Origin of the sequence: Nocardia sp. 2TAF39, from assembly GCF_052114905.1 — a bacterium.
Taxonomy (GTDB): Bacteria; Actinomycetota; Actinomycetes; order Mycobacteriales; family Mycobacteriaceae; genus Nocardia.
Map to the genome: position 1 here is coordinate 1 of NZ_JBFRFQ010000020.1, position 57,267 is coordinate 57,267.

At 66.9% G+C, this 57,267-nt stretch carries 45 protein-coding genes and 4 pseudogenes (1 of these 49 only partly in view); 28 read left to right on the top strand and 21 right to left on the bottom strand.

What is annotated here, in order from left to right; genetic code table 11:
- Positions 1-381: 381 nt before the first annotated feature.
- Both AB4Z47_RS14945 and AB4Z47_RS14950 read left to right on the top strand, forming a co-directional pair.
- Positions 382-798 (top strand): hypothetical protein, encoded by a 417-nt coding sequence (locus AB4Z47_RS14945; RefSeq protein WP_441951249.1) that lies wholly within the window; start codon positions 382-384, stop codon positions 796-798.
- 44 nt (positions 799-842) lie between these two features.
- A pseudogene (locus tag AB4Z47_RS14950) lies at positions 843-5,084 on the top strand (HAD-IC family P-type ATPase); the annotation flags it as partial.
- A 23-nt stretch (positions 5,085-5,107) separates the two neighbouring features.
- Here AB4Z47_RS14950 and AB4Z47_RS14955 read toward each other — a convergent pair.
- The gene (locus AB4Z47_RS14955) at positions 5,108-5,245 is read right to left on the bottom strand and encodes an Rv1535 domain-containing protein (protein WP_441951399.1); all 138 of its coding nucleotides are present in this window, start codon (positions 5,243-5,245) and stop codon (positions 5,108-5,110) included.
- A gap of 54 nt (positions 5,246-5,299) precedes the next feature.
- Here AB4Z47_RS14955 and AB4Z47_RS14960 point away from each other — a divergent pair, with 54 nt between their 5' ends.
- A complete protein-coding gene (locus AB4Z47_RS14960) occupies positions 5,300-5,566 on the top strand; it encodes a hypothetical protein (protein ID WP_441951251.1) in 267 nt (88 codons plus the stop codon).
- A gap of 64 nt (positions 5,567-5,630) precedes the next feature.
- Here the strand turns inward: AB4Z47_RS14960 and AB4Z47_RS14965 are convergent.
- Positions 5,631-5,808: pseudogene (locus tag AB4Z47_RS14965) on the bottom strand (IS982 family transposase); the annotation flags it as partial.
- A 138-nt stretch (positions 5,809-5,946) separates the two neighbouring features.
- Positions 5,947-6,633, bottom strand: coding sequence for an alpha/beta fold hydrolase (locus tag AB4Z47_RS14970; protein WP_441951253.1), 687 nt, complete (start codon positions 6,631-6,633; stop codon positions 5,947-5,949).
- Between the two features lie 323 nt (positions 6,634-6,956).
- On the opposite strand from AB4Z47_RS14970, the gene AB4Z47_RS14975 reads away from it, so the two are divergent.
- The gene (locus AB4Z47_RS14975; protein WP_441951255.1) at positions 6,957-8,033 is read left to right on the top strand and encodes a hypothetical protein; all 1,077 of its coding nucleotides are present in this window, start codon (positions 6,957-6,959) and stop codon (positions 8,031-8,033) included.
- A gap of 321 nt (positions 8,034-8,354) precedes the next feature.
- Here the strand turns inward: AB4Z47_RS14975 and AB4Z47_RS14980 are convergent, their stop codons facing one another.
- The gene (locus tag AB4Z47_RS14980) at positions 8,355-9,116 is read right to left on the bottom strand and encodes an alpha/beta hydrolase (protein ID WP_441951257.1); all 762 of its coding nucleotides are present in this window, start codon (positions 9,114-9,116) and stop codon (positions 8,355-8,357) included.
- An 860-nt stretch (positions 9,117-9,976) separates the two neighbouring features.
- Here AB4Z47_RS14980 and AB4Z47_RS14985 point away from each other — a divergent pair.
- Complete coding sequence (locus tag AB4Z47_RS14985; protein WP_441951258.1) at positions 9,977-12,418, top strand: FHA domain-containing protein; 2,442 nt, start codon at positions 9,977-9,979, stop codon at positions 12,416-12,418.
- A gap of 55 nt (positions 12,419-12,473) precedes the next feature.
- Here AB4Z47_RS14985 and AB4Z47_RS14990 read toward each other — a convergent pair whose 3' ends face one another.
- Positions 12,474-13,214 (bottom strand): dienelactone hydrolase family protein, encoded by a 741-nt coding sequence (locus AB4Z47_RS14990; RefSeq protein ID WP_441951260.1) that lies wholly within the window; start codon positions 13,212-13,214, stop codon positions 12,474-12,476.
- Positions 13,215-13,558: 344 nt separating this feature from the next.
- On the opposite strand from AB4Z47_RS14990, the gene AB4Z47_RS14995 reads away from it, so the two are divergent.
- Positions 13,559-14,833 carry a cytochrome P450 gene (locus AB4Z47_RS14995; protein WP_441951262.1) on the top strand — a complete coding sequence of 425 codons (1,275 nt, stop codon included), beginning with the start codon at positions 13,559-13,561 and terminating at the stop codon, positions 14,831-14,833.
- Positions 14,834-14,908: 75 nt separating this feature from the next.
- Here AB4Z47_RS14995 and AB4Z47_RS15000 read toward each other — a convergent pair whose 3' ends face one another.
- Positions 14,909-15,571, bottom strand: coding sequence for a CatB-related O-acetyltransferase (locus tag AB4Z47_RS15000; protein ID WP_441951264.1), 663 nt, complete (start codon positions 15,569-15,571; stop codon positions 14,909-14,911).
- Positions 15,572-15,749: 178 nt separating this feature from the next.
- Positions 15,750-16,283: a hypothetical protein gene (locus tag AB4Z47_RS15005; protein WP_441951265.1), complete on the bottom strand. Its 534-nt coding sequence runs from the start codon at positions 16,281-16,283 to the stop codon at positions 15,750-15,752.
- 545 nt (positions 16,284-16,828) lie between these two features.
- On the opposite strand from AB4Z47_RS15005, the gene hsaA reads away from it, so the two are divergent.
- The 4 genes from hsaA to AB4Z47_RS15025 all read left to right on the top strand — a co-directional run bounded on the left by hsaA (position 16,829) and on the right by AB4Z47_RS15025 (position 25,742).
- Complete coding sequence (hsaA, locus tag AB4Z47_RS15010) at positions 16,829-17,971, top strand: 3-hydroxy-9,10-secoandrosta-1,3,5(10)-triene-9,17-dione monooxygenase oxygenase subunit (RefSeq protein WP_441951267.1); 1,143 nt, start codon at positions 16,829-16,831, stop codon at positions 17,969-17,971.
- A gap of 2 nt (positions 17,972-17,973) precedes the next feature.
- Entirely contained in the window at positions 17,974-19,107 is a 1,134-nt protein-coding gene (locus AB4Z47_RS15015; protein WP_441951268.1) for a 3-oxoacyl-[acyl-carrier-protein] synthase III C-terminal domain-containing protein, read from the top strand.
- Positions 19,107-24,848: a beta-ketoacyl synthase N-terminal-like domain-containing protein gene (locus AB4Z47_RS15020; protein WP_441951269.1), complete on the top strand. Its 5,742-nt coding sequence runs from the start codon at positions 19,107-19,109 to the stop codon at positions 24,846-24,848. Before AB4Z47_RS15015 ends, AB4Z47_RS15020 begins: the two co-directional genes overlap by 1 nt.
- A 180-nt stretch (positions 24,849-25,028) precedes the next feature.
- Positions 25,029-25,742: a TetR/AcrR family transcriptional regulator C-terminal domain-containing protein gene (locus AB4Z47_RS15025; RefSeq protein WP_441951271.1), complete on the top strand. Its 714-nt coding sequence runs from the start codon at positions 25,029-25,031 to the stop codon at positions 25,740-25,742.
- Positions 25,743-25,752: 10 nt separating this feature from the next.
- Here the strand turns inward: AB4Z47_RS15025 and AB4Z47_RS15030 are convergent, their stop codons facing one another.
- Positions 25,753-26,256, bottom strand: a complete 504-nt coding sequence (locus AB4Z47_RS15030) for a DUF5994 family protein (protein ID WP_441951272.1) — start codon at positions 26,254-26,256, stop codon at positions 25,753-25,755.
- Positions 26,253-26,461, bottom strand: a pseudogene (locus AB4Z47_RS15035) (TetR/AcrR family transcriptional regulator); the annotation flags it as partial. The pseudogene AB4Z47_RS15035 and the gene AB4Z47_RS15030, both read right to left, overlap by 4 nt.
- A gap of 130 nt (positions 26,462-26,591) precedes the next feature.
- On the opposite strand from AB4Z47_RS15035, the gene AB4Z47_RS15040 reads away from it, so the two are divergent.
- From AB4Z47_RS15040 to AB4Z47_RS15050, 3 genes are all read left to right on the top strand, one after another.
- The gene (locus AB4Z47_RS15040; RefSeq protein ID WP_441951274.1) at positions 26,592-26,765 is read left to right on the top strand and encodes a hypothetical protein; all 174 of its coding nucleotides are present in this window, start codon (positions 26,592-26,594) and stop codon (positions 26,763-26,765) included.
- Positions 26,766-26,850: 85 nt separating this feature from the next.
- Positions 26,851-28,158: a fatty acid desaturase family protein gene (locus tag AB4Z47_RS15045; protein WP_441951276.1), complete on the top strand. Its 1,308-nt coding sequence runs from the start codon at positions 26,851-26,853 to the stop codon at positions 28,156-28,158.
- On the top strand, positions 28,155-28,688 hold the full coding sequence (locus AB4Z47_RS15050) for a DUF5994 family protein (protein ID WP_441951277.1): 534 nt from the start codon (positions 28,155-28,157) through the stop codon (positions 28,686-28,688). Before AB4Z47_RS15045 ends, AB4Z47_RS15050 begins: the two co-directional genes overlap by 4 nt.
- 278 nt (positions 28,689-28,966) lie before the next feature.
- Here the strand turns inward: AB4Z47_RS15050 and AB4Z47_RS15055 are convergent, their stop codons facing one another.
- Positions 28,967-29,941, bottom strand: a complete 975-nt coding sequence (locus tag AB4Z47_RS15055) for a GlxA family transcriptional regulator (protein WP_441951278.1) — start codon at positions 29,939-29,941, stop codon at positions 28,967-28,969.
- A 152-nt stretch (positions 29,942-30,093) separates the two neighbouring features.
- Between AB4Z47_RS15055 and AB4Z47_RS15060 the strand changes: the two genes are divergently transcribed.
- The 6 genes from AB4Z47_RS15060 (at position 30,094) to AB4Z47_RS15085 (ending at position 35,531) form a co-directional block, all read left to right on the top strand.
- A complete protein-coding gene (locus AB4Z47_RS15060) occupies positions 30,094-30,519 on the top strand; it encodes a VOC family protein (protein ID WP_441951280.1) in 426 nt (141 codons plus the stop codon).
- A gap of 116 nt (positions 30,520-30,635) precedes the next feature.
- Positions 30,636-31,106 (top strand): DUF4254 domain-containing protein, encoded by a 471-nt coding sequence (locus AB4Z47_RS15065; RefSeq protein ID WP_441951282.1) that lies wholly within the window; start codon positions 30,636-30,638, stop codon positions 31,104-31,106.
- 131 nt (positions 31,107-31,237) lie between these two features.
- Positions 31,238-31,672, top strand: a complete 435-nt coding sequence (locus AB4Z47_RS15070) for an ATP-binding protein (RefSeq protein ID WP_441951284.1) — start codon at positions 31,238-31,240, stop codon at positions 31,670-31,672.
- On the top strand, positions 31,665-32,477 hold the full coding sequence (locus tag AB4Z47_RS15075) for an RNA polymerase sigma factor SigF (protein WP_441951286.1): 813 nt from the start codon (positions 31,665-31,667) through the stop codon (positions 32,475-32,477). Before AB4Z47_RS15070 ends, AB4Z47_RS15075 begins: the two co-directional genes overlap by 8 nt.
- Positions 32,478-32,692: 215 nt before the next feature.
- Complete coding sequence (locus AB4Z47_RS15080; RefSeq protein ID WP_441951287.1) at positions 32,693-34,750, top strand: MMPL family transporter; 2,058 nt, start codon at positions 32,693-32,695, stop codon at positions 34,748-34,750.
- A 184-nt stretch (positions 34,751-34,934) separates the two neighbouring features.
- Positions 34,935-35,531, top strand: coding sequence for a SanA/YdcF family protein (locus AB4Z47_RS15085; protein WP_441951288.1), 597 nt, complete (start codon positions 34,935-34,937; stop codon positions 35,529-35,531).
- A 50-nt stretch (positions 35,532-35,581) separates the two neighbouring features.
- On the opposite strand, the gene AB4Z47_RS15090 is transcribed toward AB4Z47_RS15085, so the two are convergent.
- From AB4Z47_RS15090 to AB4Z47_RS15110, 5 genes are all read right to left on the bottom strand, one after another.
- The gene (locus AB4Z47_RS15090) at positions 35,582-35,755 is read right to left on the bottom strand and encodes a CsbD family protein (RefSeq protein ID WP_441951290.1); all 174 of its coding nucleotides are present in this window, start codon (positions 35,753-35,755) and stop codon (positions 35,582-35,584) included.
- Between the two features lie 224 nt (positions 35,756-35,979).
- A complete protein-coding gene (locus AB4Z47_RS15095) occupies positions 35,980-36,864 on the bottom strand; it encodes a hypothetical protein (RefSeq protein WP_441951291.1) in 885 nt (294 codons plus the stop codon).
- 427 nt (positions 36,865-37,291) lie between these two features.
- Positions 37,292-38,590 carry a bifunctional o-acetylhomoserine/o-acetylserine sulfhydrylase gene (locus tag AB4Z47_RS15100; RefSeq protein WP_441951293.1) on the bottom strand — a complete coding sequence of 433 codons (1,299 nt, stop codon included), beginning with the start codon at positions 38,588-38,590 and terminating at the stop codon, positions 37,292-37,294.
- Between the two features lie 47 nt (positions 38,591-38,637).
- The gene (locus AB4Z47_RS15105; RefSeq protein ID WP_441951295.1) at positions 38,638-39,153 is read right to left on the bottom strand and encodes an OsmC family protein; all 516 of its coding nucleotides are present in this window, start codon (positions 39,151-39,153) and stop codon (positions 38,638-38,640) included.
- A 96-nt stretch (positions 39,154-39,249) separates the two neighbouring features.
- Positions 39,250-40,392, bottom strand: coding sequence for an AI-2E family transporter (locus AB4Z47_RS15110; protein ID WP_441951297.1), 1,143 nt, complete (start codon positions 40,390-40,392; stop codon positions 39,250-39,252).
- A gap of 99 nt (positions 40,393-40,491) precedes the next feature.
- Between AB4Z47_RS15110 and AB4Z47_RS15115 the strand changes: the two genes are divergently transcribed.
- Entirely contained in the window at positions 40,492-41,172 is a 681-nt protein-coding gene (locus AB4Z47_RS15115) for a hypothetical protein (protein ID WP_441951298.1), read from the top strand.
- A gap of 112 nt (positions 41,173-41,284) precedes the next feature.
- On the opposite strand, the gene AB4Z47_RS15120 is transcribed toward AB4Z47_RS15115, so the two are convergent.
- Both AB4Z47_RS15120 and AB4Z47_RS15125 read right to left on the bottom strand, forming a co-directional pair.
- The gene (locus tag AB4Z47_RS15120; protein WP_441951299.1) at positions 41,285-41,704 is read right to left on the bottom strand and encodes a MarR family winged helix-turn-helix transcriptional regulator; all 420 of its coding nucleotides are present in this window, start codon (positions 41,702-41,704) and stop codon (positions 41,285-41,287) included.
- Positions 41,694-43,070: an MFS transporter gene (locus tag AB4Z47_RS15125; protein WP_441951301.1), complete on the bottom strand. Its 1,377-nt coding sequence runs from the start codon at positions 43,068-43,070 to the stop codon at positions 41,694-41,696. Before AB4Z47_RS15125 ends, AB4Z47_RS15120 begins: the two co-directional genes overlap by 11 nt.
- A 185-nt stretch (positions 43,071-43,255) precedes the next feature.
- On the opposite strand from AB4Z47_RS15125, the pseudogene AB4Z47_RS15130 reads away from it, so the two are divergent.
- Positions 43,256-44,113 (top strand): annotated as a pseudogene (locus AB4Z47_RS15130) (TerD family protein); the annotation flags it as partial.
- Positions 44,114-44,227: 114 nt separating this feature from the next.
- Here AB4Z47_RS15130 and AB4Z47_RS15135 read toward each other — a convergent pair.
- Positions 44,228-44,503 (bottom strand): hypothetical protein, encoded by a 276-nt coding sequence (locus tag AB4Z47_RS15135; RefSeq protein WP_195033234.1) that lies wholly within the window; start codon positions 44,501-44,503, stop codon positions 44,228-44,230.
- Positions 44,504-44,915: 412 nt separating this feature from the next.
- Here AB4Z47_RS15135 and AB4Z47_RS15140 point away from each other — a divergent pair, with 412 nt between their 5' ends.
- Both AB4Z47_RS15140 and AB4Z47_RS15145 read left to right on the top strand, forming a co-directional pair.
- Positions 44,916-45,209, top strand: a complete 294-nt coding sequence (locus tag AB4Z47_RS15140; RefSeq protein ID WP_441951303.1) for a hypothetical protein — start codon at positions 44,916-44,918, stop codon at positions 45,207-45,209.
- A gap of 512 nt (positions 45,210-45,721) precedes the next feature.
- Positions 45,722-47,149 (top strand): DUF1254 domain-containing protein, encoded by a 1,428-nt coding sequence (locus AB4Z47_RS15145; RefSeq protein ID WP_441951305.1) that lies wholly within the window; start codon positions 45,722-45,724, stop codon positions 47,147-47,149.
- Between the two features lies 1 nt (position 47,150).
- Here the strand turns inward: AB4Z47_RS15145 and AB4Z47_RS15150 are convergent, their stop codons facing one another.
- Positions 47,151-47,594 (bottom strand): globin domain-containing protein, encoded by a 444-nt coding sequence (locus AB4Z47_RS15150; RefSeq protein WP_441951307.1) that lies wholly within the window; start codon positions 47,592-47,594, stop codon positions 47,151-47,153.
- Positions 47,595-47,848: 254 nt separating this feature from the next.
- Here AB4Z47_RS15150 and AB4Z47_RS15155 point away from each other — a divergent pair, with 254 nt between their 5' ends.
- Both AB4Z47_RS15155 and AB4Z47_RS15160 read left to right on the top strand, forming a co-directional pair.
- Complete coding sequence (locus AB4Z47_RS15155) at positions 47,849-49,078, top strand: cytochrome P450 (protein WP_441951309.1); 1,230 nt, start codon at positions 47,849-47,851, stop codon at positions 49,076-49,078.
- Between the two features lie 41 nt (positions 49,079-49,119).
- Positions 49,120-49,812, top strand: a complete 693-nt coding sequence (locus AB4Z47_RS15160) for a TetR/AcrR family transcriptional regulator (protein WP_441951401.1) — start codon at positions 49,120-49,122, stop codon at positions 49,810-49,812.
- A gap of 2 nt (positions 49,813-49,814) precedes the next feature.
- On the opposite strand, the gene AB4Z47_RS15165 is transcribed toward AB4Z47_RS15160, so the two are convergent.
- On the bottom strand, positions 49,815-51,854 hold the full coding sequence (locus AB4Z47_RS15165) for a TerD family protein (RefSeq protein ID WP_441951310.1): 2,040 nt from the start codon (positions 51,852-51,854) through the stop codon (positions 49,815-49,817).
- Between the two features lie 129 nt (positions 51,855-51,983).
- Here AB4Z47_RS15165 and AB4Z47_RS15170 point away from each other — a divergent pair, with 129 nt between their 5' ends.
- Positions 51,984-52,478, top strand: coding sequence for a hypothetical protein (locus tag AB4Z47_RS15170; RefSeq protein ID WP_441951312.1), 495 nt, complete (start codon positions 51,984-51,986; stop codon positions 52,476-52,478).
- Positions 52,479-52,678: 200 nt separating this feature from the next.
- On the opposite strand, the gene pabB is transcribed toward AB4Z47_RS15170, so the two are convergent.
- Positions 52,679-54,925 carry an aminodeoxychorismate synthase component I gene (gene pabB / locus AB4Z47_RS15175; RefSeq protein ID WP_441951314.1) on the bottom strand — a complete coding sequence of 749 codons (2,247 nt, stop codon included), beginning with the start codon at positions 54,923-54,925 and terminating at the stop codon, positions 52,679-52,681.
- An 89-nt stretch (positions 54,926-55,014) separates the two neighbouring features.
- Between pabB and AB4Z47_RS15180 the strand changes: the two genes are divergently transcribed.
- Positions 55,015-56,064, top strand: a complete 1,050-nt coding sequence (locus AB4Z47_RS15180) for a phosphotransferase family protein (protein WP_441951316.1) — start codon at positions 55,015-55,017, stop codon at positions 56,062-56,064.
- 277 nt (positions 56,065-56,341) lie between these two features.
- Positions 56,342-57,267, top strand: partial view of an NDMA-dependent alcohol dehydrogenase gene (locus tag AB4Z47_RS15185; RefSeq protein WP_441951318.1) — the 5' portion only. The gene runs 205 nt beyond the window's last position; the window shows 926 of its 1,131 coding nt (coding positions 1-926); the start codon lies at positions 56,342-56,344; its stop codon lies off the right edge, out of view.

Consider the following 57,267-nt stretch of genomic DNA (forward strand, 5'->3'; position numbering starts at 1 on the left):
GTCTACTGGCACACGTAATCACCCACACCTTCGACCGCGCCACCATCTGGCGATGGTCACAGTGGCGCCGCCGCCACCAATACCGGGCAAAACAAGCCCACTACCAGCGAAGACACTCCATATATAACGAAGTGCGGCTGGAGTACTAGATCGACATCGTCGAGCACCGGATTGCGAACGAGTCCCTCCAGGGGCAATTCGGGGTCGGGATTATGTGGCGAACTGCCTGGGTTTTGTGTGGTGCGGCCCGTTGTAGCAGTGTCGGACAGAATCAGCAAAGTGGCGGGTAATTCTTCGGCGCTTCGAACGACGTGACTGCGTCTCAGGAGTAAACTTCCGTTTGCTGGTTGGTGTCCAAACGGTGAACGCGACGGAGTGGCAATGAACATTTCCGAAGGCGCGGTGGACGTGATTACCTGGACGGCCGACGCGACGACGGCGGCAGCCGGGGCTGTGAGCGGGGCCGCCGTGAACGGCGTGATCGGCGGCATGCAGGGCGCCGCGGCCGGCGTGAAGAGCGGGCTGAGCAGAGGCAGTCACTCGACACCGGCGGCAGCGCTGACATTGGTGGCTATCGGCGCCGCGGGTCTGGTGGACTGGCCTGTGCTGCTGGGCGTCGGCGGCACCGCCCTGGTGGTCCGGCAGCTCAGTCAGCGGTCGGGCAGGGCTGCGTCCGATGCTGCCGGTCGTCCCGGACAACTCGAGGAAGGCGACCGAGCACCCCGCCAAGGCGATGAAGGCGTGACCCCCGCGCGCAAGAGCGCGGCGCGATCGCGGCGCGCTCCGAGCAAGCGTTAGCCGTCGCCGTGGACCTGAGCCGACTGATACGGACCTCCGTGTCGATGCCTTTGCGCGCCCTCGACACGGGTGTGCGGTCGGCTGCGGTCGTCACCGCCGCGGGCGTTGACCTCGCGACCTTGCCGGTGCGCACGAGGCCCGCCGGCCGTGTGGTCGAGGCGATCACCGAGGCCGCGACGGAACTGCTCGGCGGCAAGCCGGCCCGGCGCCGTTGGCGCGGCGACGACCGCTGCTGGATCGAAGTGCGTGGCCTCTCCGATCGCGAGCCGGACCATGATGTAGGTCCCGCGGTACTCGCCGCTCTCCGCGCGCATCGTGGCGTGGTCTCGGCGACCCTCAACTATCCGCTGTCGCGTGTCATTGCCGAGGTGGACGAAACGACAACCGTCGACGAGCTGTGCGGCGTCGTGACCGCTGCCGAAAATCGGCACCCCGATTCCGGTCACCCGCCGGTCGATCTGCCCGCTGACGGCATCGTGCTGGCTGGCAACATGGTCTCGGCGGCGATGAACGCCGCCGGGCTGGGTGTCGCGCTGGCCGGCCGGATTGTCGGTTTGCGGCGGCTGCCGGCAGGCCTCGACGCCGTTGTCGCGCTCGTCGATTACCAGCCGCGGCTGCGTCGCGCCGTCGAACAGCGCCTCGGCACCAACGCCGCGGATACCGCGATCGCGCTAGCCACTGCCGCCGCGCACACCGTCACCCGATCACCGGCGTCACTGGGCGTGGACTTGTTCGTCCACCTTGCGAAGGCCGCCGAGATCCGCGCCGCGGCCACCAGCTGGCAACGCCGCGAGCCCGGGCTTGCGGCGCACGCGACGTGCATCGACGGTGTCCGGCCCGGTGACCGACCAGGGCCGCTGCCGCCGGGACCGGTTGAGCGTCATGGGGACCGTAGCGCACTGGCGCAGGCGGCTGCCGCACCGGCGATCGGCATTCTCACCGCCGACCTCGACGCCGCCGCCACCGCCGTCATGGTCGCCGCGCCTAAAGCGTCCCGCACCAGCCGCGAGTCGTTCGCCGCGACACTCGCCCGCGGCCTGGCCGACCGGCACGGCGTGCTGCCGCTGCGGCCCGAGGTGTTCCGGCGCCTCGACCGGGTCGACGCTGTGGTGCTCGATCCTCGGGCATTGTGCTGCGACGAACTGCGAGTCGCGCGCATCCGCGATGTGCCTGAGCACGATCGGCCGATGGTATGGCAGTGGGCTCAGGACCAATTCGACTGCGGTGCACTGCAACCCGGGTGGCAGCCGGTGACACGGTCGCTATCCGGCAAGGACGGGTACGGCGCTGTGCTGGTGCGCTTCGCGCATCATCCACTGGCGTCGGCGGTGCTCGGCGAAGTGCGCAGCAGCGGCGCCGAGCTGGTGTCGGTCGACGTCGACACGCTCGACGACCTGCGCTCGTCGTTCGACGACCTCGATCCGATGAACGGGTCCCTCGACGAGGCGCTCGCTCGCACGGTGCACCGGTTGCAGCGGGAAGGCCGCACGGTGGCGATGGTGTCGAGTGCCGCGGCACAGGCACTGGCAGACGCAGATGTCTCGATCGGTATCGCCGCGGACAGGTCGCCGCCGTGGCACGCCGACGTGCTCGTCGACGACTTGGACAGTGTATGGCGGATCGCGCACGCGCTACCTGCGGCCCGTCGAGCCAGTGAACGCGGCGTCGAAATCGCCACCGGCGCTTCCCTTTTAGGAACGCTGCTGATGATTCCCGGGGTGCGTGGCCGCGGCTCGGGTCCGGTCACCGCCGGGGCCGCCGCCGGCGCGTTGACGGGATACCGGCTCGCCATCGGAGCGCTCAGGGCGCCACTGCCGCCCGCCGCGAGCGTGCACGAGTGGCACGCCATGTCCGTAGAACAGGTGGGTCGTGTGTTGCCGCAGCAACCGGCACCGTGCAAGCCGTCGCGGCTGGAATCTGCCGCCCGCCCCGCGCGCTCGGTCGTAGATCCGGTGCGCCGGGCGGTGTGGGATCTCGCCGGCGCGATGCGCGACGAGCTGTCCGACCCGTTGATCCCGGTGCTGGCGGTGGGATCGGCGGCCAGCGCGGTGCTGGGCTCGCCCGTCGACGCGATCCTGGTCGGGTCGGTGCTCGCCGGGAACGCGGCCCTGGCGGCGACCCAGCGGATCCGGGCCGAACGGCTGTTGCGGCGACTGCTGGCCACACAGGACCCACCGGCCCGCAGGCTGGTCGGCGCCGATCGCTACGCGACGGTCGATGCCGCCGACTTGCGCCCCGGAGATGTCATCGAGGTGCGGCCCGGTGAAGTGGTGCCCGCCGACGCGCGGCTCACCCACGCGCTGGACGTGGAAGTCGACGAGTCGTCATTGACCGGGGAGTCGCTGCCGGTGCCCAAGCAGGTCGACGCCACACCGGCCGCGCCCGTCGCCGAGCGGGCTTGCTTGCTGTTCGCCACCACGACAGTGGTCGCGGGCACCGCGGTCGCGATCGTCACCGGCGTCGGTGCGCAGACGCAGGCGCGCCGTGCCGCCGCGACCCCGCACACAGATGGCTCGGCCGCCGGCCTTCAGACCCAGCTCAAAGATCTGACGAGCAAGTCGTGGCCGTTCAGCCTTGCCGGCGGGGGGCTGGTCACCGCTCTCGGGCTGCTGCGGCGCAGCGGTCTGCGACAGGCCGTCAGCAGCGGTGTGGCCGTCAGCGTGGCCGCCGTTCCGGAGGGGCTGCCGCTGGTCGCGACGCTGGCTCAACAGGCGTCGGCGCGGCGACTGACCCGCGCGGGCGCGCTGGTGCGCAGTCCGCGATCGGTCGAGGCGCTCGGGCGTGTCGACGTGGTGTGCTTCGACAAGACCGGGACGCTCAGCGAGAACCGGCTGCGGGTGACCACGGTGCACGCCGCGACCGGATTGTCCGACGACGATGTGCTTATCCACGCCGTCCGGGCCACGCCGCTCGCCAACGGCGAGCCTCACGAACACGCCACCGACCGCGCGGTCGCCGAGGCCGGGCGACACCTGGACCGCGGCGGGTCGGCGGCGCATCTGCCGTTCCGGTCGGGTCGCCCGTTCTCGGCATCCGTGCGCGGCGAACAGTTGTCGATCAAAGGGGCACCGGAGGTGGTGCTTGCGGCGTGCGGGGACGCGGACGAGGAGGTGCAGCGGCAGGTCCGCAAGATGGCCGCCGACGGACTGCGGGTGATTGCCATTGCCACACGGCAGCTTTCGGCGGCGCAGGCCCGATCGGCACGTGACGACACCGACGCCTTCGCCGAATTGTGCCGCGACGGACTGCAGTTCGCCGGATTGCTGGGCCTGTCGGATACGCCGCGCGCAGACGCGACCGAGGTGCTGGCCGAGCTGGCCGACCGCGATATCGGGGTGCGCCTGATCACCGGTGACCACCCCGTGACGTCCACCGCGATCGCGGCTGCCGTTGGCATGCCCGTCGATGACGATCAGGTGATCAGCGGGCCCGAATGGGAGGCGCTGTCCCGGCGCAAACAGGAGGAGGCGGTGCAGAGCCGACGGGTGTTCGCCCGGATGTCACCCGAGCACAAGGTGCAGATCGTCGAGACAATCGAGCGGCTGGGTCACGTGTGCGCCATGGTCGGCGACGGCTCCAACGACGCGGCGGCCATCCGCACCGCGACTGTCGGCATCGGCGTGGCCGCGCGCGGCAGCGACCCGGCCCGCATCGCGGCGGACGTGATGCTGCTCGACGGGCGGATCCGCTCACTGCTGGATGCCCTCGACGAGGGCCGGCAACTATGGCGGCGGGTGCAGTCGGCGGTGGCCGTGTTGCTCGGTGGCAACGCGGGCGAGGTGGCTTTTGCGATCGCAGGCACCGCGCTCACCGGCCGGGCGCCGCTGAGCACCCGCCAATTGCTGCTGGTCAACATTCTCACCGACGCGCTTCCGGCCGCGGCCCTTGCGGTGAGCCCTCCGCGGGCCGAGCTGCGTTATACCGGCCGGGGGCCAGATCGAGCCGCGTTGTGGCGGACGGTGGCGGTGCGCGGTGCGACGACCGCCTCCGCCGCGATGGCCGCGTGGGTGTTGGCGAGGTTCACGGGCCGACGGCGCCGCGCGTCGACGGTGGCGCTGGTGGCGCTGGTCGCGACGCAGTTGGGGCAGACGCTCATCGACTCGCACAGCCCACTGGTGGTCTGCACCGCGGCCGGCTCACTGTTGGTGCTCGGCGCGCTGATCAGTACGCCGGGAGTGAGCCAACTGCTCGGCAGTACGCCGCTGGGTCCGGTCGGCTGGTGTCAGGCGCTGTCGACGGCCGCCGTCGCGACCGCTGTCGCCGCCGTCGCTCCGCGTCTGTTCACCGCGGGCGATCAGCAAGGGGATGATCAGCCGACGATCTCGATAACGCCCAGCCGCCACAGCACCGCGTACAACTCACGCAACGGCACGGTCAGCACCTCTGTCAGCGCGCCCGTCAACGGATCCGAGCAGGCCCTTGCACCAGTTGTCATCACGCCAGACATCGTGCGGACGTCAGGCGTCGAATTCTCGAATACATTATGACCGGGAGGCAACAAATGGCCGACGAATTGCCTACCACTCACCGAAACGCCGTCGATCGGGTGCTGGCTGCGCAGGGTTTCGCGGTGGATCTTCCGATGGTCGGTCGAGTCCGCATCCCTCGGCCCGAGCAGTTGGCGTACTATGGTGCACTCGGCGCGCTGGCCGCGGCGGAGATCATCGAATGGCCCGTTGCGCTGGTCCTCGGGGCCGGTCATTGGTTGGCGCAGAATCAGCACAATCGCGTCGCCCACCAGATCGGCGAAGCCCTCGAAGAGGCTTAGCTGAACGGCGGGCGGCTGTCCGAGCCCCGCGGCGCCAGGCCAGCGGTCCGCCGCACCCTGGTTGGTGGTCGCAAGCGGTCAGTGACCGGTGCACCGGCCTGGTCGCTGTGCCAGATGGCGGCGGTGAGCGCGAGGATGCGGTTGTAGGACCCGGACGGTAACCCCCGGGCGATGGTGTGCCCGCTGTGGCGTTCCAGGTGCAGCTGGTCTTCGAGGGTCTGGTTGACCGATGCGATGGTTTGCCATCACACGCGCGGTCGGGCTCGTCCTTGCGGGTCGCATTGCGCGGTACGGCCCGACCATGTCACACGCGGGAAACCGGTGTCTGCCGACATCGTGTCCCCGCCAGGGTGGTTGTTCCTGACAGGTGTCGATCGGTTTCACTCGTTGGCAGTGAACTCCTGGACGACTTTCGCCAACGAAACGGAATCCTGCAGCATCGGCAGATGCCCGGTGGACAGCTCACGACGGAATCCGGAGCCGAGCTCGGCCGCGTGCCGGTATTGCATCGCGGCGGACAACTGTCGGTCCGCCGTGGTCACGACGTACCCGCTGCGCGCCGGGAACGTCCTGCTGGACACTTTGTCCCGATACAGGTGCTGGGATTCCGGCTCGAACTCCGCGGCAATGCGAGCGGTGTCGCCCTCGTCGAGGCCGGCGCACAGCACCGAGCGGATCGCCTTCTCGGGGGGACGAGTTCCCGCGACACGCATGACAAGGCCCACAAAGACACGCTGCGGCGCAGGTGATGCCGCAAGGAACGACGTTCCGGCGGCGGGGAACGACGCGGCGACCCCGAGCAGCCCGGCAACGCGCTCGGGCGCAGTCGCCACGATCTGACTTGCCACGACACCGCCGATCGAATGGGCCACGATCGTGAACGAGCCATCCGGCGCCTGCGCCAACACGGAGGACACACAGTCAGTAAGACGTGCGTCAACCCGCTTCGGATACGCCGCCACGACCGACTCGACGGGTAGGTCCGCTCGGACCCCGTCCCAGATCCAGGCCGGAAGACCTGCTCCACTGAGGAACAGGATCGGCGTCGAGGACAGATCCGGGTTCATTTCGTTCTCCTTGCGGGCGCGGGATGCGCTCGCAACAGTAAGCGAGGGGTCCGACACCGATCGGTCCAAGACCGTCCCTCACGACTCCCATGTCCGGTGACCACCCGGGCTCATCCACCAGAGCATCACCCAGCCCGCCAGTCGACTGCCGCGCCGACAGTACGGCTGAACCGGATACCCGAGCGGTCGCCAGGCACGGTCGGCGCATCGACCGACCGGAGATCGAGGACACTCCTGCGCCGCCCAACGTAAGTCTTGCGGGATAGTCCGGCGTGCTACTCGAGATTGGGAAACCCATCGACAGCACCGCGAGGATGTACATCGTGCACGAGAATGACCGAACCGAGGCGTACATGGCCGAGGACCGCAAGAACATGACGGAGCCGGCGCGCGTTTTTCTGGACAGATGGCTTGCCAGCATGGGAAGTGCGCTGGAGCAGTGGCGCCGTTTCTACCTGCCCGCAGACTTTCCGTTCGACTTCACGCTCGACTCCCTGGACGCGCTGGAACCGATCGTCCTCGCGCGCTATCCGGACCAGGCCGCCATCGACGTCGAGGACAATGCGGAGTTCACCACCGGCACGGTGCGATACATCGGTGAAGTCCTGTTGCGTGTCGCACCGGCGCGATGGGGCTACCAGGATCGTGGAGATAACGACGGCAACCCCTACAACCGCACTGCGGTCATCCGTTCCAACACTCCGGCGAGGTTCATGGTAGTTATGGCCCCGGAATTCCGCCTGCAGCTTCTGGTCCGGGATCGAGAACGCGGAATCCTGCGCAAACCCGCCGTCCGGCTGCTGGACGCCTGCGAGGAAGCCGGGCGCGCAGAAATGCCCGACACGGGTGGCGCAGGCGGCGCGGTCCCCGACTGGTGTGCATTCTTCACGCCTGATGAGTACAACAGGTTCGCCAGCGAGGTGGGCTCCGCCTCGAGTTGCTTCGGTGCCGAAGGCCAAGATATCGACGCCGGCTATGTCAGCTTGGCTGCGGGCGATCCGGATCCCGAAGTGCATGATTTCGACATCGTCGGACTGGCCGACCAGTGCCGAGCAAGCGACATCGAAGACTGGTCGGCTCTCTGCTTCGCCGCGATCGACGGTTACTCCACAGCACAGCCGCAACGAGACTGGCTCACCCGAGTCACTTTCACGCAAGTCGAGGATCGGCTGGAGCCGTGGCTCGCCGATGAGCCCGAGTTGTCGTTCGACGCCGAACCCGACTATCCCGATCAGCCCTTCTCGATCCGCCTCGAAGACGGCAGCTATCTCCACTTTCTCGCCACGGTCCCGGAACTGGAGGGAATTCCAGAAATCACGACGTTCGTTCCCAACTCCGCGGTACGGGCATGGGACATACCTGTTGAAAAGCTCGTGCAGTGGGGGATTCAACACACCTGAGCCGAGCCGGCACGCACAGATTGCCGCATCAGGCAACGTTTCGGTAGGTAATCGGATCGCCGAATATCGACGTCGATTGCGGTGCTGTGCTCGGCGTGGCTTCGGTAGCCGGAGTCATCCGCTGCCGCACGGACGCCCGCAGCACCTCGTCATCGGCGCCACTCGGCACCGCGAAAACACCGCCACTTTCCGCCGCGAGTCACGGATGCGGTCGGCCCCAGGTCACGTGCCTACGCTGCCCTGATCCAGCCGAGCGGGCAGGAGCGCGGCAATGGCGGTATCTGCGTCCGACGCGGAGCCGGACGCAGATACCTGTTCACGTCAGTCCGAAGCCGTATCGGCGGTCCGGCCGAGGTGGCGGGCGAAGAACCGAGCCGAGCTGTCGCGCTCGTATTCGGGCACCGGGTAGTGCCTGCCCGAGCGGGCGTGCAGTGTCTTCTCCTTCGAGGCAAAGGCGTCGAACAATGCGACCCCGGATGTGCGGTCGAATTCCTCGTCGTCCCACGGAATCCGGTACTCGACCGGGACGGTGATCTTTCCTGCCGCCTCGATCAGAGCGTCATGCACGAAAACCCCACCGAAGCTCACGGCAGCGATCCGGGATTCGACCGCCGTCAACATCAGCCCGGTCACGACACCCAACGACACGCCGCCGTAGCCGATCGGCGCTTCGACGCCGATCTCGGGCAGCGCCTGCAGGGCGTCCAGGGTCGCCTGCCATTCCGGCACCGCACGCTCCGCCAGCGACATGTTGTAGTCGATGACGATCGGGGCGATCGGCTCGCCTGCCGCCCGGGCCTGATGGATCGCCTCGGCCCACCGTTGATCCTGAAGGTTTCGCGGCCGGTCACCATGTCCGGGCGCGTCGATGGCGGCGACGGTGAATCCATGGGTGGTCACGCTGTGGAGTGCACTGGCTACCAGCCCCGGCGCCTTCTTGTGCATGCCGCCGCTGTGGCCCGCCAGCAGCAGTGGTGAGTCGACGGTTCCGGATGTGGGCGACCAGAGCACGCCGGTGATCTCATCCAGAATGAAATTACGTTCGATGACACCGTTCGACGATGTCTCAGAGGTGAAATGCATGGTGTTGCCTTTCGGGATTGCCTTGTTCAGGCGCTCCCGGCGACACCTACGTCTATCGCCCGACCGTGCACACGAGTGGGAGCACCCACATGGTTACTACGTTCATGGGTCTCACCTCCTCGCGTGATGTCACGGTCTCGCGCACGCTATCAATCTGAACCGAATCCCGTCCAATCTATTTTCCTGCCCACCGACCCGACCGGCTGCCACTGAGCGCGCGGTTAAAGAAGGGTTGGAAGCGATTGTCTGCGAGACATCCTGCGCAGCAAGGTGTTTCCCGAGCCCGATGCGTAATCCATGCCGTGTACAGGCTGGCACGGGGAGAGCGAGAAACGCTCGGTCGAGATAGCGGCCCGGCATCTACCAGATCTACGGTGAAGGCCGCGCAGGGTATGAAGACGCTCGGGGCCGTCCTGATGGCTGCGACGGTGACGTCAAAATCAGCTGATAACAAGATCTTCCGTGCGTTGTGGTGTCAAATTTCCGGTCGGTTGTCCGGCCTTCCTGCAATACTGGCGAGGCGACCGGGTAATCATCAACGAGCGGCTCTATTTTCAACCTTTAGGCAGCCGAATACCGCAGCGCAAAACAACTTCCGGCCCGATCGGGGCCGGATTCGAATTCGACCGTGATTTCCTTCGCGGGGGCGGGTGACTCGTTCAGCGGGTCGGCTGCCGGGTTCCGCGAGCTCGGATGTGATTGCTTTCCCCGCTCGTCTGGTTGGTTTATGCTGGTCAGCCTGGTTGCAGTCGGGTGAGCGCTGCGGAGAGCCCGAGGCTGGAGGCGGGCAGGCACTGCGACCGAATCGTGGGGTGGCCGACTATTGCGGCGACCGTGCGGCGGAGTCGTATACTCGCATTATGGCCGGTGAACCGTCCTCCACGGAATTCCTTGTGGCGCCGATTCTTGTGGTGCATACGAGGGAACGCGTCTATCGGCTACGCGCTGGGGGCGCATATAATGTGGGCCGAGATCCGACGGCCGATATTGTTGTGACAGATCCGCGTGTATCTTCGTTGCACGCTGTTCTGGAGCGGGGTGCGGACGGTTGGGAAATCGATGACGTCGGCAGCCTCAACGGCACCTTTTTCGCCGGCCACCGTGTCGACCGGATGGTGATCGACCGAGACGAGACGTTCCAGCTCGGGCACGCCGTGGACGGGGAGCAGCTGGCCTGCTCGGTGGAAGCACCATCTGCCCGCGATGTCGGTGGAGACACGATGGTCGTCCCCGATCCCGGCTACGACCTCGACGATGAAGCAACGGTCACGAAGTCCTTCCCAGGCCTGCCCCGGCAAGTTTCGCGACCGCCACATCCGGGGGGCCGTCCCAGCGGGGTCGTCCCGATCACATCGGACACGCTTCGGATCGGACGCGCCGCCGACAACGACGTTGTCGCGCTCGACCTCATGCTCTCCCGCCATCACGCCGAGCTGCACAAGATCGGCGCCGGCAGGTACCGGATCGTCGACCTCGGCAGCCACAACGGCACCTACGTAAACGGCTCCCGGGTCGACGCCGCGGACCTATCCGAGTCCGACTTGATCGGCATGGGGCACACTACGTTCCGGCTCGTCGGCGACGAGCTGCGCGAGTCCGTCGACACCGGTGACGTGTCGGTCTCGGTGCAGAACCTCACCGTGCGGACGCCTGAAGGCAAGGTGCTCCTCGACGGGCTGGGTTTCCCCATCGCGCAGCGTTCGCTCGTCGGGGTTATCGGGCCCAGTGGCGCGGGCAAGTCGACGTTACTCGGCGCCATCACCGGGTTGCGTCCGGCGACGGAGGGGACGGTCCGCTACGACGGACGCGACCTGTACACCAATTACGACGAACTCCGGCACCGGATCGGGCTGGTCCCGCAGGAGGACATCCTGCACAACCAGCTTCCGACGCGGCGCGCGCTGCTCTACGCGGCCGAACTGCGCTTCCCCGGCGACACGCGCAGCGAGGAGCGTGAGCAGCGGGTCGACGAGGTTCTCGAGGAACTCGGCTTGGCGCGGCACGCCGATACCCGGATCGATAGGCTCTCGGGCGGGCAGCGCAAACGCGTGAGCGTCGCACTGGAGTTGCTGACCAAACCGTCCCTGTTGTTTCTCGACGAACCGACCTCCGGCCTCGACCCGGGCCTGGACAAGACGGTCATGGAAATGCTGGCCGAACTGGCGCACGACGGGCGGACCGTCATCGTCGTTACGCACAGCGTGGCGAACCTGGATTACTGCGACCGCCTGCTCGTCTTGGTGCCCGGCGGTCGGCTGGCCTATTACGGGCCGCCGGCGGAGGGGCTGCAGCAGTTCGCACAACGCACTTGGGCTGAGGTGTTCCAGGCATTCGACCGCGAGGACGACCGCGACTGGGCCGGTGAGTTCCGGACTTCGCCACGCTTCGAGAACTATGTGGCGGTCGGACTGACCGACGATGTCGGCCCAGCGGAAGTGCACACACCGGCGCCGCCGCCCGCGCAGCAGTCCAAGCTCAGCCAGCTCAGTACGCTGTGCCGGCGATACCTGGCGGTGATTGCCTCGGACCGAAGTTATTTGGCGCTCCTCGGCGTGATGCCCCTGCTTCTGGGTGGCTTGATCGCTGCGGTGCCGTCGGGCCAGGGGTTCGCCGGGGTGCCGGGAACCAACACCGATGCCCCGACCAAGCTCATGATCTTGGCATTCGGTGCATGCTTCGTCGGCACCGGCAACGCGGTTCGCGAGATCGTCAAGGAGCAGACGATCTACCGCAGAGAACGCGCGGCAGGCCTGTCAGCGGGGGTCTATCTGATGTCGAAACTGCTGGTCCTGGGCGCGATCACGATCCTTCAGTCGGCGGTGTTGGTCCTGATCGGCACCATTGGTGTGAATATGCCGCCCAAGGGGATTTTCACGATGGTCGAGCTGGAGCTGATCCTGGCGATGGCGATGCTCGGCATCGCATCGCTGGCACTGGGCTTGCTGGTGTCGGTGTCGGTGAATACCTCGGAGAAGACGCTGCCGCTGCTGATCGTGTTGTCGATGGCACAACTGGTGCTTACGGGCGGGCTGGTGCGGCTCCCCGGCACACCCGTCCTGGAGCAACTGTCCTATTTCTCGCCGTCCCGTTGGGGGTTCGGCGCGGGAGCCGCCACCCTCGACCTCGACACCCTCTCACCGCATACGGGCGCGCCCGACCCGCTGTGGGAACACACCCTCGGTGCGTGGCTGTTCGACATGGGAGCCGTCGCTGTCCTAGGAGCCGCCTTCCTGGTGTTGGCCTGGTACCGCCTGTACCAGCTGCGTCCACGGCGCCGCGGCGCTCGTCGCGCGAGGCTTTGACGCCCGGCAGCTGAACAAGCGGCTCGTCGGCTGGCTGGTTTCCGGCAGGTCCAGGCTAGAGCAGTGTCTGCGCCAAAAACCCGTCGATCATGGTGCGAGAACGCGCATCGGCCGTCGCCGAGTAGACAAGGCGTGCCGTCGGATCGGTGCCCGCCTCCGGGTTGTAGAACGCGTGGTGCGCGCCGGTGTAGAGGACGATCGTGGCGTCGTTGCCCGCGTCGTCCATCTCCTCCGACAAGGCCTGGACCATGTCCATCGGGCACACGACATCCCGCGTACCGTGCAGGGCCAGGACGGGCACCGGCACGCTTGTCGGCGCTCCTGGCTCGGCCGGCTTCAGCAACGCCGAGCACAGCACGACGCCGGCCACGGAGGCACCACTTCGCGCGAAGTCGAGGCTGACCATGCCACCGATGCTGTAACCGATCAGGACGACCGGCGCCGATTCGCCCGCCTCCCGTCGAAACGCCTCGAGGCAGCTTGCCATCCGGGACACGCCGCTGACCCGATCATCGATCAGGCCGGTGATCAGCGGACCCGCCTGCGACTCTTCCGTCGCGTACAAGCCGCCACCGTAGAGATCCACCACAGCGACGTCGAAGCCGTCGTCAGCAAGCCGGGCCGCCTCTTGGCGCACGAACGGGCTGAGTCCGCGCCAGTCCGGCACGAGCATGATCCCTCCACGTACGCGCGTTCCGGGCACGTGAGGTACGAAGACACCGGCGAATGCCGTGCCGCGGTCCTGGTAGGCCAACGTCCGGTCCGGGTGCGCAGGGGTGGTGACGCCATGAGTCATGTCGACTCTCCTCATACCTCGATCAGGTGGAACCGGCGGCATCGGGAAACACACACCGAAGCCTAGGGCGCAACATCCATGTCGCATTCAGTACTGAATATGTCGTTTCCGACCATAGTTCGATCGGCGTGCGGGATCTACCGTGATTCACAACAACGGCAACCCCTTTCGGAGACATCGTGGCGATGGCCAACACCAACGGCGTCGACCACGCCCACCTCACGGTGACCGACGTCGAGGGTTCCCGCGCCCTATGACTTCCGACGCGTGTGACACCAGGCACGCGCCTGCGTTCCACCGATCACCCTGGCCGAATTCCTGTTCCATCGTTCGGAGGCACGTCTATGACCGCAGCACAGTCCCCAACGTCCGCGCCCCACACCACCGCGCCCGGAACCTGCCCGGTCCAGCACGGATCACCTGTCAATACCGACACCCCTCAGGTTTGTCTGCGTAGCCGGAAGTTCGCCGCTGATCCGCACAGCGGCTACCGTGACATGCGCAGTCGGTACGGCTCGCTGGCTCCGATGGAGCTGGCTCCGAATGTGCCCGCGACCTTGGTGATCGGATACCGCACCGCGTTGCGAATCCTCAACGATCCCGAGCACTTTCCGGCCGATCCACGCAGATGGCAGCAGAACATTCCCGACGACTCACCCATCAAGCCGATGATGGAGTGGCACCCGAATGCGCTGCGCAACAGCGGAGACGCGCATGCTCGCTATCGGCAGACGTACACCGCGAGCATCGACGGCATCGATCTGCACGCCTTTCATTCCACGGTCGAGAAGATCGCGATCCCGCTGATCAACAGCTTCTGTGCGGACGGTTCGGCGGACTTGGTGTCCCAGTATGCGTTTCCGCTCGTCTTCGAGGTCCTCAACCAGATGGTCGGCTGCTCGGCGGAACTGGGCCAGCGCGTCGCGACCGGCATGGCCGCGCTCTTCGATACCGTCGAGGCTGCGCGCGGTATGCAGATGCTCAGCGAGGCGCTGATGGAGTTGATTCAGCTGCGACGCGCGGAGCCCGCGGACGACGTCACGTCGCGGCTTGCGCATCATCCGGCCGACCTCGATGACACGGAGCTGCTTTCTCAGCTGATCAGCTTTTACGGTGCGGGTATCGAGCCGCAGCAGAATCTGATCACCAACACCCTGTTGCTGATGCTCACCGACGACCGGTTCGGAGGCGATGTGCTCGGTGGGAGCCTGTCGACCCGTGACGCGCTCGATGAGGTGCTGTTCAACGACCCGCCGTTGGCCAATTTTTGCGCAACGTACCCACGGCAACCCATGCTGATCGACAACACCTGGTTGCCTGCGCACCAGCCGGTGCTCATCAGTCTCGCCGGATGCAACAACGACCCCGAGATCCGTGGTGGGGACCGCACCGGTAATCGCTCGCATCTGGCGTGGAGCGCCGGACCGCATGCCTGCCCGGCCAAGTCCGTGGCGTACCTGGTCGTGCAGGATGCCATCGATCAGCTGCTCGACGCCCTCCCCGAGATGCGACTGGCTATGCGGCCTGAGGAACTGGTTTGGCGGCCGGGCCCCTTCCACCGGGCCATGGCGGCATTGCCGGTGGTATTCCCCGAGTCCCCTCCGTTGAACATCATGTAAGGAGCCCGTCCGATGGAGCATGGACCATCCGGTCACGATGACGGCGTCCCGGGCTCATCTGACCGCAGTCGGCGATCAGACGGGCCACCGAGACCGTTCCTCGGCAATGCGCGCGATGTCGGTGGGTGTGCCGCCCATGATGGTGGCGGCGTGCTCGGTGATCAGCTCGATCGGCCAGTCCCACCATCGGGCTTGCAGCAGCAGTTCGACGTCTTCCGGCTCGAAGCGGGTGCGGATGGGGCGGGCCGGGTTGCCCGCGACGATCGCGTAGGGCGCAACGTCTTTGGTGACAACCGAATGCGCGGCGACGATCGCGCCGTCGCCGAGGGTGGCGCCGGGCATGATCGCCGCTTCGCGGCCGATCCAGACATCGTTGCCCACGACGGTGTTCGGCACCGGCGGAATGGACAGGAAGGTGTCGAGGGTGTTTTCTGCCCAAGCGCCGCCGAACATGGTGAAGGGATAGGTCGAGGGGCCGATCATGGGGTGGTTGCCCGCGGGCATGAGGAATGTCGCCCGTGGACCGATCGCGCAGAACCGGCCGATGATCAGGCGTTGCGGGCCGTAGTTGTAGAGAACGTTCGCCGTCTGGAACGGGACGCCGGATCCCTCGTCATCGAAGTAGGTGTAGTCACCGACCTCGATGAACTCGGAATCGACGTGGTTGGCGAGAAAGACCACGTTGGTCAGATCGGGACGAGTCGAGGGGTGCGGCTGGCGAGGGTCCGGTACCGACATGCCGCCCATTATTCTGACCGCCCCTGCACTGCGGGCGCGAACGGGTGGACGCGTTCGGCGGCTGAGGACGCAACCCGTGGTAAGAGGTGTTTTGCAGACGGTCGAATCCGCGACCGCTGTCGTCGGTCCCCGCGGTGCGTATCCCCGGCGGAACTCACATGTCGAAGACGCGGTCCGGTCACAGGCGAGGTGCGCTGTGGGCGGCGAGTGCGGATTCGAGTTGTCCGCCGCATACGAGCTCCAGCCGACGGGGCCATGGGTGTTCGCCCATCGTGCCAGGACCCGTGAAATAGAACGTGGAACAGCCCGGGCCGTGGTTGCGGTCATGCGGGTTGAATCCGCCGCCGTCGGGGACCATACCCGCCGACTCCGCGAGTTCACGCCGCATCGTCAGATAGGTGCTCGAGTCCAAGCCCTTGACGGCAAAGGCGAAGTGGGTCTCCCGGTTGTGACGCCGTTCGTCCTCGCGCGCCCACGGGTGGGCGGCCGGCGCGACGGGGAAGAAGATCTCGATCCGCTGCTCACGGCCGGTGCTGCCCGGGTCTCGGCGTCGGGCGTGCACGATGTGAATGCGATAGCTGTCCGAGTCGAGGCCGTAGCGAGTGCAGACCCGTCGCTGGACGACGACGCTCGGCACCGTCGTGCCCAGCCGGAAACCCGCGGTTGCGAGGTGCTTGCGCATGGCCTCGACATCGGCCGGAAACAAGAACACCGCACCATGATCGAAAACACATCGATCCCACAGAGGACTCCGCGACTCGTCCCGGCGATCCAGTGCCAACAAGGTCGAAAGAATGACCCGCGGAGAAATGGACGCGATGTACTCGACCAACCGGGCCAGTCTGGCGCTGTCCGTCGCATCGAGGCCGTCGGCCCCTACGGCGGCTGCTTCGACACTATCGATACCTGATAGTTCCATCCTGCGGGGCCCTGTCCGGTGAAGCAATTCCAGCGCGGCGCAGCGTGGAGAACTGGTTCGGAAATCTGCCAAGGCGAAGTATTCCTGGTGTGACCGACTCCCGCAACGCGAAGGTAACCCCCCGATGACGTTGCGCGGCGGAGCAGCTGAGTGAGCGGACAACGCAGTTCCTCCGCTACATCTGTGCGTCACAGAAGGCTTGGTCAGCGCCCGGGTGCGCGCTATGGCAAGATCCGTCAGTGGAATGGTCGATCGGAGTGGAATTCGCTGCTCACGAAAGTGTTCCACGCTTCGTTGAATCAGCCGCACGGCCGATCAGAGACTCATCAGGAACGGCTATGACCAATGGCAAGTTGCTCGAGCGAGTGCGGGACCTCGTCCCGAACATCAGGGAGCGGGCAACGAATACCGAGCGGCAGCGGCGGCTGCCGGAGCACACGATCCGCGAACTGACCGACGCAGGCGTTTTCCGAATGTTGCAGCCCCGCCGTTTCGGCGGCGACGAGTCATCGCCGGTGGAGTTCTTCGAAGTCATTCGCGCTATCGCGGCGGCCTGCCCGTCGACGGGGTGGGTCGCCTCGGTTTTCGGTACGCATGCATGGCAGCTGGCACTGTTCCCGCTGGAAGCCCAGCATGACGTTTGGAGCGATAACCCCGACGCCTTGGTGTCGACCTCCTATGTGCCTGCGGGGACGTTGACACCTGTCGACGGAGGCTTCGAACTGTCGGGCCGATGGGGATTCTCGTCCGGCTGTGATCATGCCGACTGGGTCATGGTGGGTGCGTCGGCGCCTGGCGTCGACGGTGCACCAGGTGTCCATCTGACGTTGCTGGTGCCTCGCGGCGACTATCGGATCGACGATGTGTGGCATGCGGTGGGTCTGTCGGGAACGGGCAGCCATGACATTGTGATCGACAAGGCGTTCGTGCCCGTCCACCGGACCCACGATGCGGAACTTCACAATGCGGAACTCGGCGGCGTGCCGGCCGATGTCAACGCCCTGTATCGGCTTCCGTTCACCAGTATCTTGCCGAGCGGCGTCGCCGCGCCGGTCATCGGCGCCGCGCAGGGCGCCTACGAGGCGTACCTGGAGCGAATGCGGGAGCGTGCCACCGCCACCGACCCGTTTACCCATGTGCACATCGCCCGGGCCGCGTCGGAGATCGACGCCGCGATCCTGCAAATGGATCGCAACCTGTCCGAGGAACTGCGTTATGCCGAAGCGGGCGAGGACATTCCGATTGAACTGCGATTGCGCGCCCGCCGTGATCAGGTACGCGGCACCGAGCGCGCGGTAGAAGCGATCGAACTGCTCTTCAGGATTTCCGGTGGCCGGGGGGCACGCACTCCCAATGTGGTGGAACGCCATTGGCGCGATGCGCATGCGGGGAGTCTGCATCTTGCCAATGCTGCCGAGCGGGCGTTGGCGAACTTCGGACGAGGCGAACTCGAGTTGCCGGTGGAAGATCGGATCCTCTGAGCATGGCCACCGCCACAATCGATCCCCACCTCATCGGGATCGCCACCGAACTTCCCCGTTCCGTGCATTCGACCGAGGAATTGCTCGCCGCGGGCAGCGGGCATCTCTCCGACAAGTTGGAGACGATGCTCGGCAGTCTGGGGGTCGAGAAGAGGCACTCGGTTCTCGCCAACTATCCCGACATTCTCTTTCGAGGCGCCGAACCGGAACGCGGTATCGCCGTGGTCGATCTCGCGGTCAGAGCGGCCCGCAAATGTCTTGCCAAGGCCGATATTCCGGTGGAGACGATCGGTCTGGTGCTCGGTGTGTCGAGCAGCCCCGGCCGACTGGTGCCGAGCCTGGTGTGCGACATGTTTGCGCGGATGCCGGAACTGCCCAGGACCGCGCAGAACCTGAGTATCGAGTACATGGGCTGCTCGGCGATGGCGAAGGCCGTCGACACGGCGCGGTGGTATCTGACGTGCAACCCCGGAAAGCGGGTCCTGGTCTGCTTCGCGGAAGCCACCACACCGCTGTCACCCCCGCTCCCTGGCTTCTACTCGCATTTCTCGGAGGTGGGCCTGGACCGGCGTCAGGACACGGTGAACGTGATGCACGGCTTTCTGTTCGCGGACGCGGCCGTGGCGATGGTGCTGGGCGCGGAAGGGGATGGACCGTCGTTCGGTCCGGTGGCGAACCTGACGAACGACCTCCCTGAGGACGCCGAACTCGGCACCGTCCCAGACGGCGGCTCGGATATTCCCGTGGTGGACGGTCGCCGGGCGTACACCCTGAGTCCTCTCGTTACGCCACGCGGAGCTTTCTATGCCAGGCAGACCGTGCGGATGGCGCTGAAGGAAGAGTCCTGCGAACTGGCCTCCCCGGCTGATGCTTCGGTGCTGCTCATGCACACCGGCAGCGTGCGCATCCTGAACGCGTTGTGCAACGGGTTCGGTGTCGACCCTGACGATGAGGTGGTCGTCTCGTCGTACCGGGTGCTGCGCGACTACGGCAATACCCTCGGCTGCTCGGTTCCCTTGATGCTGGCGGAGCCGGTGTATCGCCCGGCCGGGCAGGGCATTCTCGTGGCGTTCGGGTTGAGCTTCGGCTGCGGCGTATTCACGATGACGGTCCCCGAAGGCGGATGGGCTCCGTAATGCATCCGCGGTACACACTTCCTTCGCTGTTCAACGCCGCCGCCGAGGCCGCGGGTGACGAACCGGCGGTGTTTGTCGACGGCGGATACCGGTCCTGGACGCGGTGGCGTGCGGAGGCGGACGCGCTGGCCCGCGGGCTGCAGGACCTGGGAATCGGGAAGGGCGATGTAGTCGCCGTACACCTGCCCAACTGCTGGGAGTTCCTGACCGTCCACATCGCTGTCGCGGCTGCGGGCGCGGTGATGCTCCCGCTGCACATGGGCCTCGGGGTACACGAGCTGCATTCGCTCCTGGCTCGGACTCGGGCCGTCACGCTGGTCGTCACGGCGGACCGTCGTCGCGAACTCACGCCAGAACTACGCCAAGACTTCCTTGCACTGAAACATGTGCTGGTGGTAGGGGATGTGGACGACCCGTCGAGCAGCGTGTTGTCGCTCGAGGAGGTGGTGCTGCGGTGGGCGGGGTCCGCGCCTTTGCCGACAGATGTGGCGCCGGAGGACCCCTTTGTGCTTCTCCCGTCGTCCGGCACGACCTCGCTGCGCCAGAAAATCTGCGTGCACACCCACCACGGCCTCGTGTCGAACGCCGTCGCGGTCGCTGCCGACGCTGGCGCCTGTGGCACCGACACGATCCTCAGCGGCAGCCTTTTCACGCACCTTTTCGGCCTCCTTTCGGTCCACCTCAGCCTGGTGACCCGAGGCCGCCAGGCGTTGCTGAGCAGGTGGGATGTGGAGGAGTTCCTCCGGCTGGCAGGGGCCAGCGAGGCGACGGTGCTCTTCGCGGTGCCGGCCCAGATCCGCGACGTCGTGGCAAGGCTGGGTTCGTTCGGCGGCGTCGATGAAGTCCGGTTGCGCGAGGTCCGGGCCAGCGGCGCAGCCGTACCCGCCACGCTCATCGAAGACGCCCGCCGACTGCTGGGGGCGCAGGTGATCGCCCAATGGGGCATGTCCGAGCTGGGTGCGGGCCTGTTCACCCGGCCGGGCGATCCGCTGGAAGCGGCGACCAGCAGTGTCGGCCGCCCGGTCTCCGGCGGTGCGGTGCGGGTGGTCGCCGAGGACGGTAGCCCGTGTGCTCCTGGTGCGACCGGGCAGCTCCAGTTCCGCAGCCCTTTTCTCTTCACAGAGTATTTCGAGGACCCCGAGCTGACCCGGACCGCGCTGACCTCGGACGGCTGGCTGCGGACCGGCGACCGTGCCAGCATGAATGACGACGGCACAGTAGCGTTCCGAGGCCGGGACATCGAGGTCATCAATGTCGGTGGCGCGAAATTCAGCGCGCCGGAGATCGAGACGTTACTCGACGACATGGCGGGACTGGGCTTGATCGCTGTCGTCGGCCGCCCGGACGATCGGCTGGGCGAGTATCCGTGTCTGGTCGTCACCCTGCGCGATAGCGCCTCGGTCACCCTGGACGACGTCGCCGGACATCTGGCGGCCAAAGGCGTGGCGGAGTACAAGATCCCGGTCGAGCTGGTGGTGCTCGACGAGATGCCGTGCACGCCCACCGGCAAGATCGCGCGAAGTCAGCTCGTCGCCGTGCTGGACCGCGGTGGCGCGCGCACACAGTCGCCGTGGGCCCAGCGGTTGCGGGCGTTACCACCGTCCGAACGGCTGCGGCACGCTCTGGACCTGATACGCGAACAGGTCCGCGCGGTGCTCGAGGCATCCAAGCCGATCGGGCCGGACCAGGTGTTCACCGATTACGGCCTGAAGTCACTCACCGCGGTCCGGCTACGCGCCGCCTTGGTCGAGGCCACGGGCTTCGACCTGCCGGCGACCATCGCCTACGACCTGCCGACACCGAATCTGCTCGCCCGCCACCTCTGTGCCCTTCTCGCTGCGGGCCCGACTCGGGACTTCGACCGGGCGATGCCGATCCGGCCACGACCGGCCCGAGACGACCCGGTGGTCGTGGTGGGTATGGGATGTCGGTTGCCGGGCGGCGTCGCGTCTCCCGCCGAGTTCTGGGACCTGCTTGCGGAAGGTCGGGAGACGATCGGCGACTTCCCCACCGATCGTGGCTGGGAGGTCGACCCGGACGCCACGTATGCGCGTCGCGGCAGTTTCCTGGACGCCGCTTGGTTCGACCCCGCCTTCTTCGGGATCTCGCCGCGCGAAGCCGTCACCATGGATCCCCAGCAGCGGCTCCTGCTGGAAACGGCGTGGGAGGCGCTCGAGCACGCCCGGATCGACCCCGTGTCGCTGCGCGGCAGCGACACGGGGGTCTTCGTCGGCGTCATGGCCTCGGATTACCTGCCGCGTACGTATGAGACGGTCAAGAATTCCGACATCGGCGCCATGACCGGTAATGCCGGTGGTGTGGCGTCCGGTCGGATTTCCTACGTACTGGGGCTGCACGGCCCGGCTCTCACCGTGGATACGGCCTGCTCGTCTTCCCTTGTGGCGCTGCATCTTGCGGCTCGATCGCTGCGTGACGGCGAATGCTCCCTGGCGATGGTCGGGGGTGCGACGGTGCTGTCCACACCGGCCGCCTTCGTGGAATTCGCCCAACAGAACGGCCTCGCGGCCGACGGGAGATGCAAGCCCTTCGCCGCCGCGGCAGACGGGACGGGCTGGGGAGAAGCGGTCGGCGTGCTCGTGCTCGAGCGTCTCTCCGATGCGCGCCGGGCGGGCCATCGCGTGCTCGGCGTCATTCGTGGATCGGCCGTCAACTCCGACGGCACCTCGAATGGGCTGACCGCGCCGAATGGTCCGGCGCAACAGCGGGTGATCCGGCAGGCGCTGGCCGATGCCGGGCTCGAGCCGTCCGAGGTGGACGCGGTCGAGGCGCACGGCACGGGGACGACACTCGGCGACCCGATCGAAGCGAATGCGATCCTGGCGACTTATGGGCGCGACCGTGGACAGCCGCTGCTGCTCGGTTCGCTGAAATCGAACCTCGGGCACTCGCAGGCCGCCGCAGGCATCGTCGGGACGATCAAGATGCTCATGGCGATCCGGCATGGTTTGGTGCCCAAGACGTTGCATGTGGACGAGCCGTCCCCGCATGTGGCCTGGGCCGCGGGAGCGGTACGCCTGGCCGCCGACGCGGTGTCGTGGCCGGAGACCGGACGACCGCGCCGCGCGGGCGTCTCCGCGTTCGGGATCAGCGGCACGAACGCACATGTCATCATCGAACAGGCCCCCACCGAAGAAGACCCAGCCGAAGCAGCCGCCGTCGCGGGCACCTCGGCGCCGATGGTGCCGCTGGTCTTCTCGGCATCGACGAAACAGGCCCTGGCCGCTCAGGCGGAACGATTGGATGCCCTCTTCAGCGAGGGTGCCACGCCTGCGGACGTCGGCTACTCGCTGGCCACCACCCGCGCGAGGCTCGAACATCGAGCGGTCGTGTTCGATCGGGATGATCTGGCAGCGCTGGCGTCGTGGACGCCGAGTGGTGCGGTGACAGGTCGCGCCGATCTCCACGGTCGTATCGTGTTCGTTTTCCCGGGGCACGGCGCGCAGTGGGCGGGGATGGGGGCCGAACTGCTCGGTTCGTCCCCGGTCTTCGCCGACGCGATGGCCGAGTGCGAGAAGGCGCTGAGCGAGTTCGTCGACTGGTCTTTGGCCGAGGTCATCGCAGACGAATCTGCCTTGCGCCGAACCGAAGTCGTTCAGCCCGTGCTGTTCGCGGTGACGGTCTCACTGGCGCGGCTGTGGCAGTGGTACGGGGTCGTGCCGGACGCTGTCATCGGCCACTCTTTCGGCGAGATCGCCGCCGCGCACGTCGCCGGCGTGCTCTCGCTGCGCGACGCCGTCCGGGCCATCGTCTGCCGGGGCGCGCTGTGTGCGGGTCTGAGTGGTCAGATGCTGTCCATCGAATCGGACGCCGAAGACGTCGAGCAACGGATCGCGGGCTACCCCGGCGTGAGCATCGCCGCGCGCAACGGTCCTTCCGCGACGGTCGTGGCGGGAGACGCCGACGCCGTCACCGCGCTGGCCACGGACTACCGGGAGGTCGGCGTGCCGACCCACGTCGTGCAGATCGGCTTCGCTTCGCACTCGGTGCATGTCGAGCCCCTCCACGAACGCATGTCGGCAGACCTGTCCGACCTGCGCCCGCAGCCCGCCCGCATGCCCTGGTACTCGACAGTCACCGGCAAACTGATGGCGGGGCCGGAGGCCGGCGCCCGCTATTGGTATGACAATCTGCGGCAGCCGGTGTCGTTCGCGTCGACGGTGAATAGTGTGGCGGCGGCGGGGTTCAGCTATTTCGTCGAGGTCGGCCCCCATCCGGTGCTCACCACCGCGATCGGTGCGACAGTGGGTGAAGCCGGCTTGGCCGTGGGCACCTTGCGGCGTGGCAGGGGTGGCATCGGACAGTTCGCGGCTTCGCTGGCCAGGGCGTACGTCCGGGGGCTTCCGGTCGACTGGGCGAGGTTCTTCGACGGCCGCCGAGCCGGCCGGGTCGACCTGCCCACCTATCCGTTTCAGCGCAGTCATTACTGGCTCGGTCGAACGAAAACGAAGCAGCCGGCCGGACCCGGTCGGCAGGACGTTACGCGGGATCTGGTCGGAGCCCAGTCCGCCGATGACCGTGAACTGGTCGACACCAGTACCGTGCCGGCAAGAGGGACCGCTGCTGCCGCACCATCGGACTCTTTTCGCGATCAGCTCGCCGGGCGCGACCAGGCCGAGCAGGTTCGGCTCATCGAGGACCTGGTACGTGACCGCGCCGCTGCTTTGCTGGGCCACCATGATCCGTCCGCGGTGGCGTCGCACCACAAATTCCTGGAAATCGGCTTCGATTCGCTGACCGTGACGGAGCTGCAAGACACGCTCAACCAGGTCGTCGGCCTCCGGTTGCCGCCTATCACCGTATTCGAGGCCGAGACTCCCGCTGCGCTGGCCAGGCGCGTGTTCGACGAGCTGATCGAACAGCCGAGTGTTCCTGGGCCGGAGCCGATCGCGCCACTACCGCGGTACGACGAATCCGTTCGGGTGGTGATCCAGCACGCGGTCGCAGCGGGTAACACCGATGCGGCCTTCGGCCTGATGCGTGCGGTGGCGGATCTGCGGCCGTCGTTCGGCGGGGTCGCCGATCTCGGTTCCCTTCCCGCACCGACGATTCTGGCCGATGGACCGCGACGCACGCGGCTCATCGCCGTGAGCTCGCCAATGGCGAACGGCGGCGTTCACCAGCATGCGAGGCTCGCCGCACATTTCCAGGGCGTTGTGCGTGTCTCGGCGGTGCCCCTACCCGGGTTCACATCGGGAGAGAAGCTGCCGGCTTCCGCCGAGGCCGCAGTCGCCGCGGTGGCCGAGAGTGTGCACCGGGCCGCTGCGGGCGAGCCCTTCGTACTGTTCGGATACTCCTCGGGCGGTGCTCTTGCGTACGCCGCGGCCCACCACCTGAAAACAGTTCAGCAAACCCGGCCGGCGGCGGTGATCATGATCGACACGTTCCGGATCGATGACCCCACGGTGCCGACCGAGACGATCCTGCGCGAGATGTTCGCGGATTCCCATGGTTTCGGCGGGATCACCAGTGACCGGCTCTCCGCGATGGGCCGCTGGCTCGCGACGATGTCCGGCATGAAATTCGCTCCGCTCGATGTGCCGGTGCTGTTCGTTCAAGCTTCGGAACCGGTCGTCGCGGGTGACCCGGCCCGCTGGCTGACGAAGCCCTTCGAACGGACACATGATCTCCGGACCGTTCGATCAGACCATTTCGGCCTGGTGGGGCCGGATTCGGCGCAGACGGCCCAGGTTATCCGCGAATGGCTCGACGAGCGTTTGTGATCGTCGGCCCTGTCGCCCCTCATCCGGAGGTGGCGGCTGGTTCCCGACCGACAGCAGTCATCAGTGGGTGCCGCCGATCTCTGTCTCGCTTCAGTAGATGCCGTTCGGACCGGCATGTCAACGTCGTAGGACTACACTACATATCTACATGCAGCTCACAGGGATGGAGACCGTTCCGCCATGGCCCAACCGCCGGTCGACCGCGCGCATGCCCGAACCGGAACCCACCGCCGGGGCGACAATCCGGTCACCAGGGCTGCGGTCTTGGCCGCGGCACTGGAGATCGTCGATCGTGACGGGGTCGACGGTTTGTCGATGCGGCGACTGGCCGACGCGGTGGGTCGGGATCCGATGGTGATCTATCGGCATGTGCCGAACAAGGCCGCTGTGCTCGACGGTGTCGCGGAGATCGTGTTCGCGCAGTTGTCGGTAGATGCGACCGATGCGGACTGGGCTGGACAGTTGAGGGTTGTCGCGCGCGATTTCCGCAGGCTGGCACTGGCCCATCCGAAGGTGGTTCCATTGTTGGTGACCCGGCCGCTGTCGACGCCTTTGGGGCTGCGGCCCCGGTCCGTGGTTCGGCCGTTGGAAGACACTCTCGCGCTACTGACTCGCGCCGGCTTCTCAGGAGTCGACGCGCTGCACATCTATCGCGCGCTGTTCGGGTTCCTCTACGGACATATCCTCAACGAGTTGCAGGAAATCGTGGAGAAGCCCGAAGAGACCGACGAAGTGCTGCGCCTGGGTCTGCACCGGCTGCCGATCGGCGAATTCCCCCTGCTCCGCGAACTCGCACCGGCGCTGGCCGCCTACGACGGCGCCGCCGAACTGGAACGCGGTCTCGACCTCCTGCTCACCGGACTCGCCTCCACACTGCTCGGCCGACACAGTTGACCGCACCGGCTCAGCGTGCTCCAGCTCCGCCTTCGGAATCCCAACACTGTTGTGCACCAATGGTTTCGATGTCGGCGACACCCAGTGGATCGCCGGTGGTCGGTGTGCCGTGTGGGTTGGCCGTATCCATCATGCTCGCGCGCGCAGAGTCGGCATCGGTGCGCGGGGGACTCACCAGCACGGTAATTCTGGTGCCGCCGACCCCGAGGATGTCGAGGGTGCGGGACGGCTTGTGCCGGTAGCCATCGAGTCGCACCCGACGTCCGGCATTCTGGAGTTTCCTCGGCGCGGTGTCCCATTCGTCGAGGTGGTAGACCACTCGATGAATGGGACCGAGTCGATTCCCGAGCGCTGCGAGCAGGTCCGGGAGCTCGGCGCTCAGGTCACGGCTGTACGGCCACCAAGTCCCGTCGGTGGACGTGTTTCCGATCGTTCCGGGCGCGAGCAGCAGCGTCGGCCGCCGTATGGGCGCCGACCGCCGACCGGCATCGGTTGTGGTCTGCAGTGGCGTCATGGTCGCCGCTCCCGTCTCGGCCGCGTAACGGCCGGTGTCATGGTCTTGCCGAGTCCGGCGATCAGGATGTCGAGGCCGCGTTCCAGTTCGGCGGCGTCGTAGGCGGCCAGCGCCGGTGCGAGTTCGCGGAGCAGGGGAATTCGCCGATCGGCAGCCGGTGCAGACCCAGGCGCAGCACTCCGTCGGTCTCTTCGGGTTTATCCACGTTCGGCGCACTTTGTCAACAAGTCAATACTACACTGTAGACATACGATGTATCTAGGTCATATGCTGTGGATGTACTGCTTCGTTCCGGCAGCTCAGTCGCAGGAACGTGCGGAGGTGGGATTACGCCGATGACCATCGAGAACAAGATCGCGCACTGGTTGCGGGCAGTGTGGGCGAGTACGCAGAAGCTTCTTGCCAGGACCGACGAAGACAGCCGTCGCCGCACCGACAGTGGCGGCAGGCCGGCTCGCGACACCCTCGAACAAGCCATGGGCAAGCTGCGAGGTGTGTTTCACCGCTGACCTGTCCTCGACACGACCAGCGGCAGCGTCGCCGAATCCATCCGCCGGTCATTCGGCCAACACTCAGGAACTGGGGACATGAAGCATGGCCATCACGCAAGTCGCTGTGTACGCGCATTTGACCGCGGCCGATATCGAGGCGCTCGGGCGTGAGCTCGACGCGATTCGACAGGACATTCTGGATCAGCGCGGTGTGCGGGATGCGACGTACATCCGCCGCACGATCGCGTTTCACCGGATACTCGACGCCGCGGCGAGGTTGACGATCTGTATCGGCCGGACCAGGACCAGTTGGCTCCTGGGCGCGGCGGGGTTGGCGACGGCGAAGAGCATCGAGAACATGGAGCTCGGTCATAACGTCTGCCACGGCCAATGGGACTGGATGAACGATCCGGAAATCCACTCCAGCACGTGGGAGTGGGACATGGCGGGCTTGTCGTCGCAGTGGCGCTATGCGCACAACTACCGCCACCATGTCTTCACGAACGTTCTCGGGATGGACGAGGACATCGGGTTCGGCGTCATCCGCGTGACCCGTGACGAGCGATGGCGACCAGCACACCTGCTACAGCCGCTACAGAATCTGTTGCTGGCGGCCACCTTCGAGTGGGGTATCGCGCTGCACGACCTGTACTCCGAACGCGACCGTGCCGCGACCCCCGCGCAGAAATCCGCCCAGATCAGGGCGTTGGTCAAGAAGATCGCGCGGCAGACCGGCAAGGATTATGTGCTGTTCCCCGCGTTCAGTGGGCGACGCTGGCGGCGAACGATTGCCGCGAACGTGAGTGCCAACATCATGCGCAATCTGTGGGCGTATCGGGTGATCTTCTGCGGTCATTTCCCCGATGGCGCAGAGAAGTTCGCACCCACCGTCGTGGAGTACGAAACCAAACCCGAGTGGTACCTGCGGCAGATGCTGGGCACCGCGAATTTCTCCGCGGGTCCGCTACTCGCCTTCCTCAGTGGGAACCTCTGCTACCAGATCGAGCACCACCTTTTCCCCGACCTGCCCAGCAACCGCTACGCCGAGATCGCCGTTCGAGTGCGGGCACTGTGCGACAAATACGACCTGCCGTACACCTCCGGGTCTTTACTTCGCCAGTACCTGCTGACCCTGCGCACCATTCACAAACTGGCCCTTCCGGACAGTTTCCTGATCGCCACCTCCGACGACGCACCCGAGACTGCTTCGGAACGCAAGTTCTACGGCGTCGAAGCATCCGATACCCACCGCTCACTCGGACGAAGCGGGTTGCGCACAGCGTTACACCGGGCGGGCCGTAGCCGGTACGGGCGACATATAGGCGTCACATCGCGCGCGATCATGTCGCGTCATCGCCTGATCCGAATCGAGTCGGCCGATTCGGGGCCGAGACAGGCGCGCCGGCCATGAAGCAATCCGATACCCGCGCCGGAATTCGGTCGCACGGCGACCTCGCACCGCGAGTGCAGTTGAAGCCGCTGACATCGAAAACCGGTTACACAACACCGAAGACCGGCTACGTCGACGGAGCGTGGTGGCCGCATAGTGATGAACTGGTGCGTGAACTTCCGGCGCTACTCGCGGTCCTGGCTGCCCGGATCGGCCCGGTCCATCATGTGGCGTACCCGCTCGGCGAATGGGCGGGAACGCCCAGCGAACTCGTCGTTGCCGGCCGGACGGTGCGATGCGCCGGATATCGATACGGGACTGCTCACACCGTCGAAATGCTCGGTGTGAAGGATCGCAGGCTGGTCCTGCTCGTGGTCCCGCCATACACCGACGCGCACGACGCGTTCGCGACGATGACATCCGCGTCCGCCACGAATGACGAATCGTCGGTCGACGAGCTGCTGATGATCGGTAGACATGAGCGCAGCGACCGCACCGAACGAGCCGCCGCCGTGCAACGTTGGGTTTCCGAAGGCGGCGCGGAGCATTGACCATGAGATCGGTGTGCTGAGGCGCGGGTTTCGTTGCCGCGCAGCACTTTCGGCCACCACAGTGTCGGTCGCGTCCGTTCGGTACCTCCGAGCCGGAATTCGCCGGGCCGTACGCCATCGACCCGGGCGTAGCCGACTCGGCACGCGATTACGCCGAGGGTGTCGTCGGTACGGCGCAGGCGGTCGGCGGCGAGGGCGATGCGCCAGCTGGTCATATAGGTCATCGGTGGTTCCCCGACGAGTTCGGTGCAGCGCCGCGCGAAGCGGGCGCGGGCGGGTCAGTACGAGAGGCGGGTCGTCCGGATCTCGGAGATCGACATGCCCCGGCGGCGTCGGAACAGGCTGCGCAGGGTGCCGGCGTTGAGGTAGCCGACCTTGGCCGCGACCGCGTCCACGGTGAGCGAGGTGGTGCGCAGCAGGTGCATTGCCCGCTCCAGCCGGATATCGTGCGCGAATTCGCTGGGAGACATGCCGAGTTCGGAATGGGTGGCGCGCTGCAGGCTTCGTTCGGTGACACCGATGGCCTTGGCGGCGTGTGAAATTCGGAAGTTCTCGGTGAGATGGTCGCGAACCCACCGTTCGAATGCGGCGGTCATCGAATCCCCTCTGGCGACGACCTCGGGAACGATGAACTCGCGCTGCGGTCGCCCGGCACCGACCGCCAGGTAGCGCATCGAGCGCTCGGCCAGCGCGGGGCTCCTCGCGGCGATCATCGACAGGGCCAGGTCCATGTGCGACAGCGAGGCGCCCGCGGTGATGACGCCACGGCCGCGGCACAGCGTCCGCCCCTCGTTCAGCTCGACGCGGGGGTAGCGGCGGCGAAAGGCCGGGCCGAGCCACCAACTCGTGGTCGCGGGTGAGCCGTCCAGCACTCCGGCCTCGGCCAGGAAGAACGTTCCGGTGCACGCGCCGGCGAGGTGCACACCTCGGTCCCGCGCGGCGACCAAGCGATCGAGTACGGGGCGACTGGCCCGCGCGGAGACGAGTTCGATCAGCGCGTCGGCTGCCAGCACGTTCACCGCGGGCACGATCATCAGGTCGAACTCGTCGCCGAGTTCGTCGAGTGGAATCGTCGGCACGGTGTAGCCGTTGCCGGAGCGTATGGCGGCCTTGAACGACACGGTTCGGACCCGCCACGGCTGCGGCGGGTCGGCGAGTTCGGATCGCACGGCGTTTGCGGTGCTGAAGGTCTCCAGGAGGGCGGCGAATCCGAAATCGGCAACGCCGTCCACGACGAAGACAGCGACGTCCATGTCGGAAACAGTACCGAACATGTCGTTTGCGACACTCCGTTTTGGTCGGAATCTGTCCTACTGTCATCGGACACGGCTCGGCACCGGCCTCGTGGGCCGGTGCCGAGCCGCCCTGCCCGTCGTACCTCTTCACCTGGGGAGTTTGCGTGACCATGATCGAAACAACCGGCACTCACCACGTCCGGTTGACGGTGACCGACATCGTTCGGTCCCGAGCGTTCTACGGGGATGTCCTCGGATTCCCGATCGCCGCCGAGTCTCCGGGCAGCCCCGACGACCCTGTGGTGCGCAATGACCCTTTCCAGCTCTTCGGCGGGGTGGTGTTCCAGGCCAACGGGATGTTGCTCGGCCTGCGCCCGGTGGCGCCGGCGACGGATCGCTTCGATGCCGACCGCGTCGGGCTCGACCATCTCAGCTTCACCGTCCCGTCCCGCGACGATTTGGTCGCGGCGGCCGCCCGTCTGGCCGCGGCCGGAGTAGAACACGGCGAGATCACCGAGATGGCGGATTTCGGCATCGCGATCTTGGCGTTTTTCGATCCGGACGGCATCCATCTCGAACTCACCTCGCCACTGTGACGGCCCCGTCACCGGATGGCGCCGACCCAAGCGTGAACGACCCGGAATGAACGTTCTGATGAAGGCCCTGACGACCGGCCGCGGAATCGGTGTGGTTGTGCCGAGGAGGTAGGCCGATGCTCGTCCAGCGTGCGCAAAAGGGAAGAGCGACCGGTTCGGCGTTGCCGAGCCCGAGCACCCTGCTGTGCGCGCTGGGCGGCCAGCATGTGGACGGACCGGTGGGCCGATGGGCCCGCGAACTGACCGAGTTGCACGGACGCAGACGCGCCGACCGGCGGCACAGTGTCGAAATCGATAACCTCCGCGCCGAATTGGTCGATCGGATCAATACGTGGGCGACGCTGCACCTGCCGTGCCCGGCGGTGGGCGCACGTCTACACGACGCGAGCCTGGGCGAGGTGATCGATCGGATCGCGGCCGTGGCGGACCGGGCATTTCACCTGTTGATGCACGACGATCCAGGCGGCGACCGAATGCATGCGGAGTGGACCCGGCTGGCCGAAATGGAGATCGCCTACGGCGACTTGGTCGAACAGGTCGGGGATGGTCGCCGTTGTCTGCCGCCGGCTACTGTCGGCGGCGGCTGAGGTCCTGCCGCCCGCTCGCCACCCGACCCGTCGTGCAACATGCTCGTCCCGTGCCATGTCCCTTCGGACCGGCGGGCGAGAGGGCGTAGGCTGGTCGCTCCGACCGACGGTGCGACTTCTGGGAGCGGTGCATGAGCATGAGTGAGGGGACTCCTCCCGCTACGACGAGGACCGGGACGATCAGCGTACAGGTGCCCGCCGAGTCGGAGCAGTTGGCGATGTTGCGTGCCTTGGCCGAAACCGTCACGCTCATGGCCGATTTCGGCATCGATGAGGTGACCGATATCCGACTCGCCCTGGACGAGGTCGCGAGCGCGCTGATGCTGGACGCGGTGGAGGGGTCGGTGATCGACTGTGCGTTCTCCTTCGACGACGAAGCGGTGCAGGTGCGAGTTGCCTCGGTCGCGGTGTCGGACTCCAGCCCGGACGAGACCAGCTTCGGCTGGCATATCGTGGCGACGCTGACCGACTCGGTCGCCACGTCGCAGGATGCCTACGATGCCGCTGTTGGCGGCTACCCGACTGTCGTCGACTTCCGCTGGGTCCGCGGCGGCTCGAATGAGTAGCGAGCCGAATTCGGGTGCTTCCCGGCGGAAGCCGGGTAGAGGAGACAGCTACGACAACATCGAACCGCTGTTCGCGGAGCTGGCCGCCCTGACCGCGGACGATCCGCGCCGGGAGACGGTGCGCGCGGAACTGATCGGGCGGTGTCTGCCGCTGGCCGAGCACATCGCACGGAAGTTCAGTGGTCGCGGAGAGAGCTTCGAGGATCTGCTGCAGATCGCGAGGGTGGGCATGCTCGCCGCGGTCGACCGGTTCGATCCTCAACACGGTTCCACATTTCTGTCGTTCGCCGTGCCGACGATCATGGGCGAGGTCCGGCGGCATTTCCGCGACTACGCGTGGTCGGTGCGAGTTCCGCGGCGGCTCAAGGAAATCCAGTCCACGATCGGTCCCACGGTGGAGATTCTGTCGCAGCGGCTCGGCCGCATGCCTCGGGCGCGGGAGATCGCCGAGGAGTTGGACGCCGACCTGAACGAGGTGACCCAGGCACTCATCGCCCGCAACGCCTATCAAACCTCTTCGATCGACGCCGCGTCCGACACCGATGGGGCGGAGTCGGGCGGCTTCTCCCTGCTGGACACCCTCGGCGCCGAGGACCCCGACTTCGGCACCGTCGAGAACTACCTGGCGGTGAAACCGCTGCTCGCCGCATTGCCGGAACGTGAGAAGCAGGTGCTCGTGATGCGCTTCTTCGATTCCATGTCCCAGGAGCAGATCGCCCAGCGGATCGGTTGTTCGCAGATGCAGGTGTCGCGCATTCTGTCCAAGACGTTGAAATCGTTGCGCGAGCAGGCTCTACGAGACTGACGTACAAGCTGTCTCGGCCGAGATGCTCGAGCCCCGTCCTCGCACTGACCGAGCAGCGCGTTGTGGACATCTGGTACGGCTGTGCCAGCAGGTCGTAGCGATACACCGGCTTCGGCGTGGCTGGTTTGTCGGTCGACATCGCGTCCGTTCCCACACGGCGCCAGCAGGCGAGTGTCTCGATTGCTTGATATTTCAGAAGCTGAGAGGGTTGCCAGGTGAATGCTTGGGATCGGTACGCGTCGCTGGTGACCGCCCGCAAGTCCTGGGTGCTGTTGCTGGTGATCGTCGCCGTATCGCTGGGGCTGATCGCCGCCGTGGGGGAGAACAAAGCAGCCGGGCAGGCGCCCGTGTCGCTGCCGGCGTCGGCGCAGTCCGCGCGGGTCGAGCAGGCGCTGGCCGAGTTTCCGGACGCGGGCTCGTACGCCGCGATCGTGGTCGTCACCCGCGCCGACGGCGGCGATCTGACCGATGACGACCGTGCCGCCACGGCCGCGGCGACGGCCCGCGCCGCCGGACAGCCGTCCGCGGGGCCCATCATCACCTCGCCGGATCGGAAAGCGGCGATCGGTCAGGTGCCGGTGTCTGCCGAGCTGACTGGCTTCGCCCTGACCGACCGCGTCGAGGACATCCGGACCGCGGCGACGGACGAGCTGCCCGACGGGCTGATCCTGCAGGTCACCGGCGGTCCCGCGTTCGGAGCCGATGTCGCGGATTCGTTCTCCGACGCCAACGTCCTCCTGCTGGTGGCGACCGCGGCTGTGGTCGCGGTGCTGCTGATCGCGACCTATCGTTCTCCAGTTCTGTGGGTGGTGCCGCTGGCCGTGGTCGGCGCGGCCGACCGGGTGGCCACCGGCGTCGGAACCGGCCTGGCCGACCTCACCGGACTGACCTTCGACGGCTCGACCTCCGGTATCACGAGCGTGCTTGTGTTCGGCGCGGGAACCAACTACGCGCTGCTGCTGGTGTCGCGCTATCGCGATGAGCTGCACCGGGAATCGGATCACCGGGCGGCGTTGCGGCAGGCGGTGCGTCGGGCCGGACCCGCGATTCTGGCGAGCAACGTGACGGTGGTCGCGGCGCTGCTCGTGCTGCTGCTCGCCGCACTGCCCAGCACGCGCAGCCTCGGCACCATGGCCTCGGCGGGCCTGCTCGTGGCCGTCGTGTTCGTCCTGCTGGTGCTGCCCGCCGCGCTCGCGTCGTGCGGGCGGAATGTGTTCTGGCCGTTCGTGCCACGCGTGGATGACCGCGACATCATGTACGAGGGGATCTGGCACACCGTCGCCGCTGGAGTGGTGCGCAGGCCCGCGGTGGTCGCCGGGTGTGCGATAGCGGTGCTCGCCGTGTGTGCGGCAGGTTTGCTGACCGTGCAGGTCGGACTTCCACAGATCGAACAGTTCCGCGTCCGCGCTGAGTCCGTGGTGGGTTTCGACACGCTCGCGCAGCATTTCCCGCCCGGCGCGTCCGATCCCGCCATCGTGCTCGCCCGGAGCGGCTCGTCCGCGGGTGTCGAGGAAGCCTTCCACCGGACCGATGGCGTGGTACAGACGTGGCGGACAGGTACCTCGCCGACCGGGCTGAGCCGGTGGGCGGTCGTGATCGATGCGCCACCGGCCTCCGCGCGGGCGCTCGACACGATCGAAGCGCTGCGCGCCTCGGTCGATCAGGTGTCGGGGGCCGACGCGCTCGTCGGTGGCACAGACGCGCAGGCGCTGGATATCCAATCCGCCGCGAGCCGGGACCGGATGGTGATAATTCCGTTGGTCCTCGCCGTGGTGCTCGTGGTGCTGCTCGCGCTGCTGCGTGCGGTGCCGGGCTCACTGCTGCTGGTCGCGGTCACTGTGCTGAGTGCGCTGGCTGCGCTCGGTCTCGGCAGCTGGATCAGCGAGGACGTGTTCGGATTTTCCGCGCTGGACATCAGCGTTCCGCTGTTCGCGTTCCTGTTCCTGGTCGCACTCGGGGTCGACTACACGATCTTTCTGGTTACCAGGGCCCGGGAGGAGACGTTGTGGCACGGCACCACCCAGGGCATGGTCCGCGCGGTGTCGGCGACCGGCGCGGTGATCACCAGCGCAGGTATCGTGCTGGCCGCGGTCTTCTGTGTGCTCAGTGTGCTGCCGCTGATCACGCTCACCCAGATCGGCATCGTGGTCGGCCTCGGCATCCTGCTCGACACGTTCGTCGTCCGCACCGTGGTCATCCCGGCGCTGTTCAGTCTGATCGGGCGGAGCATCTGGTGGCCGAGCGACCTGTGGCGCGTCGAGGAGGACAGCTGACTACGGCCGGCCGGTGACCAGCCGGGTCGCGATCGGTGCACACGTCGCGTAGATCGACGTGACCAGCACAGCTGGACAAGGTGGAACCAGCGGGAATCCGTGTTGTCGTGAGCTGCGTATTGTCGGTGCGGCGCGGTGCTTCCCACGAGCGCCGCGAACCGATGACGAGACACGGGGAGGGCGCATGGCCGGTGGGGGAGCACGTCGACGGTGGGTGCTCGTCAGCGGCGGCGCGATGGTGCCGGCCCTTCTGGTCATCGGGTCGAACCTGCGGTTGTGGCGGCTCTCGTCCGGGCACCGATTCGCCGCCCCGGAGGCGCCGAGCGCTCCCGTGGTGATCGTGCCCGGAGCGAAGGTCGCCCCGGATGGTTCGCCGATGGCGTATCTGCGTGGGCGGCTGGACGCCGCAATCGAACTGGTGCACGCAGGCCGGGCCGGGGAGATTCTGGTGTCCGGAGCGGCGGCGGGCACCTCGGGCGATGAAATCGACTCGATGACAAGCTATCTCGTGAAACGCGGCGTCGACCCGGCGCTCATCCGCGCTGATGGAGCAGGACTGTCGACGTGGGCGACCTGCCTGCGAGCGAAACAACTGTTCGGCATCGATCGCGCGATCATCGTCACCCAGCGGCGGCATCTCCCGCGCGCGGTGGCACTGTGTCGGGCGGCGGGCATCGACGCCGACGGAGTGGTTGCCGCCTGCGAAGCGCGTAGGGTGACGAAGTTCCGTAACACTATTCGGGAATGGGTTGCCGCGCCGAAAGCGGTTTTGCGTAACTGAAGCGGATGGCCGGCGTGCGGCCATCCGCTCCGTCCGGCAGCCGTGCTCGGTCAGTGGCGGAAGGCGTCCTTGACCTTCTCGCCCGCGTCCTTGACGTCGGACTTCGCTTGATCGGCGCGGCCCTCGTTCTGCTTTTCCCGGTCGTCTGTCGTCTCGCCGACCTTTTCTTTGGCCTTGCCGGCGAGATTTTGGGCCTTGTTCTTCGCCTTGTCGACTGTGCCCATGTCACAACCTCCTTGGTGCCGTGACCGGCTTGCCATATCCAGCCGGTCTTCTGGGCCATAACCCGTCACAGAGGGGCCAAACGTGCGGTGCTTTCACCACAACCAGGAAGACCCGGTCGAAACCGGGTCTTCCTGGTTGAATCGTGCGCTCATGAAATGGATCCTGGTGGCATCGACTCCGCGTGTTTGCGTTTTGTCCTGCGGATTCTTGCCGGGAAGTTGGGTTATCCGGCCGGAACCGTTGGTGGCATGAGAAGGCCTTCGGCAACGCCGACCGCCGCGCCGACAGCCGCGCCGACAGCGATGGCAGGGGAAGCGACGAACGCATAGCCGATAGCGGCGCCGAAAATGGTGGTAGCCACCGTTCCGGTCGGGAACATCGGTATGCCGGCGATAGCGCCGCAGACCGCGCCGATAGCCGCTCCGATCGAGGCGACCGGGGCTGCCACGATGCTGCCTACCGACGCGCCGATCGTGGTGGCGCCGAGTACGTCGGCGGCGATCCGGTCAGAGCGCGATGGCTCGAAGCCTGCCGAATCCAAGGACTGCGCCATGCCCGCTTCCGAGCCCGCGATCGCGTCGTTGAATTGCTTGCCCTGTTCGCGGCTCAACCAGTCCGGCCTGCCGATCACGAGGCTGCCGACGCGCAGCGTGCCCTCGGGGGCTTCGATCAGTGCGACCGAAGGAGCGGGGGTGAGAGGGTTGGGGAAATGTAGGCGCTGGGGATCGATGGGCGCGAGCTTGCCGGGGTCCGGCATCGGCCGGGTGGTGCTCATATCGTTGCGGCCGGTCGACGCAGGGTGTTCCGGCGGTGCAGGAGATTCCGGAGTGCGTTCCGGAGGCTCAGGATGTGGTGGCGGAGGTGCCGGAGGTATGGCGGCGTCACCGGGTACGGAGCCGGGATCGGCGGGATCGGCGGCTGGGACCGCGGCGATGGCGGGTACCCGTCCGAAAGGGATCTGAATGGTGATGCCGGGTGCTAGTGGATCGGCCGCGGCGGTCGCGGCTCCGGCCACGGTCACCGAGAGTGGGATCGCCCCCGCGACGACGAGGGAGGCGGCGCGACGGTAGAAGGGATGAACAGATGTTCCGGGCGGTTTTGTGCCCATGCTTACCTCATTTCGAACCGGGGTTCCTACCTACCTTTCTAGTTCGGATCTGCGGCGTCTTCTGGATGCGAGATCGCAATGAATTCTTTTCCGGTCGGACTTTTCGGTCGGTCAAGGCATGGGTTCGTGTGACGATTCGTTTACCTGAAACCGCAGCACATCGCGGTAACGCCGCATTTCGCGGCCGGAAGTACTTATTTCAGGTATCAATTACCAGATATGGCAGTGTTTTTTCCGCTGCTTTTCGGCCCTGAACTCGAAAAACCAGCTCGAAACGGGTCCTCGCCCCCGCTGTCCACGTCGAAAGCCCCTGACCAGTCGGCGGCTCGACGGCGAGACCGGACGATGCGGTCGTCCGCACTCCGGTTCCGCAACGTCCGGCCGATGCCGGTCGAGCCGTCCGAGCCCGCTCGGACGGCTCGACCTGTCAGGAAGCTGCCGCGGCGAAACCGGCTCGAAGGTCGGCGAGGATGTCGTCGATACCCTCGATGCCGACGGCGAGCCGGACCAGTCCCGGCGTGACGCCCGCGGCCAGCTGTTCCTCCGGCGTCAGCTGGGAGTGGGTGGTGGAGGCAGGGTGGATCACCAGCGAGCGCACGTCGCCGATGTTGGCCACATGGCTGTGCAGCCGCAGCGCCTCGACGAACCGCTTGCCCGCGTCCACGCCGCCGGCCAGCTCGAAGCCGATCACCGCGCCGGCGCCCTTCGGCGCGAGGCTGCGGCCCCGCTCGTACCACGGCGACGACGGCAGGCCCGCGTAGGACACCGAGGTCACTTCCTCGCGTGTCGCAAGGAACTCCGCCACGGCCTGGGCGTTCTGCACATGACGCTCGATGCGCAGGCTCAGCGTCTCGATGCCCTGGCTGATCAGGAACGCGTTGAACGGCGAGACCGCCGAGCCGAGGTCGCGCAGCAGCTGTACACGCGCTTTGAGCGCATAGGCAGGCGCACCCAGGTCGGCGTAGACCACGCCGTGGTAGCTCGGGTCGGGTGTGGTGAAGCCGGGGAATCGCCCGCTCGTCCAGTCGAACGTGCCGCCGTCGACGATGACGCCCGCGATCGCCGCGCCGTGTCCGCCGAGATACTTCGTCGCCGAGTGCACGACGATGTCGGCGCCGTGCGCAAGCGGCTCGATGAGGTACGGCGTGGCGACGGTGTTGTCCACGATCAGCGGAACGCCGTTGTCGTGCGCGACGGCCGCGATCCCCGGAATGTCGAGGATGTGGTTCTGCGGGTTGGACACCGTTTCGCCGTAGAGCGCCCTGGTGTTCGGGCGGATCGCCGCGCGCCACTGGTCGAGGTCGTCCGGGTCCTCGACGAAGCTCACCTCGATGCCGAGCTTGGGCAGCGAGTAGTGGAACAGGTTGTAGGTGCCGCCGTAGAGCCGTGGACTGGAGACGATGTGGTCGCCCGCTCCGGCGATGTTGAGGATCGCGAAGGTCTCCGCGGCCTGGCCGGAGGCCAGCAGCAGCGCGGCGACACCGCCTTCGAGTGCGGCGATGCGCTGTTCCACCGCGTCCTGGGTGGGGTTCATGATCCGGGTGTAGATGTTGCCCGGCTCGGCCAGCCCGAACAGCGCGGCGGCGTGCGCGGTGTCGCGGAAGGTGTACGAGGTGGTCTGGTAGATCGGCAGCGCGCGGGCGTTGGTCGCGCCGTCGGGTATCTGTCCGACGTGGATCTGCTTGGTCTCGAAGCTCCAGTTGTCGGACAGGTCGGGTTCGGTCATCGAAAGGTCCTCCTTCGTATGGCGATCGGGTCGTGCTGGGGCAGCGGCTAGGCGGTGATCAGGGTCGTGTCCACCGGAGTGGCTCCGGTGGTGAGATCCAGGACCGGGCAGTGCGCGTCGACGGCCTGCTGGAGCTCGGCGTAGCGCTGCTCGGTCTCGGGCCCGCTGACCCGCACGGTCACGCGCACCGCCTGGAACCCTGGCCGGACGGTGTCGTCGAGACCGAAGAACCCGCGTACATCGAGATCTCCCTCTGCTGTCACCGCCAGGTCATCGATCGTGATGCCGAGCCGCTGAGCCCAGAACCGGTAGGTCACTACCTGGCAGGCAATGAGCGAGGCCAGGTAGACCTCGACGGGGTTTGGCGCGGTGTCGACGCCACCGAGCGTGGGCGGCTCGTCCACTTGAACGGTGTGCTTGCGGAGAGTGACCGCGCTGCCCACCGTTCCCTCCGGTGTGCCGGAGGCGCGGAACACCACCAGCGCGTTCGCCGGGTCGTCCGCCACAGCCCGTGCCGTGGCGTCGGCGATGTCGTTGAGCGGCGTGCGCAGGTCGGTTGTCATATGCACTGACGCTAGGAACGACACCTCGCGACGGCGATAGTTACACTCGGGCTGAGTCGAACAGTGGTGCGTCGATCTCGCCCAATTATCTTGCCGCTATTCGGGAGTGGGTTCGGTTTCGGGTCCTGGCGCAATGGCGGTCGCCGCGTCGATCTGCTCACCGATGTAGCGCACGACGACCGCGACGATGGCGACGACCGGCACCGCAAGGAAGGCGCCGACGATGCCGTACAGCGAGCCACCCGCGGTGATCGCCAGCAGCACGATGACGGCGTGCAGCCGCATGCTGCGGCTCTGCAATACCGGTTGCAGGACATTGCCTTCGAGCTGCTGCACGGCCACGATGATGCCGAGCACGATCAGCGCCGTGCCGACCCCATTGCCGACGAGCGCGACGAGCACCGCGAGCGCGCCCGCGACGAACGCGCCGACAATCGGGACGAATCCGCCGAGGAACGTGATCACCGCGAGTACCAGTGCGAGCGGCACCCCGAGGATCACCAGACCTGCCCCGATCAGCACCGCATCGATCAGGCTGACCAGCGCCTGGGTGCGGATGAACCCGCCGAGTACCACCCAGATCCGGTTCAGCACCTCCGCCAGGTGCTTGCCGCTGCGGCTGCCGGACACGACGTGCAGCCACGGCAGGAAGCGCGGCCCGTCCTTGACGAAGAAGAACGTGAGCGCAAGCACGAGGAACAGGGCGACGAGCATCGATGTCGCGGTGCTCACGCCGCTGAACACGCCGGTCGCGATCTGCTCGGAGCTCGACCGCAGCCGGGACACGATCGCGTCGACCGCCGAATCCAGTTGTTCGTCACGGATTCTCAGCGGCGGACCCTGCAGCCAGTCACGGACCCGGTTGACACCCTCGGTCGACTTGTCCGCCAGTTCGGGTGCCTGGTCCACCACCGAGGGCACGATCAGCGCGACGACCCCGGCCAGCAGGCCGATGAACCCGAGCAGTGCGATCGAGGCTGCCGCGGCGGGCCGTAGGCCGTGGGCGGTGAGCCAGCGCGTCGGCGGCCACAGCACGGTCGAGACCACGATCGCCAGCGCTACCGGCAGGATCACCACCCACAGCTTGGCGACCAGGAAGCCGAGCACCCACGCGCCGGCCGCGATCGCGACAACACACAGCGCCCATTTGGCGAGCCACAGGATGCCCGCGCCTATGACGTCGCCCCGATCCCGTGGCGCGCGGTCACCCGGTCCCTGGCTCTTGTTCGGTTCGCTCACGGGCCAAGTCTGGCACGATGTCGCGAGGTCGAGCAGGGGCCAGCCTGGCGATAAGGTGCGGTGTTTTTCGTCGGGAAGTTGTCCATCGAGGAGGAACGGATGATCGCAGCACGGCTTGCGGCTGTTTTCGCGGTGGTGTTGATGGGGTCCTCGGTCGGGAGTATCGGGGTGGCGCAGGCCGCGCCTGGGGCATGTGTGGCGGGCGACCCGTTGCGCCCCACCGCCGAGCTGTTCGCCACCGACAACACCGAGACGATCACCGATCCGGCGGATCATCGGCTGCGGAATCGGCTGGAGGGTTTCGAAGTCGCGGTCGATGCGGTCGCGGTGCGCAATGTCGCGCTGCCAGTGGGGTCGACGTTGGTAAGTGGGGTGTTCTGGTCGCGGGAGCGGCATCATGCGACCTACGAGCGCTCGCGCGAATTCCATCTGGCCTGCGTCGTCGGTGCTGACCTAGGACGGATCGCGCAGCAGGTGCGGGTGCGGTTCGGCCAGGAGTCGGTGTTGACGTTCGAACACCGCGCCGCCGGTGCGCCGGGGGTCGACGCGTTCACCGTCGAGGTCGCGGACATCGACCTGCGGCGGTTCCACGACGGGCTGGTCGCCGATCCGCTGGCGCGCGAGCGACTGGTCGGCGGTTCGGTCACCGATGAGAACACTCTCATCCTGGTCGCGGACATCGCCGATCTGGAACAGACCCGGCTGTTCGTCGAAAAAATCGGCGGAACTTGGGATTACGCCACTGTGCGGTACGGCGATCGTGAGTTCGCCGGAGCGTGAACGGGGGAGTGGGCGCAGCGGCTGCGGAGCAGACCAACGGCGGCCGGATAGGCGCCACGGCTCTCTGGTGGATGAACGGGCGTGGCGTCACCCCCTCAGTCCATACGTGTCCTCAGTGTTGAAGCTTTTCCAGGATCTCCTGCAGTGCCCGCAGGTCCTCGTTCGAGAGGGCGGTGACCGACGCGGGGGCGGGGTCCGGGGTGGCGAAGGCGGTGTCCAGAACCGCGCGCCCGGCGGGTGTGATCGAGACCTGCTTCTGCCTGCGGTTGGCCGGATCGATCTCCCGGGCCACTAAACCCAGCCCCTCCAGGTGATTCACCGTGACGGTGGCGGCGGGCGCATCGATGGCCGCGGCGTGCGCCAGTTCCTTGACTGTCATCGGCCCGGGACGCAGTCGGCGCAAGACGCGAATCCGGCTGAACGGCAAGCCGGTTCGCTCGGTGACGGCACGCTTCCACTGATCGCGGCTGTCCATCACCACATGGGTGAGCAGCGTCCACACCTCGTCGGGTGTCGGGGTGTCAGCCGGCATGAATCGGGACTTTCTGTTCCAGGAGCGGAGCAACGCGATCGCGTGACCGGTTGGCCCACAAAGTATTCGAGGCAATGCCGAGTATGGCGATCCCGGTGGCGAACGTGGCGATCACCCACCACAGGCTCGCGCCGGTCAACGCGCCGCACAGCGCGACACCGATGCTCGTGCCCACCTGGCGGCTGGTCGAGGCGACCGCGGCGGCGGCGCCCGCGCGATCCAACGGCATCCCGCTGACCGCCGAGGTGGTGATCGGGGCGTTCACCATGCCGAAGCCGACGCCGAACACCGCGAACATCCCGATCAGCGCCCACACCGGAGTGGTGGGCTCGAGCCGGGTGAGCAGGAGCGCGGCGAGCGTCATGGCGAATCCGGCGGCGAGCAGGGACGGCCGGGTGCCGTGCCGGCCGACCAGGCGGCCGGACAGCGGCGAGGAGATCAGCATCGCGATCGCCATCGCAAGGTAGAGCAGGCCGGTGTGCACCGCCGAATAGTGCCGCACGTTCTGCAGATACAGCGAACAGGTGAACAGGAACGCGCCGAGGCCGGTGAAGGCGAACACCGCGATCACCGTCGCGGCGGTGAACGGGACGCTGCGGAAGAACCGCAGGTCGATGAATGGATCCGTGCGACGGGATTCGTGCCGCAGGAACGCGGCGACCGCGAGCGCGGCGAGCACGAAGATCGCGGGCGCGCGCTCGACCAGACCGAACACGGTAGTGAACAGGAAGACGATCGCCAGCACTTGACCGACCGGGTCGATGCCGCGCACCGTCGCCGACCGCGATTCCGGCACGAAGATCGTGGTGAGGATCAGCGCGAGCACGCAGATCGGCAGGTTGATCCAGAACACCGCCTGCCAGCCGAGCGCATCGATCAGCACGCCGCCGACCATGGGCCCCAGCGCCATCGAGACGCCGACCACTGCGCCCCACACGCCCACGGCGCGGGCACGTTCCACCCTGCCGGTGAAGACCTGGGTGATGATCGACATCGCCACCGGGTTGAGCATCGAACCACCGATGGCCTGGACGAACCTGGCTCCGATGAGCAGCTCGGCAGTCGGGGCGAGACTGCACAGCAGCGAGCCGACGGCGAAGGTCGCCAGCCCGATCCGGAAGACGCGGCGGCGTCCGAACCGGTCCGCCGCGGCACCGGACAGCATGAGCAGGCTTGCGAGCGTGAGCGTGTAGATGTCGACGATCCACTGCAGGCGGGAGAAGGGAGCGTGCAGGTCGGCGCGGATCGTCGGGATGGCGACGTTCACGATCGTCGCATCCATCGACACGATCAGCAGGCTCAGGCAACAGGTGGCCAATACGAGTGTTTTGCGCCGAACGGTCAGCTGGTCAATAGTTGTGTTCACACAACTATTGTGAAAGTATAATCGTTACCGGCGCAAGGGCGCACCGATGTGGTTCGCATCGCAGGTCGTCCTTCGATCCGGCGAACTGGAAGTCAGTGGTGGGTCGGGTGCTGTTCCAGGCTGAGGCTGGTCGCGGTAGCGATTTCGATCTGATTCGGCTGGGAGTCTCGGTGGGCGCTGCATTGGTGAAGGGGCAGAACGGGGCGCTGGGGGCCGATCGGGTGCTGGTTTCGGTGCGAACCGAGGCTGCGGTCGACCTGTCGGCGCTGCTGTTGACCGAAGCCGGGCGGGTGCGATCGGACGCGCACTTCGTGTTCTTCAATCAGCCGAGCGCGCCGGGCGTGTCGCTACAGCCGGGAAGGCCTGCCACGCTGGAGGTTTCGCCCGCCGATCTGCCCGAGGGCATCGCGCAGTTGCGTGCGGTGCTCACGCTCGACGATCCGACGGCGACCTTCGGCAGGTTCGCGGCGGCGGTGGCGACGGTGGCCGACGCGGCGGGGACGGTGTTGTACGAGTACCGAATCGAGGGGTTCGACAGCGAATCGGTGGTGATCGCGCTGGAGTTGTATCGGCGGAACATGCCATGGAAGGTGCGGGCGGTCGGTCAACGCTGTACAGGTGGATTCGCCGCGCTCGTCACCGATCACGGTGTGACGGTGGACGAGGAGCCCGCAGACCGCGCCCCATCGGCGCCGCCGCAATCGGGAGCGGCGTCCCGGTCCGCTCGCTCGGTCGAGGTTTTCACCGTGCCGGGTGAAGCGAAGCTCTCCTTGGCGAGGCGCGCGAAGCTGGATCTGCGCAAGCGGGAAGTGGCGAAAGCCCTGATCGACAAGGACGCCTTCGGGATTCGCGCCCGCGTCGTGCTGGTCATCGACAAGACCGGCAGCATACACCGGCAGTACCGCGACCAGGTGGTGCATCGCGTCATGCAGCGGATGATCCCGGTCGCCACTCAGCTCGATGATGACGGCACCCTGGAGGCGTACCTCTACGCCCGCTTCTTCGCAAAGCTGCCCGATGTCGAGGTGGAACACGGCGACGAATGGGCCCAGACCTTCCTGCACCTCAAAAGTCGCGATGCCAGGTCGTACTCGACGCCACCAGGGTTATGGCGAGAAGCCGTGCGAGAGTTCTGCTCAGTGCTGTGCTGGTCCGGGTCAGCCGATGACGGCGTTCATGATGGTGCCCGCGCTGGTGGCGATGACGCCGCCGATCATGGCGCCCGCCACCATCTTCGGCGACTCGAGTCCGCCGCCGGTCCACTTCTCCCAGGCGAAGCGGCCGCCCGCGTAGATGATGCCGCAGACGCCCGACAGGAGCACGAACCACGTCAGGTAGCGGACCAGTTGAAGGAACTTGTCGGAAATCGGCGGAGCCTCGGGGGTGGGGTTGCCGATCTGCGCCAGGGTGTCGTAAGCGGCGGCCAGGATCATCGTCGTTCGCTCATTCCGGATTCGGGACAAGGGCAGTGATTCGCTGTGAAGATCGTATCCGTTCGTCCGCCGTGATGCAGACGGGTCGGTGTGGCGCAGGAGAGTTCGTGCATTCTGCGGCCTTGCCGGGTCGGTCGAAGAGCTGGAAGATGGGTGGGGCACGGTGATCGAGAACGTGGTTATCGTGCGTCGTCAGACTCGTGGGCGGTTGCTGTGACCACTGGACGCGATTCGGGTTCTTGATCCCCGCACCGGATTTCGCAGCCGGTACCGTGCCTGCTCGGCAGAACCCGCCCACGGTGGTGCGGCCGGGCCCGTATTCTCATTCACGATCGAATTCCTCGGTGGTCGAACAGCTTTCGTGTGGCGGCTCGGCGACGGCAAGGTTGTACTCGAGCGTAGGGAGTAGACGGTGAGCATCATTCTGGCGTCGGTCGGCGAATCGATCACCACACTGGCGCAGATCGGCAATCCGACCCCGGAGGCTCCTCCTCTGTCGGACAAGCTATTACAGTTCGTTCGGTATCTGACCTGGTTCGCGCTGCTGTCCGGCATCGTCAGCATCATCTACGCGGGCGGCAGATTCGCCTGGGAGAAGTGGACCGGTGGTGCATTGCAGTCGCCGAAGATGATCGCGGGAGCCATGCTCGGTGGTGTTGTCGCCACCAGCGCGGGCACCATCATGAACACCATCCTGGGGATCTGACCGAGGACCGCTCCGCGATCCTCGGGTGCAGGTCCGGACCGTCGTAGACGGCAATGAGAGTGGCACCGAGCGCGACGTGGTGGCTGCCGGATCACAACGACAGGTCTTGCATCGTGCGCAGTTCGCCGACGCCGCGCCAACCTACGCGCAGAGTTTCGGTCACCGACCTCTGAGCGATAGCGCGGCTGTCGCGCGGGCTGCCTCGACGCCATGGCCATCGATCCGCGGCGGACCGCGAAAAACTTGCCACGCGGTCGGTCGTGCACGACATTCTGCCTGGCGGGTGGGGATGGCGATGCCCCATTTCTCGCCGCGCTCCACGCTAGGGTGCACCGGTGGAGCCTGGACGAACCGCGCCGGCCGGTCACCGACCTGGTCGACGCACTGATCACCGTGCTGCTCGGGCTTGTTGCGCCTCTGCGGTGCTGACCAGCGATTTTCGCGGCGGGGGTGGCTATACTCCAGGGCGGATCTCGCGCGGTGCCCGATGGAATCGGAGGCGGAGCAGGACCATGGACGACAGGACCGGGAACAGGCCCGTGGTATCACGGCGCACCGTGCTCGGCATGGCCGTGACGTCGATGGCTGCGGTCGGCATGGCGGCGTGCGGCAGATCGGATGAGGGCGGCTCGATCGTTCCCACCGCGCCCGGCGAGGCGGCGGCGATCGCCAAGGACGCATACATTTTCGGCTTTCCGCTGGTGTTGATGGATGTCACCCGCGCAGCGGAGGAAGCGACCACTCCCGTCAACCGGTTCCACCACACCACGTCGCTGCCCACCTCCGCGCAACGGGATTTGGTGCGGATGAACCTGGACACGCTGTACTCGACCGCCTGGCTCGATCTGACGGCCGAGCCGATGGTGCTGCGGGTTCCCGCGATGGACGGCGGGCGGTACTGGCTGGTGCAACTGCTCGACGCGTGGACGAACACCGTGCACAACCCGAGCAGCGTTCGTCCACGCGCGAAGTCGGCTGCGCCGCCGTACACCTACGTGGTGACCGGTCCCGGTTGGTCGGGTGCGCTGCCGGACGGTCTCACCCCGATGCCGATGCCGACGCCGACGGTGTGGCTGATCGGCCGAATTCAGGTCGATGGCAACAACGACCTTCCGGCCGTTCGTGCGCTGCAGCAGGGGCTGAAGCTGGTTCCGCTGAGCGCGTGGATCGCGGGAACGGATCCGCCGGCGCCCGCCACGCCGCCCAGCGCGCCGGCGGAGGCGCAGCCCCCGCCTGCCCAGGTCGCGAAGATGGACGCGCGCGCCTTCTTCGACCGGATGTGCGCAGTGATGTCGATCAATTCTCCTGCGCCCGACGACGCGCCCGCCATGCGACGCTTCGCCACCATCGGCATCCGGCCGGGTGGCAAGGTCGAGGGCATGTCCGACGCCGAGCTCACGGCCGCGGCCGACACCGCCCGGGAGCAGATCCCGGTGGTTGTAGGTGCGCACACGGCCAATGTGAACGGCTGGGTCTACGACCCCAGCGTCGGCAGGTACGGCATCAACTATCCGCTACGCGCTGTGATGGCCTGGGTAGGTCTCGGCATCGGCCTGTCGGAGGACGCCATTTATCCGACCCTGTTCACCACCACGGATGCCCGCGGCAGCGCGGGTCGCTTCCGGCTGCACTTCGCAACGGGCCAGTTGCCGCCTGCTGACGCGTTCTGGTCGCTGACCGCTTACGACGCGGAAAGCTACCTTGTGCCCAATCCGGCGGAGATCTACGCGGTCGGCCACGAGGTTCCGGTCGTGCTCAATCCCGACGGCTCCCTGGACCTCACGCTCCAGCATGCCGATCCCGGACCGAGCGTCCCCACCGGAAACTGGCTGCCCATCCCGGAATCGGGCCCGTTCTCGCTGACCCTGCGCCTGTACGTGCCGAAAGAGGAGGCGGTGCAAGGGCGTTGGAGCCCCCCGCCGCTCATGCCGCTGCTCTGAGCTAGTCCTCGCCCGCCCAGGTCCAGTGCGGGACCTCGCGGATCGGGTGCAGTTCTTCGTCGCTCGTCGCGTGCGAGTTCTGCTGGGCTACTCGCGATCCGAACGCCACATGCTCGTAGACGGCGGCGCGGAAGTCCTCGTTGCCCAGTAGTCCCGCCTCCTCGAAAGTCTCCAGGTAGACCTCCACGAAGCGCTCCCGCTGCGCGTCGGTGATCGTCAGACCGCGGTGCACCGCGATGATGTGGTCGAACCCCAGCTCGCGGGTGAAACGTGCGGGCCCGCCGAAGGATTCGGCGGTGAACCAGGTGAGATGGTCGACATGGTGTGGCCGTCGTTCGGTGAACAACGTCTTCAGGATCGGATCGGCGAGCGCTTTGTCGTAGAACGCGGCTTCGACGCGGTGCAGCGCGTCGCCGCCGCCGACGTGCTCGTAGAGGCTGGGCATGGGACCTCCGGGCCAAGAGAGGGGGCTGAAGTTCTCATTACAGGCCGCCCGCTCGCGAAGTGTCCAGGAATTCGAGGGTTATCCCTTGACGAGGGCTGCCTCGGACCGACCGGTCGCGTCCCGACAGAAGAAAGTAAACATGTTTTACTAAACACAGTTCACGTATACCTGTTCTGTGGTTGCATCTCCTCTTGGACCATGTTCCACACAATGTCGTGAGGTCTGTGCCACGCCCAGACCGGTAGGAGTTAGCCGTGACCACGCCCTCGATCCCCACTGGATTCGACTTCACCGACCCCGACCTGCTCGCCACCCGTCTGCCCATCCAGGAGTTCGCCGAACTGCGCCGCACCGCCCCGGTATGGTGGTGCGCCCAGTCCGGCCGCGCCAGCGGCTTCGACGACGGCGGATACTGGGTCGTCTCCAAGCTCGACCACATCAAGGAGATCTCGAAGAACCCGGAGGTGTTCTCCTCGCAGGAGAACACGGCGATCATCCGGTTCAACGAGGAAACCACCCGCGAGCAGATCGACATGCTCGGCGACATGCTGCTGCTGAACCTCGATCCGCCCAAGCACACCAAGACCCGCCGCATCATCTCCAAAGGCTTCACCCCGCGCGCGGTGGAGAGCCTGCGCGCCGCCCTCACCGAACGCGCCGCCAGGATCGTGCACGAGGCCAAGAAGTCCGGTGGTGGCGACTTCGTCGAACAGGTGGCCTGCGAGCTGCCGCTACAGGCCATCGCCGAGCTGATCGGCATCCCGCAGGAAGACCGGATGAAGATTTTCGACTGGTCCAATCAGATGATCTCCTACGACGATCCAGAGTTCGAGGGCGACCACCACGCCGCCACCGCCGAGGTGATGGGCTACGCGTGGAACATGGCCGAGCAGCGGCGCACGTGCCCGGCCGACGACATCGTCACCCAGCTGGTCAACGCCGACATCGACGGCGAGCATCTCGGCTCGGACGAGTTCGCGTTCTTCGTCATCCTGCTGTCCGTGGCGGGCAACGAGACCACCCGCAACTCGATCACGCATGGCATGAAGGCGTTCGTGGACAACCCGGAGCAGTGGGAGATCTACAAGCAGCAGCGCCCGCGCACCGCACCTGACGAGATCGTCCGCTGGGCCACCCCGGTGACAGCGTTTCAGCGCACCACGACCCGGGACGCAGTGCTCGGCGGCCAGGAGCTTCAAAAGGGTCAGCGGGTCGGATTGTTCTACGGCTCGGCCAATTTCGACGAGGACGCGTTCGAGAATCCGTTCATCTTCGACGTGCTGCGCAACCCGAACCCGCATGTCGGGTTCGGCGGCACCGGCACGCATTACTGTGTCGGCGCGAACCTGGCCCGGCTGCAGATCGACCTGATGTTCAATGCCATCGCCGATGTGATGCCGAACCTGCGGCAGGTCTCCGATCCGGTGCGGCTGCGCTCGGGCTGGCTGAACGGGATCAAGCGCTGGGAAGTCGAATACGCTTGAATCGACTGGTGCATCAGTCCAAACCGCGGGGCCGCTCGCCGATGGTGAGCGACGCCGATATCCGGCGGGTCGCCAGCACGCTGCTGGTCGGGCACGGGCCCGCCGCCGTCACCTTGCGCGCGATCGCGCGGGAGCTCGGTGTCACCGCTCCCGCGCTGTACCGGTACTACAAGTCGCTGGACGATCTGCTGGAAAGGCTGCGCCTGGACTTCTGCGCCGATCTGGCCGCGGAGCTGACCGCCGAGATCGCCACGCTGCCCGACGACGGCGCGGTGCAGTTCTTCGCCATCTGCCGCGGTTTCCGACGCTGGGCGCTGGCGCACACCCGGGAGTTCACCCTGGTATTCGCCTCGCCCGGCGCCGGCCGGGCTCGGGCACTGAGCCGGTTCGATGAGCCGTTCGGCCGCATCTTCCTCGGCGCGGCGGGGAGGCTGCTGGCCACCTATGACATCGTGACCCCGCCCACCGATGTCATCCCGCCGGAATTGCGCGAGGATCTCGTGCATTTCCAGACCGAGTTGCTCGCGGCGCTATCCGAATCAGGCCAGAAGTTCCCTGCCGAGAAGCTCGACCTCGGAGTGACCTACTTGATGATCCAGATCTGGGCCAGGCTCTACGGGCATGTCACGCTGGAGGTCTTCGGAAACTATCCGATCCCGCTGGCCAATCCGGAGATCTTGTTCGACGCCATGCTGGCGGACCTGGGACGGACGGCGGGCCTGATCGCGGGCTGAGCTCAGATGCGCGCGCCCTTGGCGCGGTTGCAGGAGCGGCACAGGATCTGGAGATTGGCCGCGCTGGTCGCGCCGCCTCGACTGAGCGGGATGACGTGGTCGAACTCGAGGTAGTGCTCGTCGCCGCATTCGACGCACTTGCCGCCATCGCGCTGCCACACCTCGGCCTTGACCTCCTGCGGGATGCTGCGGGTGTCGCGCTGCCCCGGCGTGAGCACCAGGCGTTTGGCCACACGCAACGCGCCTTCCAGTGCGGCGGCGACGTAGTCGGGATCGGCGACGGCGAACGTCCCACCGCCACGGGACGAGGTGGCCGCGATCACCACCGTCTCCTGTTCCGCGTGCACGGAAATGATACGGGACCATGGCATTTCGGTGCCCGCGCCGGCGCCGACGAACCGCAGCTTCTTATTGCTGCCGATCAGCCTGCCCTCGGTGAGCTTCGGGCCGCGGGCGAGCTGGCGCACATGCATCGCGGGCAGATCCACGTGCACCTTCTCCTCGGGGTCCAGGTGCAGGCCTGGCGTGCGGACCACCGGTAGATCGCCCGCACGCAGCCGGGACAGGGTACGTCCGCGGTGCATCCGCCTGCGCAGGTCCTCGATCAGCGGGCCGCCGAGCGCCAACTCGGTGACCGCCTGCTCGAACAGCTCCAGTTCCGCGTGCTGGACCTCGCCGTCGGCGAAGGTGAAGGTGACCAGCCGCTCCACGTAGCTGAGCGCCGCGGCGCGTAAGGCGCGGCGGCCCGCGTCCGCGTCGATCCGCTGGTAGCGCAACGACGCCCAGAGTGCCGCCCACTCGGGTCCGCGTGGACCGTATGTGGTGAGCACCCGCCACGCCTGGGTGTGCCAATGGGTGAGGTACTCCTCGATCTCCAGCTCGCATGCCTGGCAGGGCGCGAGTCCGCCGAACAGCTTGCGGCGGAGCGGATGTCCGCGGCGCGTGCAGTGCCGATCGCTCGGTGGGCGGCGCGGGTAGGTGGCGCTCGTCCACTCCGTGCCGTCCCACCAGCGCATGCGCTCCGGAGTTTCGGGGTCCGAATGCCAGTCGGCCAGCTCGGGATTCGGGGGTGGTGGGGGCGCGGCGGGTCCGGTTTCCGATGTGTGCCGGGTCAGGTCGACCGGGCGGTACGACCCGGGCATGGCGGTGGTCTCCGCGCGGTCGAGCAGGTCGGTGCGCGGCTGTCCGGACGCGCTTGCGTCCGATCTATTGTGCGCCGGTCCTTGTCCGGTGGGGTCGTCGACGTCGTCGCGATTCGAAGAAACCCGTTGCACCACAACGTCTTCGGTGGCCAACCCGCTCGCTACGTCCGCCCGCGCCGACTGGGCACTCCTGCGAGGCGGATCGGAGGCGAAGGACCCGTGTGGAAAGTGTCGGATCGGAGCGAGTTCGTTCCGATCGTGCAGGCCGGGGGGAGCGGGGTCCAGGTGTGCGCCGGTGGCCGACCGCGCCGAGCGGACTTCCTGCGACGGCGACGTACGGGCGGATCGGTGCAGACGGAATGGGTCGGTGGGGTGCGCAGTGCGGGCCGGGTCCGCCGGATCGTCGACCTGGACGCCGAATTCGCTGACCAGTCCCGCCAGGCCGCTGGACCAGCCTTGGCCGATGGCGCGGAACCGCCACCGCCCAGCTCTGCGGTAGAACTCGCCGAACATCAGCGCGGGCACCGCGTCCGCGTCCTCGATCTCGAAGGTCGCCACCGCCCCGTCGACGGCGTGCACGGTGAGGGCCAAACCGGTGATGTCGCCGAAGATTCCGTTCTCGACCGAGCCGGCGACGACGATCCGATCCACGTCCGCTTCGGTGCGGGGCAGTGAGACGCTCAGCCGCGCGGTCCGCGGCGCGGGCTCTTGGTCCAGCGTCACCGCCTGGGAGACGTGGCGCGGTGCGTTGTAGAACACCAGATCCCGGTCCGACCGGACCCTGCCGGACTCGTCCAGGAGCAAGGCGTGCGCGTCCACCTCATGCTCCGACCGCCATGAAACAACCACGGCTAGAAGGGATGTCGGTACCGGTGCGTTGGCACCTTTGCTGAGTTTCATCGTGCTCGAACTATGCCACGACCCTCCGACACGCCGAACGCGCGAGGTACCGTCCCTCGGCGGGGCGCGGACAACGCGCGCGGTCCCGTAATACCGCGTTCGTACCGCGCGGTACGGCACAGTATTCCCATGACGAACCCGAAACGCCCGGGTCGCAGGCCCTCGACCCCGAAGATGCCGGGTGGGCGCGTGCCCGGTCCCTCCGACATCTTGGCCGCCGCGCAGGTCGCGGTCGAAGCGGCACAGACGGCGGCGGGTCAGGCGCTGGAAGCCGCCCAGCTGACCGCGAGCTCGGCGTTCGACGCGGCGGTGCGGCTACCTCCGGCGTCGGCCCAGCTGGCCGCGCAGCTGCCCGATCTGGTCGAGAGGCTGTCGATCGCCGTCGAGCGGCTGAACTCCACGATCGATCGCTTGGACCGGACGCTGGCGCTGGCCGATCCGGCCTTCGTTGCCTACGACAGGCTGCTGCCCAGGCTGGAGGCGATGATCGCGCTCGGCGAGGACGTGTTCAGCCGATTGTCGAAGGTGCCCGGCGTAGCTTTGCTCGGCAAGCTGACCGGCCTGACCGCACCGGAAAAGCCGGTCGAGCCGCCGGCGTCGAAGTCGACCAAGCGGCGTCGGTGAGGTGGGCGGCCGCATGAAGTTCGCCGATCGGCGGGCCGATGAACCGCTACGATCGTCGGCCCCTGCGGCATCCCGCGGTACGCCGACGCGATAGCCGCCGTTGTGCGGCAGGAATTCGCGGGTCAGGCTATCGCGGTGGGCGCAGGTCGAGGTCCGCGGGGCCGGTCCCGGTGGCGCGGCAAGGGGTGCGCCGCTCGACCTCAGCGGGGGGCGTGGACTGTGGCCGCGCGCAAGGTGGCGGCCGCCTTGAGCAGGACCTCGTGGTATTCGTCCTCGGGATCCGAATCGAGCACGATGGCGCCGCCCGCCCCGACCCGCCAGCGGCCGTCGTAGCGCACGGCGGTGCGGATGACGATGCTCAAGTCCGCGGTGCCACCGAGCCCGAGAAAGCCGATGGTGCCCGAATAGACCCCGCGCGCTTCGGTTTCCAGCGCGTCGATGATCTCCAGGGTGCGCAGCTTCGGCGCGCCGGTCATCGAGCCGCCCGGGAAACACGCGCGCAGGCAGTCGACCACGTCGACCTCGGGCCGCAGCCTGCCGCGCACGGTGGACACCAGCTGATGCATGGTCGTGTACTGCTCGGTGGCCATCAGTTTCGGCACGTACACGCTGCCGATCTCGCACACCCGGCCGAGATCGTTGCGCAGCAAATCGACGATCATCAGGTTCTCTGCCCTGGTCTTCGGGCTGTCGGCCAGCTCGCGGCGCAGACGCTCGTCCTCGGCGGGGGTAGCGCCGCGTGGCGCGGTGCCCTTGATCGGTTTGCTCTCCACGGTACGGCGGCGGTCGACCTTGAGGAAGCGCTCCGGCGAGGAGGAGGCGATGTCGAGGTCGTCGAAGCGTAGGTAGGCGGCATACGGCGCGGGGTTGCAGCGCCGCAGCGTGCGGTAGAAGTCGAGTCCGTCGGCTTCGTGGGCGGAGATTGTCGCGCTGTCGGTCAGGCAGATCTCATAGGACTCGCCGGCATGCAGTCGCTCCTGGCAGACCGCGATGTCGGCGAGGTAGCGCTCTCGGCCGCGGGTGAGCAGCGGTGCGACCGCCTCGCGGTCCGAGGGCACCTCGAGCGTCGGCGGATTCGTCCAGGTCGGAAGGGTATCGAGGGTCTCGCGGGTGTCGCGCAGCCAGTCGGCGCCCGCCCGGACCGTGTCCGGTGTCGCGTCGGTCAGCGAGAGCAGATGTGTCCGCCCGCCCATGTGGTCGACCACCACCATCCGGTCGGCGAAAATCCACTGCGCGTCCGGTGTCGGTGCGCGATGGACCGCGTCCCCGCCGCAGTCGGCCTTGACCTCGTAGCCGAGATAGCCGACGTACCCACCCACGAAATCGAAAGGCAGATCGGGAAGTTCGAGCTGACGGGCCCGCAGTTCGGCGGCCAGGTAGTCGAGAATGCCGCCCGCGACGGTGCGCCGATGGCCGTCGGACGACTCCACGGTCACCTCGCCGTCGCCCACCCGGTAGCGCAGCACCTCCGCAAGGGGACCGCTCGCGTCACCCAGGAACGAGAATCGGTCCAACCCGGGTTCCACGTGCTCACTGTCCAGCCAGAACGCTGTGGGAGAGTTGCCGTAGAGCCGCATGAACGCGCTCTCGGTATCGATCGCCCGCCCGATCACCTCCTGCTGGAGCCGGAACGTCCGGGGAAGTGGAGCCGAGTACTCGGTGCGAGCCGAAACCGCTCGCGCGAAGGACGATTCGACGGCCGAGCGCTCGAATCGCACTGCAGCGGCCGGGAACTGCTCTGGCGCGAGTGCCGAGATCGGAGTGGAGGATGGTGGGCCCGCGGTGCTTGCTTCCGGGGCGATCCCACCCTCTGCCTCCACCGGGTGTCGCGGTGCGGCGACGCGCCCGGCATTCGACCGAACCCGGCGCGCCGCGGTGAGATTCGCGAAATTGCGTACTATTGCCGCGCCGAACTCGCCGGCGATCGATTCGGGATGGAACTGCACACCCCACTGCGGCCTCCGGCGGTGCCGTACCCCCATGACGACGTCGTCCGCGGCCACCGCGGTGACCTCCAGGTCCCGTGGCAATGGCCGCAGCGCACACAGTGAGTGATACCGCACGGCGGTGAAGCCCTGCGGGATTCCGGTGAACAGATCCCGGTCGTCGTGCTCGATTCGGTCGAGAAATCCATGTCGTGCTGCGGGCGCCGTGGCAACGACGCCCCCCGCGGCGACCACGATGCCCTGATGTCCGAGGCACACCCCGAGCAACGGCAGTTCGGTCTCGCGAATCACGGCCGCGGAGATCCCGATGTCCCGCGCGACGTCCGGCCGCCCCGGCCCCGGCGAAACGACCACGTTGTCGAAGCGGGCGAGTTCCAGCTCGGCGACGGTCCGCACCTCGTCGTTGCGCACGACCGTCGGCTCGACGCCGTTCACCTCGCTGATCAGCTGATACAGGTTATAGGTGAACGAGTCGTAATTGTCGATCAACAGCGTGTGCATGGTGTCCGAAACCCTACGCCGCGCCGGTCGGAGCAAACTGTTGTCATGCGCCGTCAGTTTGTGCGGCCGGGTGGTGCACAATGTGGGGCATGTCTGTTGCGCAACCGGTGGATCCCGCGGTCGTCGACTTCGCCGTCGTCGGAAAGTGGATGGATGAGCAGGGGCTTCCCGCCGGCGAATTCGAGGACGTGACCGCGCTGGGTGGCGGAACGCAGAACATCATGCTCCGCTTCGTTCGAGGCGGCCGCGGGTATGTGCTGCGTCGCGGGCCGAAGCACTTGCGCGCCAAGAGCAACGACGTGATCCGGCGCGAAGCCCGCCTGCTCGGCGCGCTCAACGGCACCGAGGTGCGCGCGCCCCGAGTGATCGCGGCCTGCCCCGACGAATCGGTACTAGGCGCGGTCTTCTACCTGATGGAGCCGATCCACGGGTTCAACCCACAGAACGAGCTGCCCGAACCGCACGCGAGCGATCCGGAGATCCGCAGGCGGATGGGTCTGTCCGCGGTCGAGGCCATTGCGCGGCTCGGTGCGCTGGAGTACCAGGCACTCGGTCTGGCCGATTACGGCAAGCCCGAGGGCTTCCTCGAACGGCAGGTGCCGCGCTGGCTCGGCGAACTCGAGTCGTACGCGGTGAACGAGGGCTACCCTGGGCCGGAGATCCCCGGCGTGGAGCGGGTCGGGGAGTGGCTGGACCGGAACCGCCCCGTGCACTGGACGCCCGGGATCCTGCACGGCGATTGCCACCTGGCGAACATGATGTTCTCCTTCGACGGTCCGCAGGTCGCGGCGATGGTCGACTGGGAGATGTCCACGATCGGCGACCCGCTGCTCGACCTCGGCTGGCAGATCGCGACCCGACCGGAGCCGGGTACCACCGGCGCGGCCCTGGTCGGCAAGCTCGGCGCCGTCGGTGGTCTGCCGACCCCTGCGGAGATGGTCGCGCACTACGGCCGGTTCTCCGATCGCGATCTGAGCGCTGTCCCTTGGTACACCGTGCTGGCTTGCTTCAAGCTCGGCATCGTCCTGGAGGGCACGCACGCCCGCGCGTTCGCGGGCAAGGCGCCCAAGCGGGTCGGCGACTTCCTGCACGCCATCACGCTGGAGCTTTTCGACCGTGCGCAGCGCCTGATGGCATGACCCGTCGGGATGTTGCCGAAGGTGGCGCGAGTCGCGCAGTGAACGCAGCGACGGGGCGGTCTTCGCGGTGGGGTCGTTCGCCAGGTACTTCGCGCACGACCTGGCGCACCTCGTGCACGACGTCGGCGGCTGAGCGTGGCACAGTACTAGAACGCGTTCGGAGTACCTGTTCGGCCGTATCGCTGAATTTTCCGACCGGCACTAGAACGCGTTCCACTTTTCTCGTAGTGTGGGTGCAGTCACATATAAGCACGTGCATGCGAGAGGGTCGACAGGAATGAAGACGAAGGGCGCGATCCTGTGGGGGATCGACCAGCCGTGGTCGGTGGAGGAAATCGAGATCGGTGACCCGGTCGCAGGCGAGGTGCAGATCCGGCTGGAAACGGCCGGCATGTGCCATTCCGACCATCACATCGTGACCGGTGCGACCCCGATGCCCGCCTATCCAGTGATGGGCGGCCACGAGGGCGCGGGCGTGATCACCGAGCTCGGGCCGAACACTCCCGCCGACCTGCAGGTCGGCGACCATGTGATCCTGTCGTTCATCCCTGCCTGCGGCCGCTGTCCGGCTTGCGTAGCCGGACATATGGCGCTGTGCGACCTCGGCGCGGGCCTGCTGATGGGGCAGGCGATCAGCGACGGCACCTACCGGATCCAGGCGCGCGGCGAGAACGTCATCCCGATGTGCTTGCTGGGCACTTTCTCCCCGTACATGACCGTGCACCACACCTCGGTGGTGAAGATCGATCCGAGCATTCCCTTCGAGGTGGCGTGCTTGGTCGGCTGTGGCGTCCCCACCGGCTTCGGCTCCGCCACCCACGTCGCCCAGGTGTCTCCCGGCGAGACCGTGGTGATCGCGGGCATCGGCGGCGTCGGGATGAGCGCGCTGCAGGGCGCTGTGCTCTCCGGCGCCTCGAAAATCGTTGCCATCGACCCGAACCCGTGGAAGCGTGAGCAGGCGCAGAAGTTCGGCGCCACGCACACCTATGAGAGCATGGCCGCCGCGATCATGCCGCTGATGGAGGCCACCGAGGGGCGGATGGCCGAGAAGGTCATCCTCACCATGGGTGAGATGCACGGCGAGTACATCGAAGAGGGGCTGATCCTCACCGCCAAGGCGGGCACCGTGGTGGTCACCGCGATGGGCCGGATGGACGAGAGCGACGTCAAGCTGAACAGCTTCCTGCTGTCCATGCTGCAGAA

Bases quoted from the DNA above. Each gene is read 5' to 3' on its own strand.
- AB4Z47_RS14995 (WP_441951262.1), top strand. From the start codon at position 13,559: ATGACCGCAGCACAGTCCCCAACGTCCGCGCCCCACACCACCGCGCCC.
- pabB (WP_441951314.1), bottom strand. From the start codon at position 54,925: ATGCACACGCTGTTGATCGACAATTACGACTCGTTCACCTATAACCTG.
- AB4Z47_RS15085 (WP_441951288.1), top strand. From the start codon at position 34,935: ATGGCCGGTGGGGGAGCACGTCGACGGTGGGTGCTCGTCAGCGGCGGC.
- AB4Z47_RS15020 (WP_441951269.1), top strand. From the start codon at position 19,107: ATGCATCCGCGGTACACACTTCCTTCGCTGTTCAACGCCGCCGCCGAG.
- AB4Z47_RS14980 (WP_441951257.1), bottom strand. From the start codon at position 9,116: ATGCATTTCACCTCTGAGACATCGTCGAACGGTGTCATCGAACGTAAT.
- AB4Z47_RS15030 (WP_441951272.1), bottom strand. From the start codon at position 26,256: ATGACGCCACTGCAGACCACAACCGATGCCGGTCGGCGGTCGGCGCCC.
- AB4Z47_RS15070 (WP_441951284.1), top strand. From the start codon at position 31,238: ATGAGCATGAGTGAGGGGACTCCTCCCGCTACGACGAGGACCGGGACG.
- AB4Z47_RS15045 (WP_441951276.1), top strand. From the start codon at position 26,851: ATGGCCATCACGCAAGTCGCTGTGTACGCGCATTTGACCGCGGCCGAT.
- AB4Z47_RS15060 (WP_441951280.1), top strand. From the start codon at position 30,094: ATGATCGAAACAACCGGCACTCACCACGTCCGGTTGACGGTGACCGAC.
- AB4Z47_RS15105 (WP_441951295.1), bottom strand. From the start codon at position 39,153: ATGACAACCGACCTGCGCACGCCGCTCAACGACATCGCCGACGCCACG.
- AB4Z47_RS15135 (WP_195033234.1), bottom strand. From the start codon at position 44,503: ATGATCCTGGCCGCCGCTTACGACACCCTGGCGCAGATCGGCAACCCC.
- AB4Z47_RS15150 (WP_441951307.1), bottom strand. From the start codon at position 47,594: ATGCCCAGCCTCTACGAGCACGTCGGCGGCGGCGACGCGCTGCACCGC.
- AB4Z47_RS15165 (WP_441951310.1), bottom strand. From the start codon at position 51,854: ATGAAACTCAGCAAAGGTGCCAACGCACCGGTACCGACATCCCTTCTA.
- hsaA (WP_441951267.1), top strand. From the start codon at position 16,829: ATGACCAATGGCAAGTTGCTCGAGCGAGTGCGGGACCTCGTCCCGAAC.
- AB4Z47_RS14970 (WP_441951253.1), bottom strand. From the start codon at position 6,633: ATGAACCCGGATCTGTCCTCGACGCCGATCCTGTTCCTCAGTGGAGCA.
- AB4Z47_RS15095 (WP_441951291.1), bottom strand. From the start codon at position 36,864: ATGGGCACAAAACCGCCCGGAACATCTGTTCATCCCTTCTACCGTCGC.
- AB4Z47_RS15100 (WP_441951293.1), bottom strand. From the start codon at position 38,590: ATGACCGAACCCGACCTGTCCGACAACTGGAGCTTCGAGACCAAGCAG.
- AB4Z47_RS14990 (WP_441951260.1), bottom strand. From the start codon at position 13,214: ATGACTCATGGCGTCACCACCCCTGCGCACCCGGACCGGACGTTGGCC.
- AB4Z47_RS15180 (WP_441951316.1), top strand. From the start codon at position 55,015: ATGTCTGTTGCGCAACCGGTGGATCCCGCGGTCGTCGACTTCGCCGTC.
- AB4Z47_RS15170 (WP_441951312.1), top strand. From the start codon at position 51,984: ATGACGAACCCGAAACGCCCGGGTCGCAGGCCCTCGACCCCGAAGATG.
- AB4Z47_RS14955 (WP_441951399.1), bottom strand. From the start codon at position 5,245: ATGTCTGGCGTGATGACAACTGGTGCAAGGGCCTGCTCGGATCCGTTG.
- AB4Z47_RS15090 (WP_441951290.1), bottom strand. From the start codon at position 35,755: ATGGGCACAGTCGACAAGGCGAAGAACAAGGCCCAAAATCTCGCCGGC.
- AB4Z47_RS15055 (WP_441951278.1), bottom strand. From the start codon at position 29,941: ATGGACGTCGCTGTCTTCGTCGTGGACGGCGTTGCCGATTTCGGATTC.
- AB4Z47_RS14985 (WP_441951258.1), top strand. From the start codon at position 9,977: ATGGCCGGTGAACCGTCCTCCACGGAATTCCTTGTGGCGCCGATTCTT.
- AB4Z47_RS15145 (WP_441951305.1), top strand. From the start codon at position 45,722: ATGGACGACAGGACCGGGAACAGGCCCGTGGTATCACGGCGCACCGTG.
- AB4Z47_RS14960 (WP_441951251.1), top strand. From the start codon at position 5,300: ATGGCCGACGAATTGCCTACCACTCACCGAAACGCCGTCGATCGGGTG.
- AB4Z47_RS15000 (WP_441951264.1), bottom strand. From the start codon at position 15,571: ATGTCGGTACCGGACCCTCGCCAGCCGCACCCCTCGACTCGTCCCGAT.
- AB4Z47_RS15065 (WP_441951282.1), top strand. From the start codon at position 30,636: ATGCTCGTCCAGCGTGCGCAAAAGGGAAGAGCGACCGGTTCGGCGTTG.
- AB4Z47_RS15015 (WP_441951268.1), top strand. From the start codon at position 17,974: ATGGCCACCGCCACAATCGATCCCCACCTCATCGGGATCGCCACCGAA.
- AB4Z47_RS15040 (WP_441951274.1), top strand. From the start codon at position 26,592: ATGACCATCGAGAACAAGATCGCGCACTGGTTGCGGGCAGTGTGGGCG.
- AB4Z47_RS15115 (WP_441951298.1), top strand. From the start codon at position 40,492: ATGATCGCAGCACGGCTTGCGGCTGTTTTCGCGGTGGTGTTGATGGGG.
- AB4Z47_RS14945 (WP_441951249.1), top strand. From the start codon at position 382: ATGAACATTTCCGAAGGCGCGGTGGACGTGATTACCTGGACGGCCGAC.
- AB4Z47_RS15120 (WP_441951299.1), bottom strand. From the start codon at position 41,704: ATGCCGGCTGACACCCCGACACCCGACGAGGTGTGGACGCTGCTCACC.
- AB4Z47_RS15160 (WP_441951401.1), top strand. From the start codon at position 49,120: ATGGTGAGCGACGCCGATATCCGGCGGGTCGCCAGCACGCTGCTGGTC.
- AB4Z47_RS15050 (WP_441951277.1), top strand. From the start codon at position 28,155: ATGAAGCAATCCGATACCCGCGCCGGAATTCGGTCGCACGGCGACCTC.
- AB4Z47_RS15025 (WP_441951271.1), top strand. From the start codon at position 25,029: ATGGCCCAACCGCCGGTCGACCGCGCGCATGCCCGAACCGGAACCCAC.
- AB4Z47_RS15075 (WP_441951286.1), top strand. From the start codon at position 31,665: ATGAGTAGCGAGCCGAATTCGGGTGCTTCCCGGCGGAAGCCGGGTAGA.